The sequence below is a fragment of the Pseudanabaena sp. BC1403 genome, from assembly GCF_002914585.1.
Classification (GTDB): domain Bacteria; phylum Cyanobacteriota; class Cyanobacteriia; order Pseudanabaenales; family Pseudanabaenaceae; genus Pseudanabaena.
This window is the reverse complement of the sequence record NZ_PDDM01000001.1, coordinates 57,672-115,161: the sequence shown is the minus strand read 5'-3', so window position 1 is coordinate 115,161 and position 57,490 is coordinate 57,672. Positions and strand designations below refer to the sequence as shown.

General features: G+C 41.4%; 61 protein-coding genes and 1 pseudogene (2 of these 62 only partly in view). 21 read left to right on the top strand and 41 right to left on the bottom strand.

Annotated elements, in window-relative coordinates:
* Nucleotides 1-798, top strand: the final stretch of a protein-coding gene (gene cobN / locus CQ839_RS00575; protein ID WP_103666340.1) for a cobaltochelatase subunit CobN. It extends 3,021 nt beyond the left edge of the window; the window shows 798 of its 3,819 coding nt (coding positions 3,022-3,819); its start codon lies off the left edge, out of view; its stop codon occupies nt 796-798.
* Between the two features lie 30 nt (nt 799-828).
* Here cobN and CQ839_RS00570 read toward each other — a convergent pair whose 3' ends face one another.
* From CQ839_RS00570 to CQ839_RS00545, 6 genes are read right to left on the bottom strand one after another with little or no spacing between them, the layout of a single operon-like run.
* Nucleotides 829-1,239 carry a putative toxin-antitoxin system toxin component, PIN family gene (locus CQ839_RS00570; RefSeq protein WP_103666339.1) on the bottom strand — a complete coding sequence of 137 codons (411 nt, stop codon included), beginning with the start codon at nt 1,237-1,239 and terminating at the stop codon, nt 829-831.
* Nucleotides 1,229-1,450, bottom strand: a complete 222-nt coding sequence (locus CQ839_RS00565) for a hypothetical protein (RefSeq protein WP_103666338.1) — start codon at nt 1,448-1,450, stop codon at nt 1,229-1,231. The genes CQ839_RS00570 and CQ839_RS00565 overlap by 11 nt, the downstream gene beginning before the upstream one ends.
* A gap of 1 nt (nt 1,451) precedes the next feature.
* Entirely contained in the window at nt 1,452-1,670 is a 219-nt protein-coding gene (locus CQ839_RS00560) for a hypothetical protein (RefSeq protein ID WP_103666337.1), read from the bottom strand.
* Nucleotides 1,671-1,695: 25 nt separating this feature from the next.
* Nucleotides 1,696-3,585: an AAA family ATPase gene (locus tag CQ839_RS00555; RefSeq protein ID WP_103666336.1), complete on the bottom strand. Its 1,890-nt coding sequence runs from the start codon at nt 3,583-3,585 to the stop codon at nt 1,696-1,698.
* A gap of 13 nt (nt 3,586-3,598) precedes the next feature.
* Complete coding sequence (gene mazF / locus CQ839_RS00550) at nt 3,599-3,934, bottom strand: endoribonuclease MazF (RefSeq protein ID WP_103666335.1); 336 nt, start codon at nt 3,932-3,934, stop codon at nt 3,599-3,601.
* On the bottom strand, nt 3,928-4,170 hold the full coding sequence (locus tag CQ839_RS00545) for an AbrB/MazE/SpoVT family DNA-binding domain-containing protein (protein ID WP_103666334.1): 243 nt from the start codon (nt 4,168-4,170) through the stop codon (nt 3,928-3,930). Before CQ839_RS00545 ends, mazF begins: the two co-directional genes overlap by 7 nt.
* Nucleotides 4,171-4,281: 111 nt before the next feature.
* Here CQ839_RS00545 and CQ839_RS25595 point away from each other — a divergent pair, with 111 nt between their 5' ends.
* The 7 genes from CQ839_RS25595 to accC all read left to right on the top strand — a co-directional run bounded on the left by CQ839_RS25595 (nt 4,282) and on the right by accC (nt 13,902).
* Nucleotides 4,282-4,413, top strand: coding sequence for a hypothetical protein (locus CQ839_RS25595; protein ID WP_258040577.1), 132 nt, complete (start codon nt 4,282-4,284; stop codon nt 4,411-4,413).
* Nucleotides 4,414-4,440: 27 nt separating this feature from the next.
* A complete protein-coding gene (locus CQ839_RS00540) occupies nt 4,441-5,748 on the top strand; it encodes a serpin family protein (protein WP_103666333.1) in 1,308 nt (435 codons plus the stop codon).
* 126 nt (nt 5,749-5,874) lie between these two features.
* The gene (locus tag CQ839_RS00535; protein WP_103666332.1) at nt 5,875-7,167 is read left to right on the top strand and encodes a serpin family protein; all 1,293 of its coding nucleotides are present in this window, start codon (nt 5,875-5,877) and stop codon (nt 7,165-7,167) included.
* 58 nt (nt 7,168-7,225) lie between these two features.
* Nucleotides 7,226-9,277 carry an NAD-dependent DNA ligase LigA gene (gene ligA, locus CQ839_RS00530; RefSeq protein ID WP_103666331.1) on the top strand — a complete coding sequence of 684 codons (2,052 nt, stop codon included), beginning with the start codon at nt 7,226-7,228 and terminating at the stop codon, nt 9,275-9,277.
* A gap of 254 nt (nt 9,278-9,531) precedes the next feature.
* A complete protein-coding gene (gene gorA / locus CQ839_RS00525) occupies nt 9,532-10,890 on the top strand; it encodes a glutathione-disulfide reductase (protein WP_103666330.1) in 1,359 nt (452 codons plus the stop codon).
* Between the two features lie 901 nt (nt 10,891-11,791).
* Nucleotides 11,792-12,055 (top strand): hypothetical protein, encoded by a 264-nt coding sequence (locus CQ839_RS25590; protein WP_181016038.1) that lies wholly within the window; start codon nt 11,792-11,794, stop codon nt 12,053-12,055.
* Nucleotides 12,056-12,537: 482 nt separating this feature from the next.
* The gene (accC, locus tag CQ839_RS00515) at nt 12,538-13,902 is read left to right on the top strand and encodes an acetyl-CoA carboxylase biotin carboxylase subunit (RefSeq protein ID WP_103666329.1); all 1,365 of its coding nucleotides are present in this window, start codon (nt 12,538-12,540) and stop codon (nt 13,900-13,902) included.
* Between the two features lie 37 nt (nt 13,903-13,939).
* Here accC and CQ839_RS00510 read toward each other — a convergent pair whose 3' ends face one another.
* The 15 genes from CQ839_RS00510 to CQ839_RS00440 all read right to left on the bottom strand — a co-directional run bounded on the left by CQ839_RS00510 (nt 13,940) and on the right by CQ839_RS00440 (nt 26,028).
* Nucleotides 13,940-14,512, bottom strand: coding sequence for a hypothetical protein (locus tag CQ839_RS00510; protein ID WP_219817700.1), 573 nt, complete (start codon nt 14,510-14,512; stop codon nt 13,940-13,942).
* The gene (locus CQ839_RS00505) at nt 14,509-14,724 is read right to left on the bottom strand and encodes a hypothetical protein (protein WP_258040576.1); all 216 of its coding nucleotides are present in this window, start codon (nt 14,722-14,724) and stop codon (nt 14,509-14,511) included. The genes CQ839_RS00510 and CQ839_RS00505 overlap by 4 nt, the downstream gene beginning before the upstream one ends.
* A gap of 395 nt (nt 14,725-15,119) precedes the next feature.
* Entirely contained in the window at nt 15,120-16,523 is a 1,404-nt protein-coding gene (gene lpdA, locus CQ839_RS00500) for a dihydrolipoyl dehydrogenase (protein ID WP_103666327.1), read from the bottom strand.
* Nucleotides 16,524-17,025: 502 nt separating this feature from the next.
* Nucleotides 17,026-17,163, bottom strand: coding sequence for a hypothetical protein (locus CQ839_RS00495; protein ID WP_219817699.1), 138 nt, complete (start codon nt 17,161-17,163; stop codon nt 17,026-17,028).
* A gap of 56 nt (nt 17,164-17,219) precedes the next feature.
* On the bottom strand, nt 17,220-17,426 hold the full coding sequence (locus CQ839_RS00490; RefSeq protein WP_181016037.1) for a chlorophyll a/b-binding protein: 207 nt from the start codon (nt 17,424-17,426) through the stop codon (nt 17,220-17,222).
* 253 nt (nt 17,427-17,679) lie between these two features.
* A complete protein-coding gene (locus CQ839_RS00485) occupies nt 17,680-18,414 on the bottom strand; it encodes a hypothetical protein (RefSeq protein ID WP_103666326.1) in 735 nt (244 codons plus the stop codon).
* Between the two features lie 325 nt (nt 18,415-18,739).
* Nucleotides 18,740-18,964 (bottom strand): gas vesicle structural protein GvpA, encoded by a 225-nt coding sequence (gene gvpA / locus CQ839_RS00480; RefSeq protein WP_103666325.1) that lies wholly within the window; start codon nt 18,962-18,964, stop codon nt 18,740-18,742.
* Nucleotides 18,965-19,086: 122 nt separating this feature from the next.
* Nucleotides 19,087-20,808 carry an HAD-IIB family hydrolase gene (locus tag CQ839_RS00475; protein WP_103666324.1) on the bottom strand — a complete coding sequence of 574 codons (1,722 nt, stop codon included), beginning with the start codon at nt 20,806-20,808 and terminating at the stop codon, nt 19,087-19,089.
* An 82-nt stretch (nt 20,809-20,890) separates the two neighbouring features.
* On the bottom strand, nt 20,891-22,297 hold the full coding sequence (locus CQ839_RS00470) for a PRC-barrel domain-containing protein (protein WP_103666323.1): 1,407 nt from the start codon (nt 22,295-22,297) through the stop codon (nt 20,891-20,893).
* A gap of 32 nt (nt 22,298-22,329) precedes the next feature.
* The gene (locus tag CQ839_RS00465) at nt 22,330-22,521 is read right to left on the bottom strand and encodes a hypothetical protein (RefSeq protein WP_103666322.1); all 192 of its coding nucleotides are present in this window, start codon (nt 22,519-22,521) and stop codon (nt 22,330-22,332) included.
* A 240-nt stretch (nt 22,522-22,761) separates the two neighbouring features.
* The gene (locus CQ839_RS00460) at nt 22,762-23,226 is read right to left on the bottom strand and encodes a hypothetical protein (RefSeq protein WP_103666321.1); all 465 of its coding nucleotides are present in this window, start codon (nt 23,224-23,226) and stop codon (nt 22,762-22,764) included.
* 67 nt (nt 23,227-23,293) lie between these two features.
* Nucleotides 23,294-23,776, bottom strand: coding sequence for a DUF1269 domain-containing protein (locus CQ839_RS00455; protein WP_103666320.1), 483 nt, complete (start codon nt 23,774-23,776; stop codon nt 23,294-23,296).
* A 259-nt stretch (nt 23,777-24,035) separates the two neighbouring features.
* The gene (locus CQ839_RS00450) at nt 24,036-24,518 is read right to left on the bottom strand and encodes a hypothetical protein (RefSeq protein WP_103666319.1); all 483 of its coding nucleotides are present in this window, start codon (nt 24,516-24,518) and stop codon (nt 24,036-24,038) included.
* Nucleotides 24,519-24,871: 353 nt separating this feature from the next.
* On the bottom strand, nt 24,872-25,318 hold the full coding sequence (locus tag CQ839_RS00445; RefSeq protein WP_103666318.1) for a BON domain-containing protein: 447 nt from the start codon (nt 25,316-25,318) through the stop codon (nt 24,872-24,874).
* Between the two features lie 122 nt (nt 25,319-25,440).
* Nucleotides 25,441-26,028 carry a general stress protein gene (locus tag CQ839_RS00440; RefSeq protein ID WP_103666317.1) on the bottom strand — a complete coding sequence of 196 codons (588 nt, stop codon included), beginning with the start codon at nt 26,026-26,028 and terminating at the stop codon, nt 25,441-25,443.
* 733 nt (nt 26,029-26,761) lie between these two features.
* Here CQ839_RS00440 and CQ839_RS00435 point away from each other — a divergent pair.
* The 8 genes from CQ839_RS00435 to CQ839_RS00405 all read left to right on the top strand — a co-directional run bounded on the left by CQ839_RS00435 (nt 26,762) and on the right by CQ839_RS00405 (nt 32,983).
* Complete coding sequence (locus CQ839_RS00435; RefSeq protein ID WP_103666316.1) at nt 26,762-27,334, top strand: hypothetical protein; 573 nt, start codon at nt 26,762-26,764, stop codon at nt 27,332-27,334.
* Between the two features lie 85 nt (nt 27,335-27,419).
* Entirely contained in the window at nt 27,420-27,665 is a 246-nt protein-coding gene (locus tag CQ839_RS00430) for a GlsB/YeaQ/YmgE family stress response membrane protein (protein WP_103666315.1), read from the top strand.
* A gap of 164 nt (nt 27,666-27,829) precedes the next feature.
* A complete protein-coding gene (locus tag CQ839_RS00425; protein WP_103666314.1) occupies nt 27,830-28,342 on the top strand; it encodes a hypothetical protein in 513 nt (170 codons plus the stop codon).
* Between the two features lie 209 nt (nt 28,343-28,551).
* On the top strand, nt 28,552-29,589 hold the full coding sequence (locus tag CQ839_RS00420; protein ID WP_103666313.1) for a hemerythrin domain-containing protein: 1,038 nt from the start codon (nt 28,552-28,554) through the stop codon (nt 29,587-29,589).
* A gap of 135 nt (nt 29,590-29,724) precedes the next feature.
* Nucleotides 29,725-29,904 carry a hypothetical protein gene (locus CQ839_RS24705; RefSeq protein WP_146048664.1) on the top strand — a complete coding sequence of 60 codons (180 nt, stop codon included), beginning with the start codon at nt 29,725-29,727 and terminating at the stop codon, nt 29,902-29,904.
* 791 nt (nt 29,905-30,695) lie between these two features.
* Nucleotides 30,696-31,250 carry a DUF3727 domain-containing protein gene (locus CQ839_RS00415; protein WP_103666312.1) on the top strand — a complete coding sequence of 185 codons (555 nt, stop codon included), beginning with the start codon at nt 30,696-30,698 and terminating at the stop codon, nt 31,248-31,250.
* Entirely contained in the window at nt 31,213-32,304 is a 1,092-nt protein-coding gene (gene mltG, locus CQ839_RS00410; RefSeq protein ID WP_258040575.1) for an endolytic transglycosylase MltG, read from the top strand. Before CQ839_RS00415 ends, mltG begins: the two co-directional genes overlap by 38 nt.
* 106 nt (nt 32,305-32,410) lie before the next feature.
* Nucleotides 32,411-32,983 (top strand): YqeG family HAD IIIA-type phosphatase, encoded by a 573-nt coding sequence (locus CQ839_RS00405; protein ID WP_308455505.1) that lies wholly within the window; start codon nt 32,411-32,413, stop codon nt 32,981-32,983.
* 29 nt (nt 32,984-33,012) lie between these two features.
* Here the strand turns inward: CQ839_RS00405 and CQ839_RS00400 are convergent, their stop codons facing one another.
* On the bottom strand, nt 33,013-36,009 hold the full coding sequence (locus CQ839_RS00400; protein WP_103666674.1) for a UPF0182 family protein: 2,997 nt from the start codon (nt 36,007-36,009) through the stop codon (nt 33,013-33,015).
* Nucleotides 36,010-36,368: 359 nt separating this feature from the next.
* Between CQ839_RS00400 and argF the strand changes: the two genes are divergently transcribed.
* Nucleotides 36,369-37,280 carry an ornithine carbamoyltransferase gene (gene argF / locus CQ839_RS00395; protein WP_103666309.1) on the top strand — a complete coding sequence of 304 codons (912 nt, stop codon included), beginning with the start codon at nt 36,369-36,371 and terminating at the stop codon, nt 37,278-37,280.
* Between the two features lie 34 nt (nt 37,281-37,314).
* Here the strand turns inward: argF and CQ839_RS00390 are convergent, their stop codons facing one another.
* From CQ839_RS00390 to CQ839_RS00320, 14 genes are all read right to left on the bottom strand, one after another.
* Nucleotides 37,315-37,503 (bottom strand): CPXCG motif-containing cysteine-rich protein, encoded by a 189-nt coding sequence (locus tag CQ839_RS00390; RefSeq protein WP_094532913.1) that lies wholly within the window; start codon nt 37,501-37,503, stop codon nt 37,315-37,317.
* A 169-nt stretch (nt 37,504-37,672) separates the two neighbouring features.
* Nucleotides 37,673-37,879, bottom strand: coding sequence for a hypothetical protein (locus tag CQ839_RS00385; RefSeq protein WP_103666308.1), 207 nt, complete (start codon nt 37,877-37,879; stop codon nt 37,673-37,675).
* 54 nt (nt 37,880-37,933) lie between these two features.
* Complete coding sequence (locus CQ839_RS25935; RefSeq protein WP_103666307.1) at nt 37,934-38,134, bottom strand: Txe/YoeB family addiction module toxin; 201 nt, start codon at nt 38,132-38,134, stop codon at nt 37,934-37,936.
* Between the two features lie 40 nt (nt 38,135-38,174).
* Entirely contained in the window at nt 38,175-38,441 is a 267-nt protein-coding gene (locus CQ839_RS00375; RefSeq protein WP_103666306.1) for a type II toxin-antitoxin system Phd/YefM family antitoxin, read from the bottom strand.
* A gap of 185 nt (nt 38,442-38,626) precedes the next feature.
* Complete coding sequence (locus tag CQ839_RS00370; RefSeq protein WP_103666305.1) at nt 38,627-38,878, bottom strand: hypothetical protein; 252 nt, start codon at nt 38,876-38,878, stop codon at nt 38,627-38,629.
* Nucleotides 38,862-39,137, bottom strand: coding sequence for a BrnT family toxin (locus tag CQ839_RS00365; protein WP_103666304.1), 276 nt, complete (start codon nt 39,135-39,137; stop codon nt 38,862-38,864). Before CQ839_RS00365 ends, CQ839_RS00370 begins: the two co-directional genes overlap by 17 nt.
* A 146-nt stretch (nt 39,138-39,283) precedes the next feature.
* Nucleotides 39,284-40,153, bottom strand: coding sequence for a TIGR02391 family protein (locus tag CQ839_RS00360; protein ID WP_103666303.1), 870 nt, complete (start codon nt 40,151-40,153; stop codon nt 39,284-39,286).
* Complete coding sequence (locus CQ839_RS25585) at nt 40,143-40,241, bottom strand: hypothetical protein (protein WP_258040574.1); 99 nt, start codon at nt 40,239-40,241, stop codon at nt 40,143-40,145. The genes CQ839_RS00360 and CQ839_RS25585 overlap by 11 nt, the downstream gene beginning before the upstream one ends.
* Nucleotides 40,242-40,440: 199 nt before the next feature.
* Nucleotides 40,441-40,776 carry a ribulose bisphosphate carboxylase small subunit gene (locus CQ839_RS00350; RefSeq protein ID WP_103666302.1) on the bottom strand — a complete coding sequence of 112 codons (336 nt, stop codon included), beginning with the start codon at nt 40,774-40,776 and terminating at the stop codon, nt 40,441-40,443.
* Nucleotides 40,777-40,803: 27 nt separating this feature from the next.
* Entirely contained in the window at nt 40,804-41,313 is a 510-nt protein-coding gene (locus CQ839_RS00345; RefSeq protein ID WP_103666301.1) for a chaperonin family protein RbcX, read from the bottom strand.
* A 67-nt stretch (nt 41,314-41,380) separates the two neighbouring features.
* Nucleotides 41,381-42,811 (bottom strand): form I ribulose bisphosphate carboxylase large subunit, encoded by a 1,431-nt coding sequence (locus CQ839_RS00340; protein WP_103666300.1) that lies wholly within the window; start codon nt 42,809-42,811, stop codon nt 41,381-41,383.
* A 747-nt stretch (nt 42,812-43,558) separates the two neighbouring features.
* Nucleotides 43,559-44,320 carry a DUF1350 family protein gene (locus CQ839_RS00330; protein WP_103666298.1) on the bottom strand — a complete coding sequence of 254 codons (762 nt, stop codon included), beginning with the start codon at nt 44,318-44,320 and terminating at the stop codon, nt 43,559-43,561.
* A gap of 195 nt (nt 44,321-44,515) precedes the next feature.
* Nucleotides 44,516-45,130: a DUF3611 family protein gene (locus CQ839_RS00325; RefSeq protein ID WP_103666297.1), complete on the bottom strand. Its 615-nt coding sequence runs from the start codon at nt 45,128-45,130 to the stop codon at nt 44,516-44,518.
* Between the two features lie 93 nt (nt 45,131-45,223).
* Nucleotides 45,224-45,871 carry a Mo-dependent nitrogenase C-terminal domain-containing protein gene (locus CQ839_RS00320; protein ID WP_103666296.1) on the bottom strand — a complete coding sequence of 216 codons (648 nt, stop codon included), beginning with the start codon at nt 45,869-45,871 and terminating at the stop codon, nt 45,224-45,226.
* A 232-nt stretch (nt 45,872-46,103) separates the two neighbouring features.
* On the opposite strand from CQ839_RS00320, the gene thiD reads away from it, so the two are divergent.
* Entirely contained in the window at nt 46,104-46,937 is an 834-nt protein-coding gene (gene thiD / locus CQ839_RS00315; RefSeq protein ID WP_258040573.1) for a bifunctional hydroxymethylpyrimidine kinase/phosphomethylpyrimidine kinase, read from the top strand.
* Here thiD and CQ839_RS00310 read toward each other — a convergent pair.
* Nucleotides 46,911-47,423: a GNAT family N-acetyltransferase gene (locus CQ839_RS00310; protein WP_103666295.1), complete on the bottom strand. Its 513-nt coding sequence runs from the start codon at nt 47,421-47,423 to the stop codon at nt 46,911-46,913. The two genes, thiD and CQ839_RS00310, sit on opposite strands and share 27 nt — an antisense overlap.
* 283 nt (nt 47,424-47,706) lie before the next feature.
* Between CQ839_RS00310 and CQ839_RS00305 the strand changes: the two genes are divergently transcribed.
* Together CQ839_RS00305 and CQ839_RS00300 are read left to right on the top strand one after the other, a co-directional pair.
* The gene (locus CQ839_RS00305; RefSeq protein ID WP_103666294.1) at nt 47,707-48,504 is read left to right on the top strand and encodes a DUF2993 domain-containing protein; all 798 of its coding nucleotides are present in this window, start codon (nt 47,707-47,709) and stop codon (nt 48,502-48,504) included.
* An 8-nt stretch (nt 48,505-48,512) separates the two neighbouring features.
* Entirely contained in the window at nt 48,513-50,408 is a 1,896-nt protein-coding gene (locus CQ839_RS00300) for a bifunctional serine/threonine-protein kinase/formylglycine-generating enzyme family protein (protein WP_103666293.1), read from the top strand.
* Between the two features lie 27 nt (nt 50,409-50,435).
* Here the strand turns inward: CQ839_RS00300 and CQ839_RS25580 are convergent.
* Nucleotides 50,436-50,721 (bottom strand): annotated as a pseudogene (locus CQ839_RS25580) (transposase); the annotation flags it as partial.
* 67 nt (nt 50,722-50,788) lie between these two features.
* Between CQ839_RS25580 and CQ839_RS00290 the strand changes: the two are divergent.
* The gene (locus tag CQ839_RS00290) at nt 50,789-51,718 is read left to right on the top strand and encodes a GAF domain-containing protein (RefSeq protein WP_103666292.1); all 930 of its coding nucleotides are present in this window, start codon (nt 50,789-50,791) and stop codon (nt 51,716-51,718) included.
* A gap of 196 nt (nt 51,719-51,914) precedes the next feature.
* On the opposite strand, the gene CQ839_RS00285 is transcribed toward CQ839_RS00290, so the two are convergent.
* The 3 genes in view from CQ839_RS00285 to CQ839_RS00275 are tightly spaced (at most 20 nt apart) and all read right to left on the bottom strand, a layout consistent with a single transcriptional unit that may run on beyond the window.
* A complete protein-coding gene (locus tag CQ839_RS00285; protein ID WP_103666291.1) occupies nt 51,915-54,788 on the bottom strand; it encodes an NHLP bacteriocin export ABC transporter permease/ATPase subunit in 2,874 nt (957 codons plus the stop codon).
* Between the two features lies 1 nt (nt 54,789).
* The gene (locus tag CQ839_RS00280) at nt 54,790-56,973 is read right to left on the bottom strand and encodes an NHLP family bacteriocin export ABC transporter peptidase/permease/ATPase subunit (protein WP_103666290.1); all 2,184 of its coding nucleotides are present in this window, start codon (nt 56,971-56,973) and stop codon (nt 54,790-54,792) included.
* Nucleotides 56,974-56,993: 20 nt separating this feature from the next.
* Nucleotides 56,994-57,490 carry the 3' end of an NHLP bacteriocin system secretion protein gene (locus CQ839_RS00275; RefSeq protein ID WP_103666289.1) on the bottom strand. The gene runs 934 nt beyond the window's last position, so only the last 497 of its 1,431 coding nucleotides appear in the window; its start codon lies beyond the right edge, outside the window; the stop codon is at nt 56,994-56,996.

Here is a 57,490-nt window from a genome sequence, read left to right as displayed (position 1 = left end):
GCAAAAGTTCAAGAAGAATCTACTCGCTGGCAATCTGAAGGGCTGACCATAGAACAAGCAGAAGAGCGATCGCGTTATCGGGTATTTGGCTCGAAGCCGAGTGCTTATGGTGCTGGTTTGCAGGGTTTGATCGAGTCGCAAAACTGGGAGAGCGAGCAGGATCTAGCCCGTGCCTATATTAATTGGAGCGCCTATGCCTACACTAGCAAGTCTGAGGGTAAATCTGCTCCTGAAGCCTTTAATCAACGGCTCGGCAATATGCAAATCGTGCTGCAAAATCAGGACAATCGCGAGCATGACATTCTCGATTCCGATGATTATTATCAGTTTCAGGGTGGGATGACCGCAGCAATCGCCTCGATATCTGGCAATGCGCCAGAAGTATACTTTGGCGATAATTCACGGATGGCACAGCCCAAGGTTCGTAAATTGAGTGAAGAGATTGCGCGGGTTTATCGATCGCGTGTCGTCAATCCCAAATGGATCGCAGGAGCGATGCGTCACGGTTATAAAGGAGCTTTTGAGATGTCGGCAACGCTCGATTATCTGTTTGCTTATGATGCTACGACTAACTGCGTTTCGGACTTTATGTATGAGGGAGTTTCGGAAGCCTATATCTTTAATCCTGAAGTCCAGAATTTCATCAAATCTAGCAATCCTTGGGCGTTGCGAGATATGTCGGAACGCTTACTAGAAGCGAATCAGCGTGGGATGTGGCAAGACGTGACTGCGGATATGTTGGATCGCCTAAAGGCGATCGCTAATGATGCCGAAGGTGCGATCGAATCTCAGACCTAACTGTCTATAGCTAACTTTGCGATCGCCTATTCAAGACAAACTTAAATAATCTGATACAGAAATAATTGCAATATCTTGAAATGGATTTAGCACAAGCAAATCTTGATCGCCAGTGATGATGTAACTCGCCTTACCGTTGACAGCCAGTTCTAAGAACTTATCATCTTTGCGATCGCGACATGCAGTAATTTTTTCCTTGATTTCGATGATTTCTGCATCGACAAAAAATCTAGCAATGAATTGTACACGCTCTTCCATTGATAAATATTTATCAAATTTTTTGCGCCTTAGAACTTCCTCCAGTTCTAAGATAGTTGCTGTGGATAGTAAAATATTATCTGTGGAATAAGCAATGTTAAATGCTTGTCTTGGCAAAGAACGAGGAAACATCAAAGCACTGACAATGACGTTCGTATCAAAAACAACTCGATTAATCTTCATCAGCAAGAATTGATTCTAAAATTTCAGGAGTTAGTCCGTTCTTTTCAGCTTGATAGCCAATATTATCCATAATTTGCATTAAGGATATTTCTTTTAACTCTTTTTGTACCAAAATATTAAATAGCATTTCTATCTTTTTACGGTTGGTAGAGTTGATTTCCTGATAAGCCTTAGCAACTTCAGCATCGACTTGAATTGTAATACTTCCCATGTTAATAACCTCTGATAATTGTTTGTAAAATCTCTGGAGTTAATCCATTGGCTACAGTCTCATCACTAAGTCTATCCATTGTATTTTGTAATTTACTGATTTTCAAGGCTTGTCTCATCCACTGATTGAGCCATGCTTGAATCTGTTGTTGTTGCTCTGGTTGTGAAGATTGAAATGCTTGGGCAATGTCTTCGTCTATTTGAATAGCGATCGTTTTCATGTTTTTTATCCTCATTTATTTAATTTTAAGAATTCTTGTTTTGAGTGATTATATGGTTAAAAATTTTCTCACAGAGAATTTTAATTTTGCGATAGTTTTTTAATGACCATTTAGTATCTTGTATAAATTTGACAGCAGAATCACAGAATGTACCTTTTGCTTTGATTGTTCCAGATTTTTCAGCGAAAACTGCCCTCTCTAGTGGCTGTGGTAAAAGACTATCAAGATACTCTCCTAAAGGAATCTTAGGCTTTGAATATTTTTTGTAATCGATAGAATTTATATCTACTTGATGGTTCTCAAACTTATTGGCAACTATTTCTCTTAGTACTTCAACTGGTAGAAGGTTTTCAATTTCTTTTACTTCAAGAAGATAAAATCTATCGCCTAGCATGTCGGTATATATTTGCTTACGATCGCCTTTGGTGGCTACATCACCATCAGCGATAAGAAAAGCATGGGCGCAAACATAACTAGCTTTAATCTCTTTTGTTTCTTTTTCATCTGGCTCGAAACTCCAATGGGTTAAATTTGCGCCTTGATATTCTACAAACGAGTAATGGTAATCTTCTTTTAGTTTAATTAGTTCACTATATTTTTTAGGATCGCTATACTCTAACTCATCAATATATTTTTTCATGTAAGCTTTGAGATAAAGACGATCTGTTTTACCTTCAACCCAAATTGTTGCGTTAGTAATAAAGACAGATGAGTTTCTTACTCCTAAGTCAAGTAGTATTTCTCTATCGCGTGGTGAAGATGGGCGAATATGAAACTGTGGTTGAGTATCTTCATGTTTAGAGAAATGAAATACTGAGATATTGGCAAAATCAATTGTCATATCTAGGAAATGATTAGAGTGAGAAGTGATGAAATATTGATGTCGATCAACTTTTGATAGTACTTCTAAGAATGCTCTTTGCATTGACGGATGCATAAACATATCAGGTTCTTCCATAAAGAAAAGACACCTTTCTTTTTCCATAAAAATGTTAAAAGTACAAATAATTAGATTTTGTAAACCATCACCTAAGTTATAAATTGGAAATTGAGGCTCCTCACCAATTTTAATGTGAACTACTTTTGGCTCTTTCTCTCTGGGTATTAAAGTTACTTCTTTATTCTCAAAAAAGTTCTCCGATAGAAACTCCTCAAACTTTCTCACCTGTTTTCTTTCATCTGGTTCACCAAGTAGTTTTTCCTTCAGAGTTTGATATAACTCAAGCCCTGTAAATATTTTCATATTCTCTAATAGAGTATCTTTGCCAAAGTAATCTTTCTTAGTTCTATTTTCGTATACATTATGTTCTTTCTTTATTCTGCTTTTACAACTTATATTCTGATCTTCTAATAAGGGACGCATCCCTCTAAGACTAGGTATGTAATATCGTCTCTCACTACCCAACTTTAAATCAATATTAAGTTTGTCAAACTCTTTCTTAGAACTTTCACCAATGAACCTAATTGGATATGCATAAAGCTCTTCTTTTTTAGCTGTGGTTTCAGTTATGTTGATAAGGGTTTGCAAAATATCTTCAATAACTTTATATATTGGATTATTACAATCAATAAAGTCTCTGTCTTGAGCTTGTAACTTTTCCTCTATGTATGTGATAGAAATATCTCCAACTACCGTTACATTTGGGCGTGTATTAGTAAAAACCAATTGAAAGTCCCTATCAAGTTCTTTTAGTAAATTATGGCAATCTGTTGCATCATATTTATTCGTTTTATATCTAAAAAATTTTAGATAGAATAAAGAGCGGATTAATCTGCTCTTACCACAATTATTTGAGCCGATAAATATATTTACTAAAGATAATGGCTCAAGTGATTTAGATTCACCAACTGAATAACTTAAGAATGGCTCTTCAGAAGGTAAAAGTATTTCTTTGTATCTGATTTTATCTTCCATATTTTTTTAAGTGCTAGATTAATAACGCCTCAATTTTGCCGATAACTTCATCAATAATACTTGCAGAAGCCTTCTCAATAAAATCAATCTTTCTCGCTTGCCAATCTAAACTCTTAATCTGATCAGCAAGAATCACTCCCTTAGCCTTAGTATCCGTGAGCTGAACTTCAAACTTCCATCCCTTAATTTTAGAAGTAATCGGACAAATCAGAGCCAAATTAGACCTTTGATTATAGGCGATCGGCGAAATCACAAAAGCGGGACGATATCCAGATTGTTCATGTCCAGCCTGTGGATCGAAATCTAGCCAGACAATATCACCACGATCAGGGATGTATAGCTTTACCATACTTCATTCCCAACAGAAACACCCGTAGGAATTTCTGCATGGAGATGCTCAGAGGTCATGCCATTCAGCAATTCATCTAGAGTATATTTTTTACGCTGATGCGGTGTCAAAACAATCTTGCCATCAATAATATCAATACTGATTTCGCTTCCAGCTTGAATTTGCACCTGTTCGGCTATAGCTTGAGGAATGCGTACAGCCAAACTATTACCCCACTTAGCGATCGCGGCAGTCATAAAAATCACCGTCAATGTATCTATATTGTATCTACATTAGCTTAATTCACGGCTCATATCAGTATCAGTAGAGATAAATTTACGATCTTTGGTTTCTTTGATGCGATCGCCTTGCTAATTCGTGATGATGGATTTAGGCGATCGCTATTTTTCATGGCAAAACCTCACCTAGCTCAAACTGGAGTTACAGAAAATGTAACAGCGTTAGGCGATCGTAAATTATGTCCTAAACTAAAAGCATAGAAGTATAGACATCTTAAAATCAGCATTATGAACACTTGTTATCGAGCCACTCTCATTAGTCTGTTAGCTTTAGCCTTAATAGGATGTGCAGTCCCAGACACTCGTAATCCTCAAGTTTCACTAATTAGCACAGTGAGTCCAGCGCCAACTAATATCGCTGAATCTCCAAAACCAATTATTGATAATCGTCCAAATAATCGCAAAGTAAAACTGGATGATCGATTAGTTCAAGCAAGTACCAGTTTTGGATTTAATCTATTTGATCGCATTGCCAAGCAAGATCCTAATAAGAATATATTTATCTCCCCTTCGAGTGTAGCGATCGCCTTATCGATGACCTATAACGGCGCGAGTGGCGAGACCCAAGAGGCGATCGCTAAGGCTTTAGAATTGCAAGGCATCAAAATAGATGAGGTGAATGACTACAATCGGAACATCCAAAAATTACTAGCCAATGGCGATACAAACGTCGAGTTAAGTATTGCGAACTCACTCTGGGCGCGAAAGGATATTGCATTAGAGAAGACTTTTCTAAATAAAGTGAAGGAATTCTATCAAGCCGAAATCAGCAACCTTGACTTTAAAGATCCTAATGCCGCAAATACGATTAATGCTTGGGTAAAGAAAAATACCAAGGACAAAATCGATAAAATTGTTGATCGCATTGAGCTAGATAGTATGCTCTTTTTAATTAATGCAGTTTACTTTAAAGGTAAATGGGAATCTCCCTTTGAAAAATCTCTCACTAAGCCACAGCCCTTTACCCTTGCTGATGGTACAAAGATCCAACATCCTGCCATGTCGCGATCGGGTGAGTATCGCTATTACGACGCACCGACTTTTCAAGCGATTAGTCTTCCCTATGGCACTGGACGCTTCAGTATGGAGATTTTCTTGCCAAAGTCTAAATCAAATCTTTTAGAGTTTCAGAAGCAACTGACTGCAAAGAATTGGCAAGAATGGTCAATGAAATTCACTCGCAAAGAAGGCTTGATTCAATTACCGCGCTTTAAAGTGGAATATGAGACTAGTCTCAAATCAGCTTTGGAAAATATGGGTATGGCGATCGCATTTGAGCCAGACAAGGCAGATTTTCGTAATCTCTCAAACGTTAAAGCCTTTATCGGAGACGTAAAGCATAAAACCTTTGTCGAAGTCAACGAAGAAGGAACAGAAGCAGCCGCAGCGACTTCTATCGAGATGAAAGTAACCTCAGCGATGCCTTCTGAAGAACCTCCATTTCAGATGATTGTCAATCGTCCATTTTTCTTTGCAATTAGCGATCGGCAAACTGGCACAATCATCTTTATGGGTGCAATTAAAAACCCCAAATAATAAAAAAGCCCTGCATTACAGGGCTTTTTTATTATTTGGGCGACAGATATACGCCAAAGTGACGTAATTGTAGATAGTAGGCGATCGCTTATCATCATGTTTATATAATACTTAAACTGCTTTTATATGAAGAACTGCGATCGTATTACTGCTACTAGTTTATTAGCCTCATTACTTATGGGAGTGAGTGCTTCAGATAGTGCTAGCTCGGCTACTTTACCTATTAGCCAATCGTCGCCTATTGCAGTCATTCCAACTCAAAAGCCAAGAAATTCCGAGCGTAATCGCCAATTAAATCTTGATACACGATTGATTGAGGCAAGCCATCGTTTTAGTTTCAATCTATTTGATCGTATTGCTAAAAAACAAATAAATAAGAATATATTTATTTCACCTCTAAGCATATCACTCGCCCTATCAATGACCTATAACGGTGCGAGTGGAGAGACTCAAAGTGCTATGTCGAGAACTTTAGAGGTGCAAGGTATTGCGATCGGAGAAGTGAATAACTTCAATCGAATACTGCAAGAATCGCTTTTGAATAGTGATAACGGCACTGAGATTAGTATTGCCAACTCACTGTGGGCAAATAAGGATTTTCCTTTAAAACAATCGTTTGTAGACAATACAAAAACTTACTATCAAGCAAAACTAAGCAATCTTGACTTTAGCGATGTCAATGCCGCAACTATCATCAATGATTGGGTGAAACAAAAAACTAAAGGTAAAATCAGTAAAATCATAGAGGAAACGGACAGTAGCACTACAATCATTTTGGTTAACGCTATTTATTTCAAAAGTGGATGGAGAAAGCCTTTTAATAAGTCAAATACTAAGCCAAAGCCTTTTACTCTAGATAATGGCACAAAGATTCAACATCCAGCGATGTCACAGACAGAGTTCTATCCATATCTTGACACACCTGAGTTTCAAGCTGTTAAACTTCCCTATCGGTCTACACGCTATAGTATGGACATCTTCTTGCCGAAGTCTACATCTAATCTAACGGTGTTCCAAAAACTATTAACAGCAAAAAATTGGCAGGTTTGGTCAGATAAGTTTGAGAAAAGAGAAGTATTTATCCAATTACCAAGTTTTAAAATAGAATATGGTATTGATCTCATTAATACTCTCCAAAATATGGGTATGCAAATTGCTTTTAGATCAGATGCAGACTTTAGTAATCTTTCAGCAGAAAGAGCCTTTATCAATGAAGTGAAGCACAAAACTTTTGTCGATGTGAATGAGCAAGGAACTGAAGCGGCGGCAGTTACTTCTGTTGGTATGACAAGAGGGCTTAATTCACCAGACTCAGAAAGTGCCCAGATGATTATTGATCGCCCATTTTTCTTTGCCATTAGCGATCGCCAAACAGGCACAATCCTCTTCATGGGCGCAATTAAAAATCCATCTAAATAAGACAAATCCCCGACTGATATATAATTAAGCACATCAAGTTTTGTAATACAGCAATATTGTGACTGAAATCTTCCCCAATCTTGAAATTCAAGCAAGATTACTAGAACTACGCAAAGTACTGCAACGCACTAGTTATGAATACTATGTCCTAGATGCTCCCACAATGGAGGATTCAGTTTATGACGCGCTCTATCGGGAATTGCAATCACTTGAAGCGCAATATCCACAACTGATTACGCCTGATAGCCCCACGCAGCGCGTAGGCGAGAAACCAACCACTCAGTTTGTATCAGTTCAGCATCACATACCGCTTTTTAGTTTAGAAAACGCCTTTGTTTCTAGTGATGTGAAAGCTTGGCAAGAAAGATGCCAAAAGGGATTAGACAAGCAAGGATTCTTAGATAGTGTTTGCGAATTGAAGATTGACGGATCTGCGATCGCATTAACCTATGAACATGGGGTCTTAGTGCGCGGAGCAACTAGAGGCGATGGTACATCAGGCGAAGACATCACCCCTAACATTAAAACCATTCGTTCTATTCCCTTAAGATTAAATTTAGAGAATCCACCCGATCGCCTCGAAATTCGCGGTGAAGCATTCTTACCGATCGCGGTTTTTGATGAAATTAACCAAGAGCGATCGCAGCAGGGAGATGCCCTATTCGCCAACCCCCGCAACGCCGCCGCAGGAACTCTCCGTCAACTCGATTCCCGCATCGTCGCCAAACGCCGACTTGATTTCTTTGCTTATACCATCCATATTAATCAGGCAGATTTTGCGAAGCAAAATCTGCCTGATATTTCTTCTCAATGGCAAGCTCTGGAATTCCTCCAAACAATTGGCTTTCGCGTAAATCCAAATAAACGACTCTGCAAATCCATACAGGAATTGCAAGAGTACTATGACTTTTGGTCAACGGAACGGCTCAAACTTCCCTATATGACCGATGGGATGGTGATGAAGCTGAATGACTTCTCTCAACAAGAACAACTCGGTTTCACCCAAAAGACTCCCCGTTGGGCGATCGCATGGAAATATCCCGCCGAAGAAATGCCCACAATCATCGAATCGGTCACAGTCCAAGTAGGACGCACAGGTACTCTCACACCAGTTGCCGAATTACGCGCCGTACTACTAGCTGGAACAACCGTTTCGAGGGCAACTCTGCATAATAGTGATCGGCTAGCTGAACTAGATTTACATCTTGGGGATACGGCGATCGTGCGAAAGGCGGGAGAGATTATTCCTGAAGTAGTGCGCGTACTGCCTGAATTGCGTCCAAATGGTGCAATTCGTTTTGTAATGCCTACCCATTGCCCTGAATGCAGTCAACCAGTTTTTAAGCCAGAAGATGAAGCGGCTACTCGTTGCATTAATTTAGAATGTCCTGCGATCGTGCGGGGTGCGATCGAGCATTGGGTCAGCCGTGATGCGCTAGATATTAATGGAATTGGCGAGAAATTAGTCAAGCAATTAGTTACTGAAAATCATATAACTTCCGTTGCCGATCTTTACGATCTGACTAGTGACCAGTTACAAACCCTTGATCGCATGGGGCAAAAGTCAGCCGACAAGATCATTGCAGCGATCGCCCAATCCAAAAATAAGCCTTGGGCGCGAGTCCTCTACGGTTTGGGCATAAGGCATGTGGGTAGCGTAAACGCTCAAAATATTGCGGATAATTTTCCGAATGTGGAGTTATTAGCAAGGTCTACGCCCGAAGCGATCGCTTCTATCTTTGGTATCGGTGAGGAAATCGCCCAAGCTATTTATGAATGGTTTCGCAAAGAAGCAAATCAGAATTTGATCCAGCGTTTGCAAGTGTCAGGGCTACAGTTTGTGAGCGAGAAAAAAGATAATCAGGCGATCGCTATAAACCCCAATATCACTGGTAAAACTTTTGTGGTCACTGGGACGTTGCCAACTCTAAAGCGAGATGAAGCTAAAGCTCTCATTCAATCCGCAGGCGGCAAAGTAACTGACTCTGTGAGCAAAAAAACAAATTATCTAGTTGTTGGAGCCGACGCTGGCTCGAAGTTAGAAAAAGCCCAATCTTTGGGTGTGCAATGCCTTTCAGAAGAAGAGTTATTAAATTTAATTGACTCGTAAGGCGGGTAGCCCTGCACTCAAGTGCGGGCTAAGAGCTAAAGTCGGTTGAAACCGACTGAAGAAATTCGACCCGTTCAGCAATTCTCATTATGAAACCGATTTTTATAATGAGAATTGCTGCAACCCGTTTCAACGGGTTTTAGCTTTTAGCCCGCACTTGAGTGCAGGGCGTTTGCGATGAGTGCAGAGTACAAGGGAGCTTTTTAACGGGGGCTGGGGGAGATCTATACTTACAAAAAAGCCTATAAAAAAATATGACAAGTTTTGATTACGATTTATTTGTGATTGGGGCGGGCAGTGGCGGACTTGCCGCCTCCAAACGTGCCGCCACATTTGGCGCAAAAGTTGCGATCGCAGAAGGTGACCTCGTAGGTGGTACTTGTGTGATTCGTGGCTGCGTACCCAAAAAGCTAATGGTCTATGCATCACATTTTTCGCATTTTCCTCAAGAGGCGGCAGGTTATGGCTGGGAAATTCCCGCAGGCAAGCTTGACTGGAGCAAACTCCGCGATGCTATTCAAACCGAAGTATTGCGCTTAAATAAACTGCACATTAGTTTTTTAGAGAAAAGTAATGTCGAGCTAATTTCAGGATTTGCCAAATTTGTTGACGCGCATACTGTGGCGGTAGGCGATCGCCAATTTACTGCCGAACGCATTCTGATCGCTGTCGGAGGTGAAGCCGCCAAGCCAAATTTAGCGGGTATGGAATATGCCATTACTTCCAAAGAAATGTTTTTATTGCCGCAATTTCCACAGCGTTTTGCAGTGATTGGGGGTGGTTATATCGGTACTGAGTTTGCAGGAATCATGCGCGGACTAGGGGCTGAGGTGACGCAAATAATTCGCGATCATTCAATTTTAAAAGGCTTTGATAACGATGTGCGAACCAATGTCCAAGAAGGGATGGTTAGCCACGGAATTAACTTTCATATTGGGGTTGACAGCGAATCCCTCACGATTGCTAAGCATGAGAACGATCTCACAATTTCCTTTAATGATGGTGATGGCAACGCCCAGCAAATCAACGTTGATACCGTTTTAGCGGCAACAGGTCGAAAACCAAATCTCGCGCCTCTAAGTTTGGAACAAGCAGGAATCGAAGTTGTTAATGGCGCGATCGCAGTCAAAGAAGATAGTTGCACCAATCAACCGCATATCTATGCGATCGGGGATTGTACCAATCGGGTGAATCTAACACCTGTTGCGATCGCAGAAGGTCGCGCCTTTGCTGATACGGTCTATGGTCATACGCCCAGATTCATCAGTCATACCAATATTCCCTCAGCAGTATTCTCTCAGCCCGAAGCCGCTACCGTTGGTCTATCTGAAGAAAAAGCACGAGATCTGTATGGCGATCGCGTAAAAGTTTATAAAACCAAATTTCGCCCGATGTTCTATAGCCTTGCTGGCGGAGAGGCAAAAACGATGATGAAACTAATCGTAGTCGGCGAAGAAGAACGGGTTTTGGGTCTACAAATGGTGGGCAAAGATGCCGCAGAAATCATTCAAGGCATGTCGCTAGTTGTAACGATGGGCGGTTGCAAAAAAGATCTTGACAACACGATGGCAATGCATCCCACTGCCGCCGAAGAATTCATGACGATGCGTTGATTGGTGAATGCAAGACAGCATAAAAATTATTTCATTTATACCAAAACACAAAGTGGCTACGCCACTCTGTGTTTTTAAAACCCTCAGCAATTCTCATTATAAAAATCGGTTGTTGGAAAGCCCGCCGTTGGCGGGCTTTCCAACAACCGATTTTGGTGTTTCCAACGCCTTCGGCGCTGGAAACACCAAAATCGGTTTCATAATGAGAATTACTGTAAAACCCTTACAGGGTTTACTTTTTAATCCACAGAAGTGTTGTCACACTTTTGTGGATTGGTATTACAGGATGGCAGTAAGGTAAGCGTTGCAGATCCGAAAATTGGTTACATGATTTAAATTGCTGATTGTTGACTAAATTATTGGCTACTGTAAAGAAATATTTAAAATAATGAGATTTCTTAAAAAATTTATATTCACTCAGCAATGCAATTCTTGTAAAGATTTATATGACTTTTTATGTTGAATATTATTCTTTAACTATTTTTTAATCATCAATCACTCTCCTACTGCCAAGCAGGGTCTAGTAATTAGTTCTCCCCATTTATAAGGCGGGGATCGCCTATCTGGCAATGATCCCCATTTTTGATGCTTATAATCGATGCATGATTGAAATTGATGTTATAAGTTTATCTCGCACATACTTGTCTGAAACTAAGTTTCAAAACTCATTTAAAATTTCTAACTATTCCTTTAGAAATACTTCTGACAAGACCTAGCGAATTTTTAAATCCTAATAAATTTAGCCATTTCTTGTGATGAACCCATTACAAAGCCTCAATAATCGAGAAAAATAATGTAACAGTTCTAAGTTCATTAAAAATCTCTCATAAATTCAGTTGGCTCAAATTTTTTTCATCAATACTTATTTAAATTTACTTATATATTTAAGGACTTAACAGAAATGATTGAATCTATACATTGCCCTAATTGTGGTGCGATCGCTGAACGTCACCACCTTTCATATCTCGCTCAAGTCAAGACCCAATGCGAAGCATGTGACTATCTATTAGTAATGTGTACTCGTAGTGGCCATGTTCTAGAGTCCTATGCTCCAGGATTACCATCAGAGCCACGACCCAAGCCAATTTCTATCCGCTTCACACCTCTAGCCCAACAACCTCACAGCAATAATTCTCGTAGAGATATTGTTGCTGTGAGCGCTTAGCTTCATAGTTAGAAGGCGAGGCAATTAGGATTTAGATGCAAGCACCTACAATAGAAAAATAGCTCTCTTAGATCTGATTCACCAGTTGATCAAATCTGAGAGAGCTTAAAATTTTATAGGATGAATTTATTATGGTTGCCCTACGCGATCGCTTCGATTTCGCTCAGCTAACCTATAGCTGTCGCCAAGTTTACCAGTACATAAAACCCAAGAATTGATTGGCGGCGCGAAGCGCCGCCAATCAATTCTTGGGTCACGAATGGCAGTGCTTTGCGCGAACTCTCCTCTTTTGAGATGTCAGTAGCAATAAACTTAATCAATATAGCTACCAAAAAAAGTTAAAATTCAAAAGCTTTAGGTCATCGACTACTAACAAAAATGTAAATCAATGACTGAAAGCTCAATCGGGATTTGCAACCTACCAAAACAGATCAACCAATCACCGATTACCCAACACTTAACACCAATTACCGTTCTGAAACATGGCTCCCATCGCCAAACTACTGATTGCCAATCGAGGTGAAATTGCCCTCCGAATTATTCGGACTTGCGAAGAACTCGGAATTCCGACAGTTGCTGTTTATTCCGATGTTGATCGCAACTCTTTGCATGTACAACTAGCCCATGAAGCTGTCTGCATTGGCGACTCGCCCAGCAGCAAAAGCTATCTAAATATTCCCAATATTATTTCGGCAGCTCTTACCCATAATGCCACTGCTATTCACCCTGGCTATGGCTTCTTATCAGAAAATGCCAGATTTGCCGAAATTTGTGCTGATCATAACTTGATGTTTGTGGGGCCAAGCCCTAACTCGATCCGCTCAATGGGCGATAAGTCCACTGCCAAAAAGACGATGCAGAAAGCGGGCGTGCCGACTATTCCTGGAAGTGAAGGCTTAATCGAGTCGGAAGAGCAAGCGATCAAAATTGCTGAAGATATTGGCTACCCCGTCATGATTAAGGCGACAGCAGGTGGTGGCGGTCGCGGTATGCGTCTGGTCATCAATCCTGATGATTTATTACGTTTATTACGTGCTGCCCAAGGCGAGGCAGAAGCAGCTTTTGGGAATGGTGGGGTCTATATTGAGAAAGTCATTGAGGAGCCACGCCATATTGAAGTGCAAATCTTGGCGGATATGCATGGTCATGTGGTGCATTTGGGGGAAAGAGATTGCTCGATCCAACGTCGCCACCAAAAACTACTAGAAGAAGCGCCTAGCAGTGCCGTCAATCCAAAATTGCGTGAAAGAATGGGTGATGCGGCGGTAAAGGCGGCTAAAGCGATTAATTATCTCGGTGTGGGTACTGTCGAGTTTTTACTGGACAAATACGGCAAGTTTTATTTCATGGAAATGAATACTCGTATCCAAGTCGAGCATCCTGTAACGGAGATGATCACGGGTATTGACTTGATTGCCGAGCAGTTACGAGTTGCCCAAGGCGAGAAGCTGCGATTCCAGCAAAAGGAAATAGAGATTCGTGGTCATGCGATCGAATGTCGGATCAATGCCGAAGATCCCGATCACAATTTCCGTCCGAATCCTGGTCGCATCAGTGGATATTTACCTCCTGGTGGGCCTGGTGTTCGCATGGATTCCCATGTTTATACCGATTATGTGATTCCCCCCTATTATGATTCGCTGATTGCGAAGTTGATTGTCTGGGGTAGCGATCGCAATGCGGCGATTTTACGCATGAAGCGGGCTTTGCGGGAATGTGCCATTACAGGCGTACCAACGACGATTCCTTTTCATCAGAAGGTTTTAGATGATGAGGAATTTAGATTAGGGCATGTGTACACCAACTATGTGCCATTGCTGCAAGCGAGACTTGCGGAACAAGAATAAAAAAAGCACCCCGACGGGGTGCTTTTTTTATTTAAAACTAAGTGCGATCGCTACTTGGTAAACCATAAGGCTCGATACCATTTTCTTTAAGTAATGAAGTCAAATAAGCAATTTCTCGATCCTTGTCAGCATCGATCGCAAAGCCTTCACCCAAATTATCAAGATCTTTTTCGAGAGCTTTGATTCTTGCTGTAGTAGCATCATTCCGCTCTTGTTCTGTGCGAACTACGCCAAAAGCATCATCAAATCTACGTTCTAAGGACTCTGTACCGAGCGCTATAACAAGGCTAAATGCTGATTTACTGCCCTTAAAACACCTATAAACCCAGTAGGCATAGACAACATCAAGTGACCATCCTTGAATGCGTGTTTGTCCTCTAACTGATTTAGTTGGTTCAACCTCAAAAGTTTCGGGCGTATAACCTTCACCTCGTAAGCTTTTGAATGGCTTAGAGATTAAAAAGTTTCGGGCGTAAACAGCATCATCACCAATACATTCAGCCGCTTGTGTTTGCGACATTCGATAACTCCCGTCAGGGAGCATGAAAGCATCAACGGTTAAACCACTGATCGCAACAGTTGCGCGGGTTGCTTTTATGGACTTACTCATGATTTTTGACTATTGGTACTGGTGCGATCGCCTAATTTTCCCTCTCGCTTGGCAGCCTCAATATTATCTACAACCCAAGCATAGATGAGGTTAGAAACGCTTCGCTTATCTAATTTAGCAAGTGTCTCCAAATCTTTTTTCATGTCAGCATCGAGATAGACGGCGACTCTAGGTAATTTTGATGGCAAGGTCTTCACAAGCAACTCATTCACAAGATTTTACTCTCTAACAATGACTATCAATATAGTATCTCTTATTAACTCTAGGTAGTGTTACTGTATGCTACACTAAAAAATCAGAATATATTGCTTTATTGTGTGAATTTATCCGATCTCGTAATTTTGACTAACCTAGCCCCTTGAAAGTAGTCATCAACGTAAAAATTGCTTGATCGTTTTTGTTGCAAATATCTAGACTTCATAGAGCGTTTTTGGAACGGAGCAAGCTAAAATTTGTCGCAGACACTTTTAAACTCAAATATTTGCAACTTTCTGGTAGTAGGTAACAGATAGATATTCTCAAATAGTTTTTAGGACGCGGAGATTTGGATTTTAATCGCGATCGCAAATGGACATAAAAAAAGCACCCCATCGGGATGCTTTTTTAATTAAATATGTGCGGCGCGTTTGTAAGCCTCATCCAAGACTTCGCTGAGCGTTGGGTGCGCGTGAACAATCGTCGCTAACTTCTGCACCGTTTGCCGATCGCGTATTGCTGCCGATGCCTCATGAATCAAGTCCGAAGCATGGATACCAATGATATGCACACCCAAAAGCTCGCCAGTATCTTCACGGTAAACAATCTTCGCGAGACCATCGGTTTCTCCCTCTGCGATCGCTTTGGAATTGCCCTTAAAGTAAGACTTAGCAGTGCCAACCTTAAAGCCTTCCGCCGCACCCTTTTCCTTTGCCTGTGGTTCGGTCAAGCCGACAAAGCTAACTTCAGGATGGGTGAACGCCGCCGCAGGAATGCTCTGATAATCGACTGTTGCAGGGCGATCGCAAATATTTTCGACAGCGACAATACCTTGAGCCGAAGCAGCATGAGCTAACATCATTTTGCCAGTAGCATCACCGATTGCCCATAGATGTGGAACTGAAGTTGCCATTGTGTCATCAACATCAATAAATCCGCGTTGATTTGGCGCAATACCCACAGTTTCTAAACCAAGATCCTTAGTTAGCGGAATCCGACCTGTGGCGACTAAGCAAGCATCTACTTCTAAGACCTCAATAACTTTCTTGGTCTTAGCATCAGTTAGCTCAATCTTGACAGGTGAACCTGCGGTAATTTTGGTGGCAAATACGCCAGTTCTGGTTTCGATGTCGCGAGGCTTCAGCAATACGCGCTCGGCAATCTTGGCAATATCAGGATCGAATCCTGGCATCAATACATCCAAAGCTTCGATCATCGTTACTTCAGAACCAAGCGCCGTATAGACATCCGCAAATTCGAGACCGATATAGCCGCTACCGATAATCGCGACCCATTGGGGCAAGGTTTCTAAACGTACAGCCTGATCGCTTGTATAGACGGTTTTGCCATCGATTTGAATACCGCGAGGAACAAATGGCTCGGAACCAGTGGCAAGAATAATGTCTTTGGTGGTGTAAGTCTTATCGCCAACGCTGACTTTTTGCACACCTGCTACACGACCACGACCTTCCAAAATATTTACGCCTAATCGTTTGAGGCTATTGGTCAAGTCGCCGCGCAATTTCAGTACTAAGTTGTCGGCATGACTTGCGATCGCGCCGCGATCAAAATTCACTTCACCTACCTCAATTCCTAACGCTTTAAGGTGAGACTTTGCTCGCATTTCCCGTACACGTCCCGAAGCCGCCAATAGTGCCTTTGAAGGAATACAACCGCGATTGACGCAGGTTCCGCCCATCACACCATCTTCAACGATCGCTGTTTTTAAGCCACAAGCGACTGCATGGAGGGCTGCGCCATGTCCACCAACACCAGCGCCAATAATGATCAAATCGTAATCAAATTTGTCCGACACCTAATCTTTCTCCAGTAGAATCGATCTACTATTTTTGCATCGTTTGTGCACCCTGTTAGCCTTGACAAGATATAGCTGCCAAGGAAATCACTACAGCTTATCCATAAAATTCATTAAAGCATCTTAATTGCAATAATTACTTATGCAGAATTTTGTAATAATTTAGTAAGGCTGAATCAAAATCTCCGCAGGAGTTCCCAGTTCTTTACGGGCTTCTCTAAAAATAGGTCTACACAGGGCAAAGAATTTGAGTCATTGGGAAAAACGATATGTTATGGCAAATGAGGGATAGTTAGGACAAATAGCAGAAAGTTTGGCACACAGCATCAGTAGATAGCAGATAGCTGTCTGCCAAATCTCAGTAATACTAATTCACAAAAGTGTGACAACACTTCTATGAGTTAAAAACCAAACCCTGTCAGGGTTCTAAAAACACAAAGTGGCTACGCCACTTTGTGTTTTGGTATTGGGAGATTAGACTGATTCCATGTATGGAACATCCTTATGCTGGCGTATCTTCGGGGACAAACCCAATCATCGGGCAAAGTCCAAAAGGAGTGTCAAGTTCGATGCCTGAGTCTGGAGCGTCAACTGTGGGATCGTTGGCATATCCATAGGTTTTACAGATATACTTTTGCATTTTTGACTCCAAATTTATAAAAAAAGTGGATTTGCCAGAGCAATTTGCCAGAGCATCTATGAACCTGGAACTACCCCTGACGATAAAATACCCCAGAAACGCAGAACCCCATGATGGGTCAACAATTCAATTGCGATCGCAGATACAAAGCCAATCATAGCAAGACGACCGTTCCAAAGTTCTGCTTGAGGAGTAAATCCTGTAATCCATGAATTACGCATCATTACTTCGGCAGCTTCAGCTTGTGGGTTGTTAGTTTGCATAGTCATTTCTCCAAAAATTAAAATCTATTTATCTCGCAACTTCCCATACAATCTCATGCTTATGGTGGAAATCATGTTGCAGAATAGCTAACAACGTATACTCTGCATGAATACTTCTTAAATATTAATCATGGCAGCTTAGAAGTGAACATGCAGTGCCTTGCGATTTCTTAAAAACCAAGAGATTTTTTAAAAGAGATTTTTTAAAAGTGTTGTTCTGCAACACTTTTAAAAAATCTCTTACTCACAAAATTTAAAAGTTATAGCCAATACCAACCAGAATGCCCAAATCAGTTGTACGCAAAAAGGCTAGATTTGCAGCTACATTAATCGTGAATGTGGATGATAGAGGGATGTCAATACCTCCCGTAAGCAATAAACCTACACTACTGTTAGAACCAGTATTAATTGCAATTCCACCACCTAGATAAGGAGAGAACTGAAAATCTCCAAAAGGCTGCTGCGGAGCAAAATCATAAGTTACAGGAAGTAGAATGGTTGCAAAGTCTCTCAGGATTAGAACATTTGGACGCACTGATATAGTCTCAGTCAAACCGAGTTTGCTAATAACGGCAAAGCTTGTACCACCTAAATCACTTCCACCAGTTAATCCGAAGTTAGCTCCACCTCCAAAATAGCTGGGACCAGAACGAGTAGACCTAAATATGCGGTTGCCATTACTATCAGTCGGAGGGGTAATTTGCGCAATGAAGTTGTCAGATCTTTTAATAATGCCTAAATTTTGTTGAGGTACGGCTGTCAGTTCTGCTACTGTTGACACTTCGCCTTCTGGCAATTGAATGGGACTTTGAGCAGCCTCTAAACTTGTCGAAGGCGGTATAGATCTACTGATTTCCTTCTTGTTGAGTGTGCTCGAACAGCTCTTTACCCATCCACATGGAGATGAATTAGTTGTCTGAGCTTCTACTCCAGCAATAGAATTCCCAATCATTAATAGAAAGATGCCAACGGAAAAATTGAATTTCATGGATTTTCTCTTTGTAAATCATACAGTTCTCTACATATCAAACTTGACATAGCCATGTTTGACATCATGAATGAATTGATTGATTACAGATAAAGTTTAATAGCAGCTTAAGGATTGGGATGGAGATCGTCTAAATATTCTTGATTAAGATATGGTCTCAAACAGTTATGGTGTAGCGTTTTTCGATCACGGTTTTAATGCGATCGCGACTATCAGCAGGCGAGAGATCTGTAGTTTTTTCGATCAACTAGATTCGTTTTTATACAGTGACTATTTTATAGTCAGAAAACTAAATTTACTCTTAAGGGAAAAATGGTAAAAGTTATTATGAATAACTTTTGTTTACTGCCGTCGATGTCGTCAAACCAACAGCTTCAGCATACTTGAGGTATGTTTCTACCGAGGCAATAACTACACGAGCTTCGATTGAAAATAGTTCGATTCCCCCCAAAGAGACTCTTACCCATGCATCAATGACGATGCCCTTATCCAAAATGCGATCAATGACTTCCGCCAAGCTAGAGGAAGAGTTGACTTTCTCGACTGCCATAGTAATGATCTCCTTGAGTTAACTATATCTAATACATTCACATGGTCATGTTTGACTTCGTGAATAAATTGATTGATTACCAATAAGTTTAAGATTGATGACATGAAATTATTCTAATGAGCTCAAGCAGGCAAGGTGTATCGGTTCTCGATCGCAGATTTAATGCGATCTCGACTATCAACAGGTGAAAGATACGAAGTTGTTTCAATCTCCCTGACCTCTTTTGCTAAGGATTTGTCTTTAATTGAATTTTGTAGCCAATTTGAGTAATCATGCAAATGTAAATGATATAGCCAAGTGTGATCGTCAACTCCTTCGGCAAGCTGAATAAACATAATGAGATTTTGCGCTTTTAAATTTAACTTGCCACCTTCGCCTCTAAAAAAGAAACAGCGATCGCTACCCAAATTACCTTCAGCATAGGTTCGCATATGCCGTTGACGTTCTTGCAAGGGGAGAATTACTTCAAATTCAAATGGTTGCTCTTTGGTATTGAGAAGCCAAGCTACTCCTGATCCTGATGCAAGTTCTGTGGGTAACGGAGCAATCGGTAGCTGATGTCCTATGGCATTACAAAAATCAGTAAATGTTTGCATTGGTGACTTTACCGCAATCAATGTATCAACTAGCAATAAAGCCGAGGTCGCCACATGTTCAGGATGAACTGTAACCATCAAAATGCCATTGACAGACTGGGGTAAAGTCACAGCTGCGTCCCATGTCGAAGGGAACATATGATGCACTTCGTCAATGACGATCCAATGCGGTCTACCTGTCCGTACACGCATTTCTAGTAGAGAAGGTAGTAATTGTGCAAGAAATAACGGGCGATCGTCGATTTTTACACCCATTAAATTAACGATTAGGTTCTGTTCTGGTTTACTCAAAGCTGTCAAAACTTCTGCTGAAGTAGGAATCTGCTGAGCATTTCCTAATACTACTGTCTGTTCAAATGGTTGATAGTCACCCTCAGGATCTATGATGCAGACCTGATAGCCTTTATCGATAAATCTCTCGATCAATCCCGTCGCTAGAGTCGATTTGCCACCACCAGAAATGCCCGCTAATAGAATATTGTGATTTAGCGGCTGAATATAGATATCTTGGTTGGCATCAAGCTTTCCTAATAAGATACGATGGCGATCAGGCAAAATTGAAGATTCTCGCAGATCTTCTGTAAGGTCTAGGGTTAATAATCGCTCGATTAATTCAACTACACCATCACCTCGACTTGCTTGAGTCACCCAATCCACTTCGCTCTTCACCGAAGGTAAGGCATTAGATACGGCTACAGAAAACTCACATAATTTCAGGAAAGCAAGATCATTCTCAGCATCTCCTACCGCTACTGTATTTCGGACAGACAATCCCATTTTGCTTAATGCTTCACTAAGCCCCGCAGCCTTGTTAACTCCCGCTGGCAAAACCATCACTGCCCCTTTGTTAAAGATCACCTGTAGATCTAGTCCCAGTTCTCTAATTGTAGTCAGTACTTCGTTTTCGTTGGGTTCCCATGTTGCGACGATTACTTTGCCGATAGAGAGGGGATCGATATTACGCGATCGCAAAGCCCGTAAAAAATTTTCAGGAGGTAAACTACCTAGCAATAATTCTTCGCGAGTTGTAGGGAAGTAGATTACGGCTCCATTTTCAGCCACGACACAATCAAATAAATCTACTTCGGGAAATACATCGCAAATATCTTCTAGCTGTCTTCCTGTAACTAAAATCAGCTTCCGTCCAGTTTTTTGTAATCGTTTAAGTGCATCTAGAGTCGCCTCTGATACTTTCCCATTCTCTGCTAAGGTTCCATCGTAATCTGTAGCTAATATTAAATAGTGCATAAGTTTTGAATAAGTACTTAATTGCCAAAAGTCGGAAAGTTTCGCCCGTTCGGGCGAAACTTTCCGACTTTTGATGAGTAATTTAGCTTAAAGCAGCTTTGCCAGACTCAGGAGCGCGTAAGTCATCTAGAGAGAGCGTTGGTGTCTCAGTATAAACTGAGTCCAATAGAACTTCTAGGACATCAGCATCGCGGGAAATAGCGATCGCCTGATGGGTAATTAATTCCCCGACATTGAGAATCACCTCATCATTGCGATCGAGAATCACACGAGTTACAGGACGACCCAAAGCACCTTTAATTCTTTTATCCTCGTATGCTTGAGTGCCATGATCTTGCAAATTACTTGCAGTTTCTTTTACCTGCTCCCATAGTCCCTTAGCTCCATCCTTGACCTGTTGTCCGACATTAGACCCAGTAACTCGCAAAGCATCGCCAGTGGTTAACCCAACTGCTTCTAACAGAGCTTGTTCCTGATGATGAGTCTTGGCTCTTTCAATTACTTTTGGAGTCACAATTTGACCTTCCACAGCCACAACTGAGCCTTCAGGCGTAAAAATCATCTTGTTCACTCGCCGACCTTGGGCTTGCTCAATACCAATATTTGCGCCAATACCTGTAATAGTACCTGACAATCTGTCGCCCAGTCTCTCTGTCACACGTCCTCCCGTTGCATGATAGAGTTCGTTGGTCATATTCAGGTTCCGAGCAGCCAAGATATGTGATGAATTCACAATCTGTCCTTCATGAATTAAAGCTATGCCGTCGGTAGTTTCTACAGTTTTTTGAGAAACTTTTCCTAATATAAAAGCTTCTTGTTCTTCGGTGTCAACAATAGCATTAGTAAAGCTAGTACCTGCAAATGTAGTCGCTTCTTGAAACTTCTCACCTGTAAATTGCGCTGCTTCTTGAGCTTTTTCTCCTGTAAATTGCGCCATTTCCTGCACTTTCCCACTTGCAGTTTGCATAGCACCTCTAATTCCGCCTACTTGCTCTTGCATTAGATCAGCAGTTTCAGAAGGCACAAAGGCAATATCTTCACCAATCTTGAGGGTGTCAGGAGCAGGAACAAAAGAACGTCCAGAGTAGGCATCCGCGAAGATACCACCAGACACTTCATATCCTTCGATCGCGCCACTAGTATCATCGAAGTAAAGGTCAACCATTGTCCCCAAATCACGCCCATCAAGAGTCATGATCCTCGTGCCTTTCAAGGTATTATCTCTTTCTAAAATATTCTGAATCTGTGGGAATTCTCTAGCAGAATCTATCGCATCTCTGGATGCTACAATTACGGCATCAGCGCCGATCGCCTGAACATTAGTTAAAGGCAATACCAACGCATCACTAAACCAACCACTCTCATCAACAAGAAAACCTAATAATTGATTACTCTCTTGATCAAAAACCAGGTCCACAATTGAGTTGAATTCTTCCCCAGAGTCATAGGCGACTATAGGCTTACCAATCATCCCTTTACCATTGCGCATTTCATTCTCCTAAAATTTGATAAAAGCCAACTTTAATTGACAGGTTTGTTAGTTTTTACAGGTTGGATAGTAGAGGTGCTTTTTACTTCAGCATCCTTCCCAAAATTAGGAGCGAAATCAATTACTCCAAAGTATTCCAATGCTACAACTCCAGCAGCAGCAATGAGCATTGCTAAACCAGTATATAAAGCAGAGTTATTTTTCTTTCCTACAAGTCTAGGCATATATTTTCTCGCAATTTTAGAGATGCATAGACAAATTTAAAATTCCTCTATGTTCATACCATTACAGAAGCATGTTTAGTTTCTTGATTGAATTGATTGAATTGAGTTACTTTGCAATAAAGTGTTACAAAATCTACTTACATCTATGCCTGTAAGTGCTTTCACAAAATAAATTACGCAAACCCATAAGGTTGAGCCCCTGCGGGGCGTTACCTTATGGGTTTGCGTTTGATCGCAGTTTTAAATACATCCTTCGACCGAAACACTGTAGGTATTGCCGATCGCATTGAGTCCACCCACAAATACATTGACTTGAAAAGGATTGCTAGGCGATTGTGGTACACCCATTAGTCTTAGCGGTTGACCAACCTTAACTGCTACATTATCTTTTTTATAAGCCCGACTAGAACTGCGATCGCGATACTTTAAGCTTAGCTCTACATCATAGTTAGCATTGTTTTCAGGAACAATAGTCGCCTCATAACTATTAAAAGAGCGATCGCTAGGCACAGAGAAATCAGTATTCCAATTGTTACTGGTTACTAATGTACTAAAAGGAGAAACAGTTTTTTTCACAGTCGTGCCAGTGCCTCCGATTACATTTAGAGGATAACATTCGTCTGCTTGAGCAGAGGATGTAAAAGGCAAACTTAGAAGCAATCCAAAAACGACCAAAAGCTTTGACTGAAATGATTTTAGAAACATATAACCTTCTTTAATTATTTAAATTGCCAGAATGGTCGGTGTTTTGTACCGACCATTCTGGATGTTATTATTTTGTGAGAATAGCTTGTAGCTTTGCCTCATCTTCATTTGAGAGAGAAGTCTTTAGAACTTTGCCTTCAAACCTGCTGAGATCTTCTAATACTTTGTCAGGTGTAGCTCTCCTGACTAACACAAAAATTGCTGAGGTGCTGGGCTCAATGGTACTGCCCACTTCTCGGATAAAGTTGTCATCAATCCCGATATCTGTCAATGCACCAGAAATCCCACCTGCGATCGCACCAACAGCCCAACCCAAGAGAGGATTAAAAAAAATAAAGCCAAATAGTAGCCCCCAGAAGCCCCCGCTTAATGCTCCCTCAGCAGTCAGCTCTTGAGTCTGCTTAATCTTTACTTTTCCATCTTTATTTCTGATCACGATCGCTGCATCTTCTAAATCAATTAGATGCTCTTTTTGCAGCTTTCGGAGTTCCAATATAACTACATCAGCAGTGAATTCATCTTTAAAACCAACAGCAATTAGACTACTCATTTATTTCTCCAGATTATGATTTTTGTTCTATTCGCAATGTTTTAGAAACCATTTAAGAATTATCTAGATCCCCCCCCAGACCCCCTTAAAAAGGGGGGAGAATTAAATTCTTCCCCCTTTTTAAGGGGGATTGAGGGGGATCTCTTAGAGCTTTTGACCGCAGAAAGTAATTCTTAAATGGTTTCTTAGAGTAGGGGGTAATTCATGAATTGCCTCTACTTTAAAGCGCACGTATTTGATGCATAAACCCTAAACAAAATTAGGATTTGACCTTGTTTTTGATCGCTTTAGCAGTATCAGAAGCTTTCCCAGTCAGTGATTTGAGAGCATCTCCTGTCTTGTCTTTGATATAGTTAGCTGCATCACCTGCCTTATCTAAGGTGTCATCTTTTACAGAGCTAATGTTATTTCCAGCTTTGTCAAAAGCCTTTTCTGCTTGCTTCACAACAGGAGGAGTATCTTCATTCGAGCTTCGCTTCATTTTGTCAAAATCAGAGGTTCCTTGAATTTCATTCAAACCTTGATTCGATGAATCGTCAGACGTGTATTCTGGATTAGTATCGTATGTACTACCCTTTAACGCATCTTCAGCTTTCTTCTGGATGTTAGGCAGAGTCAAGTTATCAGTGATTTGATCTGGAGCATTTTGAGCTGCGATCGCAGGATTGACGCTAGCAAATGCAATTAATCCACAGACTACGACCATGAGCACAAAGCGCTTTAGAAATTGTGCGATTTTCATAGAATTTCCTCATATTTAATTGATAATTGGAACTGAGTTCTTGCAAATACTATTGCAATCCAATGGTTGATTTCTTGAATGAGTTGATTGATTATGAAATAAAATGTAATAGCTGATTAATGACAAGTGACTTTCTTTTATAGAGAGAGTCACTTGTCTTAGAAACCATTTAAGAATTACTTTCTGCGGTCAAAAGCTCTAAGAGATCCCCCTCAATCCCCCTTAAAAAGGGGGAAGAATTTAATTCTCCCCCCTTTTTAAGGGGGGCTGGGGGGGTCTAGACAATTCTTAAATGGATTCTAAAGGGGGTAAGTCTGACTTATGTCTAGACAATGGGAGATTCTTTACGAGAATTAATTAGATGCAACGATTGCCTTAATCGTGACAGTCTTAACTCCTTTGATTTCCATTGCCAAACTTTTGACTTTATCAAGGTCATTTAGTAAAGGAACGGTTCCTGATACGACGACATTTGCATCTTTAGACTCTACAGTCAAATTACCTTTAGGGATATTCGCCTCTAACTTACTCCGAACTTCGCTAGCAAGATCGCTATCAGGTCGTTTTGTCGTGTCACCCATTGCATCATTGCGTTGTTCACGGGCGCGGATATCAGAATCCAATTGTTTTTTACGAGTTGCACTTTGAGCATCATCCATAGCTGCTTGAGTGTTTTGTGGTGAGGCAGTAGGGCTGCTACTAGGAGCAGGAGCTTCGGAGGTAGTTCGAGCATCGGTGCAAGCTACTACTGTAACTAAGAGGACATTAGTTAGTAGTAATGAAGCAATTTTTGTGTTCATGGAAGAAATCCCTCAATTTATTAGTATTTAATCGTTGTGAAAATCAATTTATCTTTGATGGAAATTTATGAATTCAGTAGACGCAATTCATGAGTTGCCTCCACTGAATTCTTCATCTCTATCTATCTCAAAGACACTTCGCCTGTTCTACTAGAAGCATTAGCAGAATCATAAATACCCCATTCATGGATACCGTGACGTTGTAAAATTGCTTCGGCTCGATGAATCTCTTGCTCTGAACCGTCAACCATCACTAAGTATTCTCCTTGATCTACGCGATCGCTATATACTTTGGCACGGTCTTTAGGAATGCCTAAGCCAACTAATCCGCCAATGAGTCCACCTGCGGCTGCACCGATCGCACCACCCGTTAGCGTAGTAGCCAGAGTCGTAGCCACAGCGCCAGCCAACATCACTGGCCCAACTCCAGGAATAGCCACAAGTCCTAGTCCAACTAGTAGCCCCGTTAATCCTCCAACGGCAACACCAGATGCAGCGCCTGTTGCAGCACCTTCACCCACTTTGTTGTCAAGATCGTTGAGATGCTGGACTTGTTGCTCAGCAGTAATGTCAGAATTGCGATCGACATTATTCCCAATGATCGAAATTTGATCCATATTAAATCCACTGTCTCTCAATTCACTGAGAGCCGATTCAGCTTTTTGATGATTAGAAAATGTACCTGTAGCCCGCTTGAATTGTCCGATCATAATCTTCTACTCCGTTAATCAAACTTAGTGGCTTAGTTTTACTTGGAAAACATAGGCTTTACTAAAGTATGTAAGTTGTTGGAATTAAATGTAGGATGGGTTTGCGATCGCGTAATCCATCATTGACACCTAATTGATGCGTTACGTTTTACTAACGCATCCTACAAAATAATTAAGACTTACTAGCAATATCAAATCTATTAATAGATAGAGTTAATATTAGTAATTTACCTATGTGACCTAGTCTCACACCTGCATGTAATAAATCATGTATAAGCAGATATCAGAAAGTGAATAAATTGTATAAGATGGTTTAATAGTACTTAAATCGTTACAACTAATATAGTTCTATTCCCTTTGATAAATATAGTAATTTAAGATTAGCTGAAGGAGAGATTTTCTGTCCTAAGTAAATAGGTGCAACTAAATATAAATCTCTAAAACCTATACTGATTATTGTATAGGTGGTACAGATTTTAGATCTGGGTTTTAATTATTCTGAGGTTTCTAAATGATTAGAGACAATTGATGAATTAATTCTAATCATTTAGAACGAGATACTTTTTTGTTTTTGCTAATCTTTAAGAAACTAGATATTTGCATTGTAAAGATTTGTTTTGTTTTAGTACAAATCATTCAATTCATACACTCTTCAAGCATGAAATCAAACAATAGCCTGTTAGTTTAGGGCTTGACTCACGAGTACATGTACAAAACTTAACAGGTGAAACAAATGGCTAGTATTTTAGATAGTGGCAACGCTAGTAACTTTAACGATCCAGTTACTGCGGTACTGAATGGTGTTAAGAAAGGACTTCTTTTCGCTTTTGGGTTTGCACTAGTTTTGATGTTGCAAGTGACATTTTTTAGTTCTGGGGCGATCGCATCTCCTTTAGCAAGCTTTGGCAGTCAAGTTGACAAAATGACGCAAGGTGTGAAGACAGACATGGCGATCGACAAAGCCGCAGGTATCACTAAGGAAATCGGTCGCGATCTTCGCGATGGTAGAACTGATAAGGTGATTGATAAACTTGCCGACACCTCTAAAGACATTGCTAAAGAAGCTCAAAATCGCGCCAAGGATTTAGCCAAAAACGTGAAAGAAGGCACCAAGGAAAATATGGGCAAAGCCAAGGATATGGCTAAAGATGCCAAGAACAAAATTGGTGATGGTGTTGAGAAAACTAAGGAAATAGCAGGCGATCGCGCTGATGACGTTAAGGCAAATACCAAAGACCTATCTGACAAAGCTGGAAACAAGGTTGAAGAAGCAATTGACTCTGTCAAAAACTTCTTAGGTCAGTAAATTCGGTAACTATGGATAGGTGATGATCTGCGCCGACTATCCTCTCATGCACAAATACTTGAAATAGATAAACGGAGAGAATCTTATGGAATTTATTTGGTTTATTTTGATCGGACTCGTGGCTGGAGCTTTAGCTGGTCAGATCGTCCGTGGTGGAGGCTTTGGTGTGCTGGGCGACATTATTGTCGGGATTGTCGGTGCATTGTTGGGCGGCTTCCTATTTAATACATTTGGTGTCTCTACAGGCGGCGGCTTACTTGGCAGCTTGATCGTGGCAACCATTGGTGCGGTGGTTTTACTATATGGGATTCGCCTAGTTAGATCTGCTTAGAAGCTATTTACAGAAATATTTTTGTTGAAAGTAATGCTTTGCATTACTTTCAACAAAAATATTGGTTCTAGATTCAGTGTAAAGCACTGTAAGAATTACAGAAATGCTTCCAATTTCAAGGTTTTGGACAACTTGCAAACAAATTATTTATAGGACAAGTAAAAATGACTAATAGAACCGTAAACAGAGATGTCAATCCCACTGACCAAAGCGATGCGAATCTCGATCCACTTTCTGGAGAAGTAGGAGCGCATCCCCTCGGAACAGGTGTGGGAGCCGCAGGTGCTGGGACTGTAGCGACAGTCATCGGTGGCGCTGTTGGTGGGCCAGTTGGTGCTGTAGTTGGTGCAGTGATTGGCTCAGTAGTTGGTGGTTTGGCTGGGAAGGATGTTGCCGAACAAGTTAATCCAACTTTTGAAGAAACCAATTGGCAGGAGACTTATACTTCTAGCTCCTATGCTGAGCAAGACAAAACCTACGAAGATTATCAACCAGCCTACCGCACTGGCTATGAAGGCTACGATCGCTATGGTCATAGTGGTCGGACTTACAGCGAAGTTGAGACAGATTTGCAGCGCGATTATCAAACAAATCAAACTGGAAATTTGCCTTGGGAAAAAGCTAAACATGCAGTAAAAGATGCATGGGATCGTGCTTCTACCATGATTCGACGTTAATTAGGTCGCTAGCCAAAAGCTGAGCCACCCACTATACGGGCGGCTCAGCTTTTGGCTTTTTAACAAAGTGTAATGGAACTCATGTTCTATTACACTTTGTTTCGTAGTAGAGCAAGTTAATCAAGTCACTCAAGTAGTTAGACATTCCGATGCCATGATTTTGTAAAAGAGAAGTAAACATCTCTTAATTACACAAAGGAGCAATCTAAATGTCAGTAACACTCGAAGACAACAAACGTACTGCGATCGCAGTCAAATTGGCAGATATGAAAGCAACTCAAAACTTGCTGATTGCCAATGAAAAGAGTTTAATCGAGGCTTGTCCAGATCGAGAGATCACCAATCGCTTAGAAGGCTTTCTCAGAGACGATCAGAAGAATTTAGGCATTATCGATACTGTAATTGTGCAGTATGGGATTAAAGCTGAACCAAAATCGACAATTCATCAAGAGTTTGAAGAAGTCAGTAAAATGATGAAGAATTCAGATCTCTCTTTGTTTGATAAAGTAGCAAAGCATGAACTTCTTAAACACACTCAAGCAATGGCAGGAATTCTTGTTCACAAGGCTGGTCAAGTGGTAGGAGCAGATATTGCTGTCGCGATCGCCCCTCTCAATGCGGTCAACTTTGAAAATCGTGGACATGAAGAGCAACTCAAAGGGATCATGGAGTCTCTGAGTACTATGGAACTCACAGGCAAGCCTTCTGATAGCGGACTGTGGTCAAGAGTACAGGATTCCATCGCAGCCCTAAGTGGTATTGCTGGCAGTATCATTAGTCGTAACGACCATGAGATCAAGATCTGTGATCTTATTCGACTCGATCATACTAAGGTCTTTGCTCTGCTTTCTCAGATTAAAGCCACTGACGATCCTCAAAAGATAGAGGAGTATTTTGGGCAGGTCTACCAAGACTTGAGCGCTCACTCTGCCGCCGAGGAGGAAGTTATCTATCCAGTTGTGCGTCCTTACTACAACGACATTCAGCATCTGTATGACGAACAAGCAGAAATGAAGCAAAAGCTTGAACAGATTAAAGCCATGAACTGTGACGATACGGTAGCTTTTAAAGCTGCGGTAGAGATTCTGGCATCGGATGTCAGTGCTCACATTAAAGAAGAAGAGGATGAAATGTTCCCTCGCATTAATGGTAGTTTTGGCGATGAACAACAGAAGCAACTCGCGACTGATTTTAAGACTGCCAAGAGCAAGATTCAAGATCATCGACTCGCTTCTGCTTCTCACTAGATTTTCTAGTTCTTGCATCAAACCATATAGCGATCCTAAATGAGATGTGAGAAAGCCAAGGGGCTTAAGCCCCTTGTTATGGACTTTTACTTCTCACGATTTATTTAGGATTGCTATATTACAGGAGCGAAGATCATGATTAATTCTGAACGACCTTGGGAAACTTCTACAGAGCGACAAGTTATTAATGTTGGAGATTTCAGCTATCGCGACCGTTGGGATGCTTTTTTGGGATTAGCCGCTTCAACATCTTGCACAAGTGTATGTGTTAACAGTGTTCATACTCGCCACGTAAATTCTATAGGACTTACATAGCATATAGCCGTTCTCAATCTAGTGAGGTACATATGGTTTTATCCAAGCTATCTGAACAAAGGGCTTAAGCCCCCTGCCTGTAACTCACCAGCATAGAAATTGCTATAGCTATGATCATTCTTTTTAAGGGGAAACACCACTAATATCTCTTTAAAGTGAGCTAAGAAGGGCGCGATCGCTATGGGCATAGTGGTCGGACTTACAGCGAAGTTGAGACAGATTTGAAGCGTGATTATCAAACAAATCAAACTGGAAATTTACCTTGGGCACAAGCTAAACATGCTGTAAAAGATGCTTGGGATCGTGCTTCAACAAATATTCAACGTTAATAACTGATGTTGCATGGAACCCAAATGATGAATCTCCTGCTGCCAGCCTGACAGGTCAACCACGGGCATTGCTCCTACCTGAACAATTCGGATTTAGTAGGGGCTATGCCCCCGTGCCAGCCATCGACCTTTGCGATCGCAAAGGTCGATGAATAACTTTTTTGTTCCGAATTTTAAATTCGTCCGAAGTATTGTCCCCAGAAAGTTTCATATACTTTTTTGCCAAAAAGTACTGTCAATACAAAAGCTATTTGAGCAAAGTAAGGATTTAAACAGGTAAGAATGGGCGGCGCAAAGCGCCGCCCATTCTTACCTGTTTAGCACCACCATTTGAGTCATCCTGTTTTAGTAGGTGACGTTATAACTGTCACATTTGCTGTCATAATGCTTAAAAGCGCCAAAAGCCTTATACAAGAGGGTTTCTCTGAGCTAGTAGTGCTATAGGATACAAAACAGCAATCTATGGAAGGATCGACGATCATACTTACGGATGACGCAGGTAAGAGCTTGCCTTGTACTGTCGAAACCGCGTTTAAAGTGGACAGCACCGAATACTTGTTGCTGCAACCAGTGGACTTTTCCGTGCAAATCTTTGCATGGCAAGAAACTGATGACGAAGAAGAGACTGAATTAGTCGATGTCACTGAAGAGGAAATTGATCTAATTTTCCCAGTAGCTCAGGCGGTTTTAGCAGAACAAAATCTTTCCCTCAAACGTTCTGCCCATACATTGACCGTTCAGGGCGAATTACCTGAACCAACTGAAGACGATATCATTGAGATTGATACCGAAGAAGATGGGAACTGTGGTGAATTTCAAGAGTTAGCCCATTTCTATTATGAAGAGCAAGCTTTTTCTGTATTTACATCCCTAGATCCATTGATGTTTATTGCTAAAGTTGGAGATGATGGTCAACCAGAAATTCTCACTCCTGATGAAATGGTAGCCCTTGAGCCTTATGTGGAGCAATATTTAGACCATGTCCTCAGCACAGAAGATGCCGAAGAAGAGTCATAATTGGCTGTTTTATGGTGTTGCCGTCCCTTTAACTATCCTAGTTACTGGCTTCGTTAGCAGTTCTTGGTGGATTTGGGCAAGTGCAGCACCTAGCAATTTTGGGGCAAAGATTCGATTAACTATATCCGATGGGATGCCAACCCAAGCGATCGCGCAAGAGCTAGAAGCAGCAGGCGTAATTCGCTCTAGCTTGGCTCTGCGTTTGTGGGTTACGTGGCAATCATTGCGAAGCAATGAGCCAGTAGCCTTGAGAGCAGGAACCTATGACTTTGCTACTAATCAGTCATTGCCAGAAGTTGTTGCTCAAATTCAGACTGCGAAATCCTCGGAAGTTCGATTTACGATTCCTGAAGGTTGGTCGATCGCACAGATGGCAGATTTATTTGAGAAACAGGGTTTTTTTACGGCTAAGGATTTTGTGGCGGCAGCTCAGCGTGTCAGTCCTCGGCGACGAAACTGGATTCCTGAAGATGTGCCCAGTTTGGAGGGGTTTCTATTTCCTGATACTTATCAAATCTTGCCATCAGAAGCGACACCTGATCGCATAATCGATTTGATGCTTGATCGCTTTGAACAAGTAGCTTTACCTGTTTATCAAGAAAATCAGTCTGGTAAGCCGAAGGTCAAAGTTAGTCTCAAAGATTGGGTCACTCTGGCAAGTATTGTTGAAAAAGAAGCGGTAATTGAATCAGAGCGTCGGATAATTTCAGGCGTTTTTTGGAATCGCATCAAAAAAAATATGCGTTTAGAGTCCGACCCCACGGTCGAATATGGCTTAAATATCAAACAAACTCCTGAAAATCCACTTACTCTAGAACAGGTGCGGACTGATTCGCCCTATAACACTTATCTAAATGAAGGGCTACCTCCAGGGGCGATCGCTTCAGTCGGATTAGCTAGTCTCAAGGCAACTCTTGATCCTGCAACCACCGACTATTTGTTCTTTGTGGCTAAGTTTGATGGTAGTCATGTATTTAGCCGCACCTTAGAAGATCATGAAAAAGCATTGCAAGTGATCGACAAAAAAATCCAGCAAAAAACACCCAAACAGTAATCAAAAAACAAAAGAGAGTTGCGGCGCGAAGCGCCGCAACTCTCTTTTGTTTTTTACTGAACACTTAGGCGAGGCGCAACTGTTCTAGCGCAAAGCGCTGTAAAATATTCTTAATTATTTAATTAACATTTTTAAAATATTTGTGAAACCTTGGCAACTTATTTCTCCTGACTTAGTTTTGTCAGCACCAATTTACGCAATCACTCCACAAATAATGGGAACTCACGGTTTGCGCGGCTTGATTTTGGACGTGGATAATACATTAATTGGTGATGATGAAGCCGATGTGTCAGCGGAAATTCGTATTTGGATTGAGCTAATGCGGACAAAATATCCCATCTGGCTAGCTAGCAATAACTTTAGCGATCGCCGCATTCAAAGGGTCGCCGAGAGTTTAAATCTTCCCTATCGTAGTCGCGCAGGCAAACCTTCTCGTCGAGTTGTACGTCAAGTTCTCGAAGCAATGGAATTGCCAGCTTCTCAAGTGGCGATGGTAGGCGATCGCCTATTTACGGATACCATTGTCGGTAATCGTTTAGGCTTATTTACAATTTTGGTGCAGCCTCCTTGTGAAGAGCTTGTGTTCAAGCCATCGATTGCCACAATATTTAAAGCGCGATCGAGTTTTCTCCGCAATTGGGAAATTTGGATTGCCCGTAAATCTGGTGTGAAAATTTAAAAAATGGGTGTGCATAGCACACCCATTTTTTAAGGTTGCAAAGTCGGTGCTTCGACTGGGCGAATGATCGGTGGAGTAATTTCTGGCGCAGGCTTAAAGATCGCTGCGATCGCTTGTTGTAAAGTTTGTGCCATCACAATGCGATTTTCATAGGCAACAATTACGCGGACTAGGGTCGGCAATTTATTTTGAGTTGATTCTAAATAGAGTGGTTCTACATATAAGAGTGATTGTTCTATGGGAATGATCAACAGATTTCCTTGAATCACTCGTGAACCCTGACGATTCCAGAGCGAAATTTGTTGAGAAATAACTGGATCTTGGTTGATTCTGGCTTCGATTTGTTCGGGTCCATAGACAAGTATTTGTTTAGGAAAAGTATAAAGCAGAAGTTTGCCATAGTTCTCTCCATCCGATCGCGCCGCCATCCAAGCTACAAGATTTGTTCGTTCTTTAGGAGTGAATGGCAATAGCAGAATGAACTCTTCAAAGGGAACATCAGGTAAACTCGTAATCAAATAATATGGCTCCACCAAACGCGGTTTATCCCCATAGACTTCATTGGGGATTTGCCATTGATCTTCACGGTTGTAGAACACTTGAGCATCAGTCATGTGATAGGTCATCAAGCGTTCTGACTGAATTGAGAATAAATCCACGGGATAGCGCAAATGCTGCCGTAAGGCTTCAGGCATTGCACTCATGGGTTTAAACAAATCAGGAAAAATCTTTGCCCATGTGTGAATAATCGGATCGCTGGGCTCAGCAATATAGAAATTCACATTGCCGTGATATGCATCAATCACAACTTTGATCGAGTTGCGAATGTAATTAATTCCTTCTTTACCAACATCAGAATAGGGATAGCGATCGCTAGTTGTATAGGCATCAACAATCCAGTAGAGATTACTGGGATCATTAGCTTGATTATTAGCTTGTGACTTGGTGCTTGCCGCCACTAAATAAGGATCGCTGTCATAGCGCAAAAATGGTGCGATCGCCTTAATTCTTTGCATAATGTTCCGCCGAAACAGTAGCTTAGTTTCGGGCTGAAATTCTGGAGTTACCGCCATGCGCCAATCATTCAGATATTTGGCAAATAGCATTCGCCTCCACCATGAATCAAGGGCAAGCCCACCTCTTCCATCGTAAATGTTGTAAACATTATCATTGTCGCTAGGATAATCTAGCTCCTTTACCTTTGTGCCAGTCATCACATAGGTGTCAGTATTCTCTCCGTAATAAATACGGGGCTGACCAATCGGGATACTTGTTCGCACTGCCTCGCTAGAAGTGGTGAGAGGAGTACCTTCGGTGATGCCAATATCTTTAATGAAATATTCAGGTAAGCCCCCAGCCGCAACCCGATTGACAGGACTCAGGGTAAATCCATAACCATGGGTATAAATCAAATGTTGGTTAACCCAAGTTTGTGCTTCTTGAGGAACTGCCGCATAGTCTAATTCTCTCGCTGCGATGAGTACCTGTTGCTGACTAGCCGCAGTTTTGGATAGCTTCTCTTCATTAATCGTATAGCGATCAATATCCGCATCAGGAAAACTGTAATAAAGACGGATTTGTTGAAGTTGGCGATTGGTCGCAAGTAGTGGTTGTTTATCCCAAAGTCGAATATTCCGAACTGTAAGATCATTCTTTTGAATAGATTTTTCCGTTAATTTGCCCTGTGGATTAAAAACTTGAGAACTAATACTTTCAAGTCCAAAGGCTTCACGGGTTAAGGATATCGTGCGTTGAATATATGGCTGCTCACGGGCAAGTTCATTAGGCTGTACGATCAGTGATTGCACAGCAATCGGTAAACCCTCACCTAGCCCAAACGCCATCACCAGATATATAATTAGGGTTGCTACTACGGGCTTACGGCTGACAGGCTGGTGATGAAATCTAATCCATCTCAAAATCAAGTAAATAGCGATCGCTAAAGCTAAAATACTTAGTCCTGTGTAGACTGGCAACTGCACGACATTATCGGTATAGCTAGCTCCGAAAGAAACGCCGCGTGGTGAATATAAAAGTTCATAACGATTGAGCCAATAACTAAATCCAATGCTCAACATCACAACACCGCCAAGTCCGTAAAGATGGCGCTGTTGAGCGTGGGAAATGCCGATAAATTTACCTTCGCTCAGGCTATTCCCCGATAGCAAATAGGTTAAAAGTACGGCGATAAAACCATATAGACAAATACCGACTAGCCCAAATTCCAAAACTTCCAATGTGGGCAAATTGAATATATAAAAGCTAATATCTTGATTGAAAACTGGCTCAGTTCGTTCAAAACTAGTGGATTGAAAGTAAGGAATAATTCGCATCCACTGCCGCGAGATCACCCATGCTGTAAATGCACTAATCAAAAATGCGATCGCTTTCAGTAAAAACTTGGGGTAAACCAACAAGGAGATCGCCACCCCAATCGTCACGGCTGCTGGGAGTCGCTCTCTTACAATCTGAATTGCCAGTTGACCAATCAGATCTGGTCTAAATAGTAAAGGGGGAATTGGGGCAATACTTGGCTGAATGACTGACGGCTGCCATTGCGCGATCGCGACCTGTCCATAATGAATTATGAGCAAGCAAATTAGTAGGCTCAAGCCAAGAACTAGAGGCAATAGCCAACGCAATCGCAGAGAAGTTGGGATATATTTGGATGATATTGCTTGCTGCTTATTTAGTTGCTGATTTGGAGATGCTCGCCTTCGTATTTTTGACTGTTTCTGTTCAGCATCGCTAGGCAAATCATCATATTTCAGCGTTTCAGCAGTCTGCAAATTTCTAAGTAGATAGACTAAAGCGATCGCGAATACGGCACTGCCCAGCCCAATTTGCCAAGTAAGCCGCAACAAATACATTGGCAAGTAGCCCATTTCTTGAAACCATAAAATCTCGGCTCCCAATCGCGCCACGATTTCACTGGTCAAAACTAAACCCGCAATCCCCAACAATGCCCAAAGGTAATAGCGCTTAGACAAATTAAATGTGGTTAGTTTTGTAGAGATTAACTTCATAATTTTATCTAGAATCGTCATTATACCAAAACACAAAATGGCTACGCCATTTTGCGTTTTTAAAACCCTTTCTGGGTTTGGTTTCTAATTAACAAAAGTGTCGGCACACTTTTGTTAATTGGTATTACTTCAGTAGCACTACAGTGAGGGCTAAAAGCTCAGACCCTTTGAAACGAGTTGCGTAGCGAAATTCCTGTAGAAGCTAGAGGCGATCGCACTTTGTCAATTAATCAAAACTCATAACTTTTTCAGAAAAATACTGCTTTACATTACTTTCCCAGAAAAGCCGTTTTTGATTCAGGGTAAAGCGCTGTAAGTTGATGATACAGTCATTACAAGATCTTTTCTAACTAACAACAATGGGAAACCTTCAGGGACGCGATCTTCTTAGTTTGGCAGATTTGCAACCAAGCGAAATTCAGGAATTGCTAACTCTTGCAAAACAACTCAAAGCAGGAGAAGTCCAGTTTGACTTTCAGCGTAAAACCCTTGGATTGCTTTTTCGCAAAGCGTCAACAAGAACGCGAGTTAGCTTTACCGTCGCCATGCATCAACTGGGAGGACATGTCATCGACCTCGATCCAAATGTGACGCAAGTCAGTCGGGGTGAGCCGATAGAGGATACCGCCAGAGTACTCGATCGCTATTTGGATGTTTTGGCAATTCGCACTTTTGAGCAAGCTGAGTTAGAGACTTTTGCCAAATTCTCAAAGATGCCGATTATCAATGCCCTGAGCGATTTGGAGCATCCATGTCAAGTCCTAGCAGATTTACTAACTGTGATGGAAAACTTCGGCTCTTTGAAAGGGTTGACCCTCACTTATCTTGGAGATGGCAATAATATGGCGCATTCCCTGATGATTGGCTGCGCTCTTGTTGGCATGAATGTTCGCATTGCTTCACCAAAAGATTTCATGCCTGATCCTGCTGTTGTTGCTCAAGCAAAAGCTCTAGCTATTACTTCCGAAGTAATCGTTACAGATGATCCTAAATTAGCATCACTAGCAGCGCATGTCCTGTATACAGATGTATGGGCAAGTATGGGACAGGAATCAGAAGCAGAAGATCGGATTCCCATTTTTCAGCCCTATCAATTGAATGCAGGGTTAATGGCTCTGGCAGATAAAGATGCGATCGCCCTACATTGCTTACCTGCGCATCGTGGTGAGGAAATTACTGATGAAGTAATGGAAGGTGCACAGTCTCGCATTTGGGATGAAGCCGAAAATCGTCTTCATGCTCAAAAAGCCTTGCTAGCTAGCGTTCTTTAGATTAAATCCGCGCTTTGCGCGGATTTAATCTAAACTAACTTTCTGGTTCACTGTTAATTTCAATATCTAAAGTGTCTTCGTCAATCTGAATATACAAAATATTGGGCTGACAGCAAACCTGACAATCTTCTACATACGACTGTTGCATTCCTCCACTGAAATCAACAAATGTCGTATTGGTCTCCCCACAAAAAGCGCAGGTATATTCAGCAGTATCTTGCATGGCTTAAAATTTGATCGTATTGTACGCGATTAAATGGGCAACTTGAATATTTCTCAAAGTAGAATGAGCGATCTCAGGTTGTCGGCTGCGATCGTTCATTCATCTTCACACCACAAAAGCGATCGCACTCAATCAAACATCAACAAATTGCGATCGCCTGTTTTCTGGTTTAATATCCACGATTTGGTTTACAGACTGCAAAACTTATTGCCTCTGTATCCAAAAAACTGGCGATCGCCATTTCAAGGGTTGCTTCAATTGGATAATCTATTTCTTTGGCACGGGAAATAATTGCTGCTCGAATTCTCTCAGGCAAAAACTTTAAAATAACATCTGCATCTTTGGGTGAGATTCGCTCTAAAACTTCTACTTGCATAAATTTATTACTCCATTGGGATTTGGACAGCGATCTCGTAACCTGACTCAATGTCTATTTTTGATAATGAAATCGGCACTGAATAACGGTGACTTGGCTTTCATCGAAAGTATAAATAATCCGATGCTCCTGATTAATGCGTCTTGACCAATATCCTTGCAAATCAAACTTTAGTGGCTCAGGTTTTCCAATTTCCTTTGTGGGATCTTTGCAAATTTCAAGACAAATTTGAATTATTTTTCTTAATAGCTTGATGTCATTCTACTGCCACCAATCCAAATCTTTTAAAGCGTTCTCAGTCCAAGTAAGCCTTAACATCTATTTCTCTTACTTTTCCTTGTTCATGCTGTGAAATACTTTGATATAGGCGCTCTCTATTGACTGGGTTGCTTAATAAATACAATGTTTCCATTAAGCTGCTATATTCTCTTTCATCCAAAATCACAATGCTCTTCTCAGGTTCTTTATAAACTGAAATAACTTCATGATTTTGCAGAACTCTCTCAAAAATTTTTGCAAATTGAGTATTGCATTCTTGGAATGTGACTTGCTGTGTTGACATGGCTTAATAGTCTCAGGTACAAGTTTGCATAATATTCTAACCTATGATCGTTTAAAGCATGACCTGCTCACATTGCCCCAATCAAATATCAATAAGTGCTAGCCCCTTCCCCACCTCAAAGCGATCGCCCCTAACCAAATATCAAACCAGCGATCGCCATTAGTATTTGATTAGATAATCGAGATTTACGGATTTTCAGATTTCATTGATAACTGGTCGTCTAATTGTGATGAATTTTGGTTAATTAATCGCATTAGCAATCTTAGACCTTCATTGACTGATCCCGAATTTGGAAATAACTTAGCAACATCAGGATCTAGGTTGACGGTGACAGTGCTTCTATTTCTTCCCTGACCACGAGCAACAACGGTCATTTGAGTAAAATCATATTCAGGAAGTAAATCATCTTCCATGTCAATCTCAAAGTTCTGATTCATATGCTTTACGTTCTTTACGAGTAGCTGGACGGACGCTAATTAGGCGTGTTGTATTTTGTCTTTCTGTATAAGATACGACTAGTAGTCTACCTCTAGCCGATTCTCCCATAATAATAAAACGTTGTTCTTGGATGGAATGTGTCGGATCGGCAAAAGTTAAAAACAAAGGATCGTCAAAGACAGAGGTTGCTTCATCAAAGGATACTCCATGTTTAGCTAGGTTACTTTTGGCTTTGGTTTCATCCCAATCAAACAGCATGAGTTAATTGTTTAACATTATTCTTAGAATTATAGTGGATCGCCCCTAATCAAAATCAACAACCTGCGATCGCCATTTCATCTCCACACAACAAAGCGATCGCACCAATCAAACATCAATAAACAGCGAGTATCCAATTTATTCGTCTATATTTCCTCTTTCTTTTGGGGTCTGTCAATTGCTTGAGATTCAAGGAGAAAAAGTTCGTTAACTAACATAAACTCCCGTATCTCTTCATCTAAGCTCAATTCAAGCTCACGATGTGCCCGTCGATTACGAAATGCCAAGTAGATACCCTCAAACATATAGGCTCTTCCTTCTCGTTCAGCAGGTTCAATATTTTCCCAATATAGTGGGGCATTTTCACCTCGAAAAGCTTTATTAAAAAGTTTAGATCCTATTACATCGCCTTCAATACCAGTACGCTTTCGGATAATTCCTTCTAGTCTTCTGTAAGATGACATAAGGGTTGTGTCAGGTTCATCTTTGATTCTCAATGCTAAATCTATAATACGAAAATCAACAAATCTTAGAGGAACTATACTGGGAAAATCGTACCTTAGAATTTTGTGGTTTTCTTTGTTGTCAAAAGATAAGTCATCCGCTAGATAGATATAATCAGAAATCCTATAATCAGTAACTTGCGCTAACTTATTGATCTCATCTATATCTGATACTAGTAAACAAGAAGTATTTATCCGTTCAAAAATTTCTCGCGACACATCGTATTCCTCAATCCAAGATACGTATTGACGTAGAAGTATGAGTGAATGAGCTAATCCCCTTGGACCTTCACCAGAATATCCCGATGCAAATCCTGATTTTATAGCAATGTAACTACCTTCCATTTCCACAGATAGTAAAAAGCAGTGCCGATTTCCAAATGTTAATAACTTGATTTCTTTTATTTGACAACCAGACTGGATAAGTCTAGTAATTGCATTTAAACAACTTCGGGTTATGCCGTATTCTCCGTGATATTGAATCTTAGCAAGTTTTTCTGAGTTAATCAGCATGTTGTAATTTCAATGATTGATAGTAAAAGTAAGCCGTATCACCAGAAAGTAACTCATCACCATCTACGTCCTGCATCAACTTAGCCAAACCAAAGTTTTCTAAAATTTCTTCGATTTGATTATATAAGCTATGGGGATTTGCACCGCAAGGGGGCAGTACTGCACATCAAAAAAATATTGCTTTGGAATATAAAGCATTGATTTACCCTGAGTTTGTATGATTTTATATCTAAATACAACAAAATAAAAAAGCCCCGCATTGCGGGGCTTTTTTATTTTGTTAAAGCTTAGTAACGAGCAGCGTTAGGCTTGTGTACGATGAAGCTTTGGACTTGGCACTGCTTGATGTTGTCGAAAGCAACAACGCGGATGAAGCTACCAGGATAGCTAGAGCGGCAAGCTTGAACTTCGGTCAAAACTTCTTGAGGAGTTCTGGCGTTGAACAAGGGCAACTTCCAAAGAGTCCAGTAGTGGATTGCAGGATCGGAATCTTCGTTAAATTCGATCGCAGGGTAGAAACCTTGTTGAAGGGTGTACTCGATTTGACGAGTGATTTGAGCATCGCTCAAAGGGGGAAGATAAGAAAGAGTTTCGTAACGACGCTCTTTTGGCAAAGTTTGCATTATTTTCTCGCGATTATAATTATGTTTCTATTGATTTTGTTGAGTGGTAGCGCGATCGCCATCAACACCTGAATCAACATCTGCTTCTAAAGGATGTTCAAGATTAACTTCTAAATTAGATTCTAGATTGCTTTTCTCATCAACCCCAGTATCTAGCTCAGAATCTAAATTCTCGCATTCTGCATATCCTTCAGAAGCCTGAACACTCATGATATGTTCAAAATGCTGACGGCGAAGTTGCATATTTGATTGCTGGATTCCAGTACGAGTCATCTCTGGCAAAAATTCTAAAATTTCATTAGCCAAATACTCTCGCACTGTCATTACCCGAAAAGCCATCTCTTGGTTGACCGCAAATAGGTCTTTGATATAAAGTTCGCCATTTTGAAGTCTTTCGCGCGTCGAGAATTGATTAAACCAAAGAGCTTTTAACTTATCAGTTTCCTGCAATTGCTCCCCGATAGTCTTGACAGCCTCGAAGGTCAAAAAATTGATCAACATATTGGCTGTGGACTTAGTACTGCGCTTAATATCCATAGACTGAACTTAACCAAGAGTTTTTTTGTGAGAATGAGCGTAGCCCATTCTCACAATAGCAAATCGATTAGACGGTATCCATTGCTTCAAATTCAAACTTGATTTCTTTCCAGAGTTCAAGAGCAACGTTCAATTCAGGAGACCAACGACCAGCTTCACGAAGGATGTCACCACCTTCACGCATCATGTCGCGACCTTCGTTACGTGCTTGTACGCAAGCTTCGAGAGCAACGCGGTTAGCGGTTGCACCAGGAGCAGCACCCCATGGGTGACCCAAAGTACCACCACCGAACTGTAGGCAAGAGTCATCGCCGAAGATTTCGACGAGCGCAGGCATGTGCCATACGTGGATACCACCCGAAGCAACGGGCATAACACCAGGCATAGAAGCCCAATCTTGAGTGAAGTAGATACCACGTTCGCGATCGAGTTCGATGTGGTCTTCACGCATTAGGTCAACAAAGCCCATGGTGATTCCCTTTTCGCCTTCGAGCTTACCAACAACGGTTCCAGAGTGGAGGTGATCACCACCAGACATACGAAGACACTTAGCCAAAACGCGGAAGTGAATCCCGTGAGTTTTTTGACGGTCGATAACAGCGTGCATTGCGCGGTGAATGTGCAAGAGCAAGCCATTGTCTCGGCAATACTTAGCAAGAGTGGTGTTAGCTGTGAAGCCACCAGTCAAGAAGTCATGCATGATGATTGGAGTGCCGATTTCTTTTGCGAAAGCTGCACGTTCCATCATTTGCTCACAGGTTGGAGCGGTAACGTTCAAGTAGTGACCCTTGACTTCGCCAGTTTCAGCTTGGGCTTTTTCGATTGCTTCTTGTACAAACAGGAAGCGATCGCGCCAGCGCATGAAAGGCTGAGAGTTGATGTTTTCGTCGTCTTTGGTGAAGTCCAAACCGCCGCGAAGACATTCGTATACTGCACGACCGTAGTTCTTAGCAGATAGACCCAATTTAGGCTTGATGGTACAACCCAATAGAGGACGACCATACTTGTTCAACTTGTCGCGTTCAACTTGGATACCGTGAGGAGGTCCTTGGAATGTCTTCAAGTATGCAATAGGTACGCGGATGTCTTCTAGACGCAATGCGCGAAGAGCTTTGAAACCGAATACGTTACCAACCAATGAGGTTAGCAAGTTGGTTACAGAACCTTCTTCAAACAAGTCAAGAGGATAGGCGATGTAAGCGATGTATTGATTGTCTTCGTTGGCTACTGGTTCGACATCATAGCAACGACCTTTGTAGCGATCGAGGTCGGTCAACAAGTCTGTCCATACAGTTGTCCATGTACCTGTCGAAGATTCAGCAGCTACCGCAGCAGCAGCTTCTTCTGGAGGTACGCCTGGTTGAGGCACGAAACGAAAAGCAGCGAGAAGGTCAGTATCTCTGGGTGTGTAATCGGGGGTATAGTACTTTAGTTTATAGTCCTGAACACCTGCGTCGTACCCAGCCTTGGCTTTAGACTGTGTTTTTGAGTAAGACATTAATATCTCCTTACTATGGTTGAATGAAAATCAATAGACTGCAAACGGTAATCTGCAAATTGCGATGCAAAAAGAACTAAAGAGTCAGAGTCAGTAGTCAAATCGAGAATTAAAGAAAGATTGAAAATCTATTAAAAATCTAATTAGCCCTTTGATATCTGCTTCTTTGGTGGAATACTTTTTTGCTTTATATAAGTTAATCCTATCAGGAATTCTTCGTGAGAAGTCCTTGAGCGATGTCTCTAATTTAAACATAAAGTGCGTATCTACATTTACTTTTTTTGAAAAAATTTTTTTAAAACTCTCTGTTTTTGGGAACAAATTCATATAAAAAATTTATATAACTCTAATAAGCTAGATATATCCTCTAGTACTTGTTTTTGCGAGATATTTCTAAGCTAATATGCACAAACCCTTTAAATACAAGGATTAGTTCGTAAGTTGGGGTGGTAGTTTATGTTAAGAAAAATAGCGATTTAACAATATGTTTTTGCGATCGCCCGATACATACTGATACAAAAACTAATATGAATAGTCAGTAATCCTAATAAGATTAAAAAAATATTAGAAATCCTAATGACTTATATATAAATATAGAATCAATCGATTTGATTTGTCTTTGTTGTTAAGTTGACCGTTGATTTCATTAGAGTATTTTTACTCATTGCTGTAGTGATTATAAAAAATAAATGCAGAGCCAAGGTCTGCATTTGTAAAAAAGAGGTGGCTCTTTGCGTTATCTCTTTTTTAGGGAATTTGCTTAGCCAGCCATGCCAGCAAGACCAGTTCTAAGCTCTGGTTGTTTCTGTGCATCTCTTGCTTGATCCATTGCGCGATCGCATCGATCGCTGAGAAACTAGAACCCGCTTGCCATTTCATATCGATACCCATAGAGGTGAGGTGAGTTCCTTCGAGGGTCTGCAAGCTAACGGTTTTAGGGAATTTTTGGGTGAGAAGCTGGGAAAGAGTCGAAATTTCATCAATGCCATCGTCCACAAATTTGACTAATAAGTTATTTGCGGTTTGATAATTGGCTGTGACTAATTGTTCGGTTTCCTTGGGTGTAGGCGTAAAATTCATTGATGACATTTCGGGAATCGTGCCTGCTAACTCCTTAAAAAATGGAATCGAGCGATCGGCGCTGTAGTTGTTGTAAGCAATGTAAATATTGCCAGCGCGAGTAGGCTTATAGAGGCTATTGATCAATAGATGAATTTTGCAGCCCATGCTATGCCCCATACCAAATACTGGGAAATAATCAAGAAAGAGCTTGCTACGTACTTTACGAAATGAGGTGTTGACTTCACGAGCAATCTGACGGTGATCGAAAGTATTATTCAGAAATGGGGTAGCGACGATCGCATAATTATTTTTAGCAAGTTGCTCTAGTACACGACCATAGGCAACATGGGGCGCAGCCGCAAAAAATGCACCTCCCAAAAAGTGAATTACGCCTTTGGGTTTGGGTGGTGTCAGCACCCAATTTTCTTCGATTTGCTTCCACTCCATCAGTTTCGCCACTATTTACATTTCTTTATATTTATTATATAGCTGTCGCCATTCTTGTTAGGAAATAAGTGAGAGGCGGAGCGAAGCGCCGCCTCTCAGTATTTGGGTTTTGATTTGTCGTGATAAAAGTTGCTAAGGCTATACTTAGTCTACAAATCGAGAATAAAAAGAAACCCGCTTTTTGCGGGTTTCTTTTTATTCTCGATTTGGTTTGTCAGTAGCACGATTGAGCAGCAAGAGTGAGCAGACTAAGCCGACAAAATGGGCAAAAATAATATTGAAACTAGCTTGAATAATTTGGAAATCGAGGGGCTGAATTACAGAGTTAAAGCTACCTGCACCAGGTAATACTGCTTGTCCTTGTCCTGCCCTAAGCGTTAATGCACCAATAATCGCAAAGGCTCCTAGTAAGGTAACAAACATCCCAATCAGATTAATAATCAATCCAATTTTGATTTGAAATACGGTCTGGCTTTTAGTGGGACGATCAGGCGATCGCAGCTTTTTCGCCATTTGCGTATAACGGAAATTCCAGAAAATACTTGCACCTAGCACAGCTACACCAACCCAAGCAAAGCTAAGTCCTGGTAGTGAGGCAGGGCTAGTATCTAATCCTGTAGGACTAATTGTTCCAGCCCTAGGAAACAAAAAAAGTTGTAATAGCACTACCGATGAAACTACGCACAAAACTACTTGCGTCCAAAAAGCTGTCCAGCCCCAGCGTCTAAAAGATAAAACAACTCGCAATACGTTGGGCGAAACATCACCATTATCTTCTTCGTTTTTGGTGTTTTTTAGTTCTCTGGGCATTTTTTTATGGTGGCTGCTAATAAAACCAGTAAATACTATAGCGTTTTCCGCTTTCTTCCAAAAAAGTAATAAGGGCGCTTTGCGCCCTTATTACTAACAATATTTGGATACATCTTCGCCTTTGTCAGCAAGATAACTTAGCGATCTAAACCGCAATCCTACCAGTTGATCATATAGAGGATTAATCTCACACATAGCGGGAATATGCATGATTTTGCGGCCAAATAGAACTACATCGCGCTCAAAGGGACATTGAGCAGGAACGACTTTACAAATTAAATTCGCAAGGCGGGAATCATGAATATCCATATGATCGAGCCATTCTTTGACAGGCTCCAGCAGATTTGGATGATGTTCTTCATGGTGCGATGATGATTCTAGTTTTTGCCGCAAATCATTAATTGGTTTGATTTCTTGATTTAGCGCTTTGCAAAACTCTTGAATAATAGAATCTTCTGTATCCGTGTATTTACCATCGGCAAGTGCCATCATCACTGCCATCCGTAAAAAGTTTTCGCCTACTTTGCGATCGCTACCTAATGCATCAGCTAAGTCTTGAGCGCTAATTGGTTCAAAATTAGAGATGGTTACTTCTTCACCCCATTCTTCACTATGACTAATTTGATCAAAGAGATTGCGCTCTTGCTCACTGTACTCATTGTCTGCAAGGGCAATGCTCATGAGTCCTCGAAACCAAGCTGAAATCTGTTCTTGCGTATAAGTCGGATGATTTTTTTGCATAACAAGTCAGTCTACAGGTTGAATAAATCATATAGCAATTTAAAACCCAGAGATTAGAGGCAGTGCAAAGCACTGCCTCTAATCTCTGGGTTTTATACTTACAGCAATTTCCGAGCAATTACCCCCGAACCCAAAAAATTGAAAGTGTTGCTTTGCAACACTTTCAATTTTTTGGGTTCGGGGTTGAACGTAAAGCGCTGTAATATTTATTAATTATTGCTTGATATCGAATATGACAAGTTTTGATAGTTCACAAATACCGATCGCGATGACGATCGCTGGGTCTGATAGTGGGGGTGGGGCGGGAATACAAGCTGACCTGCGTACTTTTGCTTTTCATCTGGTGCATGGCACAAGCGTACTTACTTGTGTAACTGCTCAAAATACTCAGGGAGTGACAAGGGTAGATGCGATGTCAACTGAGGCTGTGGCAGCACAATTTGAAGCGGTGATGATCGATATGCGGGTCGGGGCGATCAAAACGGGGATGTTGCTCAATCAAGAGATTATTAAAATCGTTGTCAAAAAGCTAGTTGCTTTTGGTTTTGGGAATGTGGTAATCGATCCTGTAATGGTTTCGCGGACTGGGGCACAGTTAATTGATGATGATGCCGTGAAAACCATAGGTGATCTGTTAATTCCCCTTGCCGCGATCGCAACGCCTAATCGCTATGAGGCGCAGATTCTTGCTGGGATGGAAATTCATACGCTGGAAGATATGCAAGCTGCGGCTCAGAAAATTTATAAGCTAGGAGCGCGATCAGTACTTGTGAAAGGTGGTGGCATGACAGGTGATCTCAAAGCAGTTGATGTGTGGTTTGATGGCGATCGCCTTGAGGTATTGCAGACTGAGGTGATTGATACGATACATACTCATGGGACTGGTTGCACTCTGTCAGCCGCGATCGCTGCAAATCTAGCATTAGGAAAATCACGTTTTCAAGCCGTACAGGACGCGAAGAACTATGTGACTGAAGCTTTGAAATATGCTTTAGCGATCGGTAAAGGACAGGGGCCAGTTGGACATTTCTTTCCATTGCTAAATAATTTTGCCAAAAATCACTAAGCTTTGATCGACTCCCTCTAATTCGGCGATTTCTGGTAAAAAGCCCCATTCCGTAAAGCCTAATCTTTCAAATAGACGACGACTGGCGGCATTATGGGCAAATACAAACCCGACTAATTTAGTAATATTCAACTTTGGACATTGGGCGATCGCATAACCAAGCAATTTTTTCCCAATTCCGTTACCTTGGCACTCAGGATCTATATAAATACTTACTTCGGCGGTTTTGTGATAAGCGGGGCGACCATAAAACATTTGTAAGCTTAGCCAGCCAATGATTTTCTCATTTTGATCGCTTTGAATATTGCGATCGCCGATTGTGATCACCCAGACAGGATAGCGATCGCCATGCGATCGAAACCAAGTGCGGCGGCTCTCAACGGAGATTGGTTCAAGATCGGCTGTAGCAAGACGACTGGGAATAGCCGCATTATAAATTTGAATAATTGCGGATAAATCAGCCTCAACTGCCACCCGAATTTGCATGGACTTATACTCCTAAACTTCTTTGTTGTTCCCAAAAATTGCGTCGCCCATCTTACAGCGCGTTGCGCTCAAACCCGAACCAACAAATTTTTTAAAAGTGTTGCTTAGCACCACTTTTAAAAAATTTGTTGTGGTTTTTTCTAATCAAAAATAGCTATGAATAGCTATAGAAAAATATAGCGCTTTGCTCTCTATTAAAACCCAGAAATTAAAAGCGACGCTATGCGTCGCTTTTAATTTCTGGGTTTTGGTTTATGATCACAGAGTCACTCATCTCCTTTTTATGGAATTATTTGCTGGGTTACTCACCACAGTTTTAGGTTTAGCAGGCGCACCAGGAATTGCGATTGACAAAATTGCGACGGACTTTTTGCGTGGGCAAATCGTTCGGGCTGATGTTTTAGAAGTGCGAGTTGATAATGCTCCTAACTATCAGATTCTTTTGGGTAATGTCGATCGGATCCGTGTCGCGGGTCGTGGAGTTTACGTTTTAGAGTTTTTGCGAATTGATCAGGTTGATATGGAAACCGATCCGATTAGCATCGATCCTAACTTGTTGCAAACTGGCAAAATTGTCTTGCGCAGACCATTACAGGCGGCTGCTCGTGTCGTATTACGTTCCGCAGATATTAATACGGCTTTGCGATCGCCAAACGTTCAACCTTCCTTTAAAAACCTCAGCATTGATATTACAGGAACTAATAAAAATCCCGAAATCTTCGATCTAATCAATCCAGAAGTAACTTTTTTGGAAGGCGATCACATTCGTCTCTCTGCTACATTAAAGTCGCAACCAACACCAACTAAGCCTAAAGTCACCAGTCTAGACGTTTCCGTGAATGCTCAGCTAAAAACTATTGGTGGCACAAAACTGCAAATAATCAATCCTAAAATCGAATTGGCAGGAACTCCTGTGCCCGATCGCATTGCTAGAGCTTTTACAGAAGGATTGAATAAGGTCTTAGATTTGCGGCAATTAGAAAGCAAAGGTATCACAGCACGAGTCATCAAACTAGAACTTACGGAAGGAAAAATGCAAGTGATTGGCTTTGCCAAGATGGACTCTATTCCAGAACAATAGCTACAACTATGAGTCAATGCCTCAACCCTAACTGCAATTTTCTAAATTCAGATCCCAGACTTGTTTTTTGTAGTCAATGTGGCTCAAAACTAAAGATAGGCGATCGCTATCGGGCGTTGAAAATTCTGGGTCAAGGTGGCTTTGGCAGAGCTTTTATTGGTGTCGATGAAGCTCTTCCTTCTCGACCTTATTGTGTGATTAAGCAGTTCTTTCCTGCTGATCTTAGTAGCGCAGTGAAGGCGGCCGAATTATTTCAGCAGGAAGCTGTACGTCTTGATGACTTGGGCAAACATCCGCAAATACCGACATTATTCGCCCATTTGGAACATGATGGTTGCCAATATTTGATTCAAGAATTTGTGGATGGACAGGATCTGTTAAAGGAACTCCGTGAACAGGGAGCCTTTAGTGAAGCCAAAATTCGGATGTTGTTGATAGATTTATTACCAGTTCTGCAATTTATTCATGATCGCAATGTGATCCATCGGGATATCAAGCCCGAAAATATTATCCGTAGGCGATCACCTAGTACCGCTGGAGATTTAGCTGGCTCAATGACGACTGGAAATCATGTGTTAGTTGATTTTGGAGCGGCGAAATTTGTGACGGCTACCGCAATGATGGAGACAGGAACCCATATTGGTAGCGCGGTGTATGTTGCACCAGAACAGGTGCGCGGGAAAGCAATATTTGCTAGTGACCTCTATAGTTTGGGTGTGACCTGTATTCATCTGCTCACTAATGCCTCACCATTTGAGTTAATGGATATGGATGGAACTTGGATATGGCGTGATTTTTTAGAAAATACGTCCATTAGTCCTGTCCTTGGTCAGGTTCTAGATCGCATGATTGTCTCAGCTCCCAGTCAACGTTATCAGACAGCTAAGGCAGTATTAAATGATCTAAAAAATTTAACTTCATCATCCTCGCAATCTCATAGACCAACATTTCAACGATCAACTTACTTGAAAGCAGGTGCGAAAACACAGATTACACCAATCGCTCCATCCAAATCTCAACCAAATCACGCGATCGCACCGCAGTTATCGCAATTTTCCTTTGAAACTGCCATAGTTACAGTTAATCGGAACGCGATCGGCAAATTAACCAATAATCAGTTGCAAATTAGCACGCGACAAAAAACAGGGAAAATCTATATCGAGAATCTCGGTAATGTCCAAGGTAAGCCGATTGGGCTGGAGATGGTATTTATCCCCGCAGGAAGATTTCAGATTGGATCGCCGATCAATGAATTAGAACATAGCGAGGAAGAAAGTCCACGCCATATCGTGAACATTCCCCCATTCTTTATGTCTCGATTCCCAATCACACAGAGGCAATGGAAAATCTTGATGGATAATAATCCTGCAATTTTTATAGGCAATAGCGATCGCCCTGTAGAAACTGTGTCTTGGGATGACACACAGGACTTTTGTCAGAAACTATCAGATTATACTGGCAGACCCTATCGCTTACCCAGTGAATCGGAATGGGAATATGCCTGTCGTGCAGGAACGCTAACAGCTTTTGGCTTTGGGGAGACGATCGCCGCAAATTTAGCTAATTACAATGGTGCAATTCCTTATAAATATGCACCAAAAGGTAACAGCAATTCCTCAACAACCGAAGTAGGGACATACCCTGCCAATGCTTTTGGTTTGCATGATATGCATGGCAATGTGTGGGAATGGTGTGCAGATAATTGGCATGACGATTATGACCTGTTGCCCAAGAATGGCAGAGCATGGACTCAAGGCGGAGATCGCAGTTGTCGAGTAATACGCGGTGGCTCTTGGCGCGATCCTGCTCATTATTGCCGCTCGGCTAAGCGTTCTAGAAATGCTACAAGTCAAGGCGATCGCAGCACAGGGTTTCGCATCGCAGTTACTTTAGAAACCGTTTAAGAATTACTTGACAGTCTCACTTGCTGTTCGTCTTGATACGGTGTTGTGGTCTAGGACTGGTAAATCTATCCCCGTCATGGCAAATAGTGACCCTAACAGTCCTTACGTTTGCCTTCCTACTTGCTGATATACTGCTTTTACGGTGATAAATGTCGCGATTGCTATAATCTTTGGATGCTCCCCTTTTTTCACTTAAAGTTTAATTTAACTATCCTTGAATTACTTCTTCGCTAACCCAAAAGGTCAAGCTTACTCTTTGTTTCAACCCTGCGTTATACTCTGTCCAGTTGAGAACCTGATATTGCTGTTTCATTTCTGGATTTTCTTCTCTTGATTAATACCTAATTTTTCTTTCTCTCTCCTTTTTATGTAGCATCACCATGTCATTATCAAAATTACTTAAGAAAGAAATATCACCATTTTTAGATATGTATTTAGACACCTATCCTTTTGGGATATGTGATTTAGAAGGGAAACTAATTTGTGGAAACGATTCTCTCATTGGTGAAGACAAACACCCAGTTCTCTCTGGGGAGACGATTATTGCGTGGGTATTTGGAATTAATGCAGAGAACCTAGCACTCTATCTCTCAAAAGTTTTGAACCGAGAAGAGCAAAATCGTGGTTTGGCTAAAGAAATCTTGCAACTTTACCGTGAAACTAATCTTCTACTTCGCATCACTGAGAAAATGGCGGGGGATCTTAGTCTAGAAGAATTAAGTATCCTATCTTTAGATGAAGTTTTTCGAGTCATTGGAGCAACCAGTGGGCTAGTTGTTTTACGATTAGATCCTAATATTTGTCAGTATGATACGGTAGCATTCAGATCTAAAGAGGCATGCCCATTAGAACCCTTTGTATTTTTGGAAAATGAAGGAATTGTTGGGCAAGTCTGTTGTACAGGGAAGCCTGAACTTGTAAATAATACACTAACTGATCTAAGAGTAAAGTATCGTAGTGCTGATGCACAGTCTTTGCTTTGTGCGCCATTCAAAACCAATAGTACAGTCTTAGGGGCAATTGTAATAACTCATAAAGAACCTGAGTTTTATACGGCTCCCAATTTGAAAGTTTTAAGTATTTTAGCTACTCACATTACTCCAGTAATTGAAAAAGCACTTATTCATGCACAACAAATTCGAGAAATTCGAGCCAATGAAGAGAATCTCGCTAGGAAAGTTGAAGAACTTCGCATTGAGATTGATGAGATTAAACGACAGCGTCAAGTTGCAGAAATTACTGAATCTGAAATGTTTAGCAATTTACAAAAAAGAACTGAACGCTTAAAGCAAAGAAGAATGAAGATATGACGCGATGCAGAAAGTTGTAAAAAATCTTGATCACGTCATTTCATCTGAATGGAACAACTAGCAGTAATATTAGTGAATCATAAAATATATTACGAGCATGGGTAGTGATACTTTTAATCTTACGGTTGGGTTAGTGGTGGCTTGTTTGTTGATTTTGCTGGCTCTATGGTTGCCCGATCTGTTTGAAGAGTAACGATTATTCCAATTGCCTTGCCGCAAGACGCGCAAACAAACCATCTTCTTTGATCAGCTGCTGAAAATTGCCAGTCTGCACCACGCGCCCCGCATCCACCACAAAGATGCGATCGGCATTGATAATCGTGCTTAGTCTATGGGCAATCACGACTCTAGTGGCATTTAAGCGATCTAAACTGGCAGTAACGATCGCTTGAGTCCGATTATCAAGGGCGCTCGTTGCTTCATCCATGAGAATAATCTTGGGCTTCAGCACTAAGGCTCTAGCAATGAGTAGGCGTTGGCGTTGTCCTCCCGAAAGATTGGTTCCTCCTTCACTGATCACCGTGTGCATTCCCATCGGCATCTGTTCTACATCTTGAGAAAATCCAGCCATACGCGCCCCTTCCCAAGCTTCTTCTAGAGTGGCTAAAGCTCCTGCGGTGATATTCTCAAAAATTGAACCCGCATTGATCCGCCCATTTTGTAACACCACCCCAAACTGGCGGCGAACCGCCTGAAGGTTAAGCCCTGATAAGTCTTGACCATCATAAAAAACTGTGCCAGCAGAAGGGTTCTCAAAACCTAGTAGCAATCTAAACAAAGTAGACTTACCACTTCCCGAAGGACCAACGATCGCAATAAATTCTCCTGGTTGAGCCTCGATCGTCACATCATCCAAAATTAGAGGTCCATCCTCACGATAACGAAAGGTAATGTGATCTAACAAAATATGCCCATTAAGTCTTGTGGGATCAGCTTTGCTAGGATCAGACTCCTGAGGTGCTTCTAAAATAGGACGGGCACGTTCCCAGAGAGGGATGATTTCTAGAATCTCTGTAGCTGTAGTGCTTAAATCAGTGATACCGCGCATAAACAGCCCTTGGGCAGAGGCAAAGGCAAGATAGGAGCCAGCATTCAAACCAACAGGATTCTGCGACTGTCGAGACATTTGCATAAATAAAATCGCAAACCAAAACAACAGGATGGAAGTGATCAGGGGAATCGTTTCCGAAACGACCGCCACACTATTATTTATACGTTGAGCGCCTGATCGCAACTTGAGGATTTTACTTTGTTGTTTTGCCCATGCAGCAAAGGCTCGTTCTTCTGCCATAGCGACCCTCAGTTTTGCCACGCCATTAATCAATTGAATCGTAAAACCACTCAAAATTCCGCCTAGTTCTTCCTGCTTGCGGTTTTTGGCAACGATTTTCCGACTAGAAATAAAGGTGATCAAAAATATGACCAACGCAATCACAATAATTACGATCGATAGTTGCCAACTATATACAAACATTAAAGCTAAATTTAGTACGGCAAAAATACTGCTAAGAAGCGTTCGTAAGGTGGCTCCACTAATTTGCGATCGAATTTGGCTAATTGTAAGAACTCTGGATAAAAGATCCCCAGAGGAATAGTTACGGAAAAAAGCAGGGCTTAACCGCAGGAGGCGATCCCAAATTCCAGGCTGCAAAACACTATCCGCCGCACTCTCAACTCGATTAGTTAAAATGCCTTGCGATACTTGAAACGCTGACTGACCAAAGGCGGCAGCAAAAAGAGCTAAACCGAGTTGACTAAGTAAGGAGCGATCGCTGTTGGGAATAGCATCATTAACCAAAATTGCCGTTGCTTGGGGAACAATCATGCCCAAAAGCGTTACGGTTAGTCCAAATACGACAATCCCAATTGCAGAAAGCTCGTACCCTTTAAGCCCAAACAAAAATAGATCAACTGCATTGTGAATTATTAGTGGCAATGGACGATAAAACGTAAAGGCAAGGGGGGAGATTGTCTCAGCAATTTCCTGATTGATCGTTTGTTTGGTATTTTTTTTGGGATCAAAAAGGATATAGCTCTGCCCCTTTGGCAACAGCGCCACAGGCGAATTATCTTCTTGAGAATAGGCAAGCAATGGACCAGATTCTCGTTTCCACCATCCAGATTCAAGTAATACTTGGCGAATTCGCATCTGCGAAGCTCTAGCGATCGCCGATAGCGGATCTTTGATCCGTTTGATATCCTCAGACTGACTGGGCGGACGGATGACAATTCCCGCCATTCGTCCCACAGCACCAGTCGCAGCTAACAAGGCATCCCCATTAACATCCACAGGAATCCGTTCTTCAGGTTTGTGTAGAACCGAAACAAGATCCTTCAAAGCGACATTCAACAAGTCTCTATTTTGTTGATTCCTCGCTTCAAATCGATGATAATTTGTCTCTAATTCTTGAGCTTCCAATACCAGAACGTTGACACCAGCATTCTGATGGAACTGCGTCAATTCTATCGGGAGATCTGTCCAATTTTCTCTTTCCTCTGTCAATTGTGCAAAAACTTCTAAATCAGTTGCTGCTTTGATCCATAAGCCAAAACCGATTGGAAGCGTTTGTGATGTCTCTAACCTTTGCTCTTCTAGATCAAGCCAAATCCCATTTCCTTGTCGGATCGTGATCCATAAAATTTGTTTTTTGGAAGACAGTAAAGTTTGATTAGAGCTTAAAGACAGATATTGAGTGCTATCCACCAAGACAGGATCGATGGGAATCTGAGGATTGAGATGTTTACTCCAGTGATATATCCAAAGATTTAATTGACGTTGCCGATCGGGCTGGCTCATCTGGCCAGAAAAATCAGCAATGGGAATATCAAAAAGCTCAGTTTCCGACAAAGCTACTGCGACTAACTCCCAACCAATCAAGCGATCAATCCCAAATAAAACTTCTCCATCTTCCACTGTAAATAAATAACGTCGTACACCTTGGGTTTCATTCTCGTGAATCTTACGAAAAAAGATTGCTAACGCTCCCGTGCGAATTTCCCACACCCGATCAGGATCATTGAGAACAAAGGGAATATTTCCTTTTACTATTTGTGAGGTTGAGATACTCATGTTATCCTTCCTCCGTATGAATTAGGCGAGCATATGCGCCTTCCTGCTCTCGTAAGGACTCATGAGTGCCTCTTTGGACGACCTTACCACGTTCTAAGACAATGATTTCATCGCAATCCCTAATGGTACTAAGTCTATGGGCGACAACAATACAGGAGCAACCACGCCTTCGCAGATTGCGATCAATAGTTACCTCTGTTTCGGCATCTAGGGCACTAGTTGCCTCATCAAGTACCAAGATACTGGGGTTGCGGACTAAAGATCGCGCAATTTCGAGACGTTGACGCTGTCCTCCACTAATATTCATCCCTCCTTCAATTAATTCGGCTCCATAACCATTGGGCATTGATAGAATTAATTCATGAATAGCTGAATCTTCACAGGCTCGGATCACTTCCTGATCACTGACAGTATTATCCCAGAGGGTAAGATTTTCTTTGATCGAGCCACCAAATAAAAAGATATCCTGCTCTACCATTGCTAAGGAACTAGATAGTACATTCCTAGACCACTCTTGACGAGATTTACCATCAAACAAGATTTCTCCCTCCCAAGGGGCATATAACCCACATACTAACTTGGCAATGGTAGACTTACCCGAACCACTACCTCCCACTAAAGCAACCCTTTGCCCAGGAGCAATTCGCAAACTAAAATTACTAATCAAAGGCGTATCAAGGCGGTTATAGCCAAAGGAGACGTTTCTTAGCTCAACGAAACCTTGTAATCGGAAGTTATACTGGTCTATGGAAGAAAGTGTCATCACAGATTGGCGATCAGTTTCGGGATCGATTGGATTTTCTAACACATCATTAATGCGATTTATATCGGCAACAAGGGTCTGGAGAGTACTGCCAAAATTTACGAGCGAATTTACAGGCTCTAAAAAGCTAGAAGTCAAGGCTTGATAAGCAATCAACATCCCAATACTCAAATTTCCATCCATCACCCTGAACCCGCCCACTACTAAGATCGCTGCCGAAGTTAATGCGGTTAACAACGATGGTAAGGAACTAAGCAATTGGGTTTGTAATCCAAGTTCCTGCTGAGCATTTAAGGCTTTTGCATAGTAACCTCCAAACTTGGAAAACAAGTCTCCTTCTAAGCCCGACGCTTTGACTGTCTCAATTGTTTGGATACCGCCGATCGCTACACCAGCAACCTTACCAAACTCTTGGGCTAGTTTAGTATTAGCATCTACACGACTAGTCGATAGCAAAGACAAAGCCGCAAAATTGATACTGGCAAAGCTAATCGCAATTAATGTTAGTACCCAGTCATATTGGAACATGATGATGAAGTAAAAGAACATCATGATTACATCAATTACCGTTGTCGCTAATGGACCAGATAAAATGTTGGCTACCTTGTCGTTAAGCTGGGAGCGATTACTGATTTCTCCTGCATATCTTTGGGCATAAAATCCGATAGGCAGGCGCAAAGTATGCCATAGGAATCCCCCCGACATACTTGCGGTCAGTTTTAGCATCAGTCGGCGCAAGTAACTCAAACGCAGCTTTGCTAGAAAACCTTGCAAAATTGCAGTACCCAACATCCCAAGCACCAAAGGGCGTAGCCAGTTTTCCCGACCTTGCACAAGAATTTCATCAACAAAAACTTGAGAAAATGCGGGAACACAGAGTCGTGGCATGGTAAGGAGTAGTCCTGCGGTGATTGCTAAAATGATTGCTCCCTTTGAACTTCGCAATAGTTCAATTAATCCCACTAAAATATTAGGAGATCTACCGCCCTTCTTAAAGCCTTCTCCCGGCTCAATGATCAGAACTACACCCGTAAATCCTTCATCAAATTCAGTTTCAGAGACAGTGCGTCGTCCTGAAGCTGGATCACTCAGAAAAACACGATTTTTAGTAAATCCCTCTACGACCAGAAAATGATTGAAGTGCCAAAATACGATATATGGGGGTTTTAGTTCTTTTAAATCTTTCAGGCTTTTGCTAAATCCTTTCGCCACCATGTTGTAATTGCGAGCAGCCTTAAGCACATTAGAAGCTTTACTACCATCTCTTGATACTCCACATTCTCGCCTGAGTTCCGGCAGGGGAACAAAAAGTTTGTAATAGGCCATGATAATCGCTAAGGCGGCAGCTCCACATTCTACAGCCTCCATTTGCAGAAGTGTAGGAGTTTTAGCGATCGCATTGTTTACAAATGGTAACTTCATAGATTTAAACTAGATTCAAGCTAATAAATACCTGTAGTGGAGCGGAGAAAAGGCAAAATATAGGTTATGGGCGCTCTTTCTTCTACTAGGATTTGGACAGTAGAAAGCGTACCAGAATCCAAACTAATATTCGGCCCTTTAGACGATGACCATTTATAGCCACTGCGATTGCTAGCATCTTCTTCCAACTCAATAAAAACTTCAACTTGGGGAGATCCATTGGGAAGTAAAACCCTAGTCGCTTCTTCACTACCAATTAAAGTGGTTACTCCTTGAGTAGTTGGTATATAAGGAGATACCATCTTGACTTTCCCTAACATGCCTCCAAATTGCTCTCTTTTGACTTGGGCGGGGGTGATTTGTACCTGCATACCTACTAAAACTTGCCTTCCACTCTGATCAGGGAAATAGGCTACAGTGATTAGTCTCTTGCTCTGGTCAGGCAAACCAATAGAAGCCAAGCGACTCCCCGAATTGACGATTTGTCCAGATGTCGCGGTCATTTCTAAAACACTTC

Coding starts and splice junctions, on each gene's coding strand:
- CQ839_RS00570 (WP_103666339.1), bottom strand. CDS start 1,239: ATGAAGATTAATCGAGTTGTTTTTGATACGAACGTCATTGTCAGTGCT.
- CQ839_RS00565 (WP_103666338.1), bottom strand. CDS start 1,450: ATGGGAAGTATTACAATTCAAGTCGATGCTGAAGTTGCTAAGGCTTAT.
- CQ839_RS00560 (WP_103666337.1), bottom strand. CDS start 1,670: ATGAAAACGATCGCTATTCAAATAGACGAAGACATTGCCCAAGCATTT.
- CQ839_RS00555 (WP_103666336.1), bottom strand. CDS start 3,585: ATGGAAGATAAAATCAGATACAAAGAAATACTTTTACCTTCTGAAGAG.
- mazF (WP_103666335.1), bottom strand. CDS start 3,934: ATGGTAAAGCTATACATCCCTGATCGTGGTGATATTGTCTGGCTAGAT.
- CQ839_RS00545 (WP_103666334.1), bottom strand. CDS start 4,170: ATGACTGCCGCGATCGCTAAGTGGGGTAATAGTTTGGCTGTACGCATT.
- CQ839_RS00540 (WP_103666333.1), top strand. CDS start 4,441: ATGAACACTTGTTATCGAGCCACTCTCATTAGTCTGTTAGCTTTAGCC.
- CQ839_RS00535 (WP_103666332.1), top strand. CDS start 5,875: ATGAAGAACTGCGATCGTATTACTGCTACTAGTTTATTAGCCTCATTA.
- gorA (WP_103666330.1), top strand. CDS start 9,532: ATGACAAGTTTTGATTACGATTTATTTGTGATTGGGGCGGGCAGTGGC.
- CQ839_RS25590 (WP_181016038.1), top strand. CDS start 11,792: ATGATTGAATCTATACATTGCCCTAATTGTGGTGCGATCGCTGAACGT.
- accC (WP_103666329.1), top strand. CDS start 12,538: ATGGCTCCCATCGCCAAACTACTGATTGCCAATCGAGGTGAAATTGCC.
- CQ839_RS00510 (WP_219817700.1), bottom strand. CDS start 14,512: ATGAGTAAGTCCATAAAAGCAACCCGCGCAACTGTTGCGATCAGTGGT.
- CQ839_RS00495 (WP_219817699.1), bottom strand. CDS start 17,163: ATGCAAAAGTATATCTGTAAAACCTATGGATATGCCAACGATCCCACA.
- CQ839_RS00490 (WP_181016037.1), bottom strand. CDS start 17,426: ATGCAAACTAACAACCCACAAGCTGAAGCTGCCGAAGTAATGATGCGT.
- CQ839_RS00485 (WP_103666326.1), bottom strand. CDS start 18,414: ATGAAATTCAATTTTTCCGTTGGCATCTTTCTATTAATGATTGGGAAT.
- gvpA (WP_103666325.1), bottom strand. CDS start 18,964: ATGGCAGTCGAGAAAGTCAACTCTTCCTCTAGCTTGGCGGAAGTCATT.
- CQ839_RS00475 (WP_103666324.1), bottom strand. CDS start 20,808: ATGCACTATTTAATATTAGCTACAGATTACGATGGAACCTTAGCAGAG.
- CQ839_RS00470 (WP_103666323.1), bottom strand. CDS start 22,297: ATGCGCAATGGTAAAGGGATGATTGGTAAGCCTATAGTCGCCTATGAC.
- CQ839_RS00465 (WP_103666322.1), bottom strand. CDS start 22,521: ATGCCTAGACTTGTAGGAAAGAAAAATAACTCTGCTTTATATACTGGT.
- CQ839_RS00460 (WP_103666321.1), bottom strand. CDS start 23,226: ATGTTTCTAAAATCATTTCAGTCAAAGCTTTTGGTCGTTTTTGGATTG.
- CQ839_RS00455 (WP_103666320.1), bottom strand. CDS start 23,776: ATGAGTAGTCTAATTGCTGTTGGTTTTAAAGATGAATTCACTGCTGAT.
- CQ839_RS00450 (WP_103666319.1), bottom strand. CDS start 24,518: ATGAAAATCGCACAATTTCTAAAGCGCTTTGTGCTCATGGTCGTAGTC.
- CQ839_RS00445 (WP_103666318.1), bottom strand. CDS start 25,318: ATGAACACAAAAATTGCTTCATTACTACTAACTAATGTCCTCTTAGTT.
- CQ839_RS00440 (WP_103666317.1), bottom strand. CDS start 26,028: ATGATCGGACAATTCAAGCGGGCTACAGGTACATTTTCTAATCATCAA.
- CQ839_RS00435 (WP_103666316.1), top strand. CDS start 26,762: ATGGCTAGTATTTTAGATAGTGGCAACGCTAGTAACTTTAACGATCCA.
- CQ839_RS00430 (WP_103666315.1), top strand. CDS start 27,420: ATGGAATTTATTTGGTTTATTTTGATCGGACTCGTGGCTGGAGCTTTA.
- CQ839_RS00425 (WP_103666314.1), top strand. CDS start 27,830: ATGACTAATAGAACCGTAAACAGAGATGTCAATCCCACTGACCAAAGC.
- CQ839_RS00420 (WP_103666313.1), top strand. CDS start 28,552: ATGTCAGTAACACTCGAAGACAACAAACGTACTGCGATCGCAGTCAAA.
- CQ839_RS24705 (WP_146048664.1), top strand. CDS start 29,725: ATGATTAATTCTGAACGACCTTGGGAAACTTCTACAGAGCGACAAGTT.
- CQ839_RS00415 (WP_103666312.1), top strand. CDS start 30,696: ATGGAAGGATCGACGATCATACTTACGGATGACGCAGGTAAGAGCTTG.
- mltG (WP_258040575.1), top strand. CDS start 31,213: ATGTCCTCAGCACAGAAGATGCCGAAGAAGAGTCATAATTGGCTGTTT.
- CQ839_RS00400 (WP_103666674.1), bottom strand. CDS start 36,009: ATGAAGTTAATCTCTACAAAACTAACCACATTTAATTTGTCTAAGCGC.
- argF (WP_103666309.1), top strand. CDS start 36,369: ATGGGAAACCTTCAGGGACGCGATCTTCTTAGTTTGGCAGATTTGCAA.
- CQ839_RS00390 (WP_094532913.1), bottom strand. CDS start 37,503: ATGCAAGATACTGCTGAATATACCTGCGCTTTTTGTGGGGAGACCAAT.
- CQ839_RS00385 (WP_103666308.1), bottom strand. CDS start 37,879: ATGCAAGTAGAAGTTTTAGAGCGAATCTCACCCAAAGATGCAGATGTT.
- CQ839_RS00375 (WP_103666306.1), bottom strand. CDS start 38,441: ATGTCAACACAGCAAGTCACATTCCAAGAATGCAATACTCAATTTGCA.
- CQ839_RS00370 (WP_103666305.1), bottom strand. CDS start 38,878: ATGAATCAGAACTTTGAGATTGACATGGAAGATGATTTACTTCCTGAA.
- CQ839_RS00365 (WP_103666304.1), bottom strand. CDS start 39,137: ATGCTGTTTGATTGGGATGAAACCAAAGCCAAAAGTAACCTAGCTAAA.
- CQ839_RS00360 (WP_103666303.1), bottom strand. CDS start 40,153: ATGCTGATTAACTCAGAAAAACTTGCTAAGATTCAATATCACGGAGAA.
- CQ839_RS00350 (WP_103666302.1), bottom strand. CDS start 40,776: ATGCAAACTTTGCCAAAAGAGCGTCGTTACGAAACTCTTTCTTATCTT.
- CQ839_RS00345 (WP_103666301.1), bottom strand. CDS start 41,313: ATGGATATTAAGCGCAGTACTAAGTCCACAGCCAATATGTTGATCAAT.
- CQ839_RS00340 (WP_103666300.1), bottom strand. CDS start 42,811: ATGTCTTACTCAAAAACACAGTCTAAAGCCAAGGCTGGGTACGACGCA.
- CQ839_RS00330 (WP_103666298.1), bottom strand. CDS start 44,320: ATGGAGTGGAAGCAAATCGAAGAAAATTGGGTGCTGACACCACCCAAA.
- CQ839_RS00325 (WP_103666297.1), bottom strand. CDS start 45,130: ATGCCCAGAGAACTAAAAAACACCAAAAACGAAGAAGATAATGGTGAT.
- CQ839_RS00320 (WP_103666296.1), bottom strand. CDS start 45,871: ATGCAAAAAAATCATCCGACTTATACGCAAGAACAGATTTCAGCTTGG.
- thiD (WP_258040573.1), top strand. CDS start 46,104: ATGACAAGTTTTGATAGTTCACAAATACCGATCGCGATGACGATCGCT.
- CQ839_RS00310 (WP_103666295.1), bottom strand. CDS start 47,423: ATGCAAATTCGGGTGGCAGTTGAGGCTGATTTATCCGCAATTATTCAA.
- CQ839_RS00305 (WP_103666294.1), top strand. CDS start 47,707: ATGGAATTATTTGCTGGGTTACTCACCACAGTTTTAGGTTTAGCAGGC.
- CQ839_RS00300 (WP_103666293.1), top strand. CDS start 48,513: ATGAGTCAATGCCTCAACCCTAACTGCAATTTTCTAAATTCAGATCCC.
- CQ839_RS00290 (WP_103666292.1), top strand. CDS start 50,789: ATGTCATTATCAAAATTACTTAAGAAAGAAATATCACCATTTTTAGAT.
- CQ839_RS00285 (WP_103666291.1), bottom strand. CDS start 54,788: ATGAGTATCTCAACCTCACAAATAGTAAAAGGAAATATTCCCTTTGTT.
- CQ839_RS00280 (WP_103666290.1), bottom strand. CDS start 56,973: ATGAAGTTACCATTTGTAAACAATGCGATCGCTAAAACTCCTACACTT.